Origin of the sequence: Brucella pseudogrignonensis (genome assembly GCF_032190615.1) — a bacterium.
In the GTDB taxonomy this organism is placed as follows: domain Bacteria; phylum Pseudomonadota; class Alphaproteobacteria; order Rhizobiales; family Rhizobiaceae; genus Brucella; species Brucella pseudogrignonensis_B.
The window spans coordinates 115,189-166,388 of record NZ_JAVLAT010000004.1 but is presented as its reverse complement, the minus strand read 5'-3'; the positions used below and the strand labels follow the sequence as shown (position 1 = coordinate 166,388).

Here is a 51,200-nt window from a genome sequence, read left to right as displayed (position 1 = left end):
CTTGCTTCATGGGACGCTCATGTCCAGGAAACACGGGTGGGACCACTTGGCAAACAAAACGAAGGCTTCAGCTTGGGCGGCGTCGTCACCGATTTTGCCTTTTCCAGTGCAGAAAAATGCATATATGCCGCAATCCCAGAGAGACAAAGTATAATGCGCCTTGGCCTCTCAGATGGGCGCAAACAGGTCTTTTGCCGCGTACCCGAAGGGGCAGGTCGTCCAACGGCATTGGCAATAGGCGAGCAGGGTCTGTTATGGGTTGCACTTCAGGAGGGTTGGAGCGTTGTTAAACTGGATGCTGAGGGTGAGTTTGATAAGATATTGCCCTTGCCAGTACCCGCACCAACATCAGTCGCATTTGGTGGGCTCTCTGTTTCCCGAATATTCATTACATCCGATAGAACCGGTCTCTCAAGCGATGCCCTGAGTAACGCTCCCTTGAGCGGCATGCTGATCTCGATCAACAACGACGAAGAAGGAACGAGAGAAAAAATAGCTAATATATAATTAAGATTATTACCTACTTTTCAGAAATTAGTACTGCAGCTCCGAAAATTCAGCGCAGTTTCCGGAGCTACTTTTTCAATAGAACGAGCACAGCATCTGCTAGCTCAATCTCTGTAAAAAAACGTCTGTTAGTGTGAAACGACTTTTTCTGGCAAATCGAGTCCATGATACTTCTTGAAGATTGCAGGAAGCTTGCCGTTCTTCATATCCCCTGCAATCCAGTTGTTGATCTCATTGACCAGGGCTTCTTCGCCTTTGCGTACGCCCACCGCCACGTCATATGTGCGGACCACAATTTTAGGCTCAAATCCCATAACTGGATTTTTCTTCGCAATCTGTGCAACGATGACGTTGCCTGTCGATACGAGTCCAGCCTGTCCACTGACTGCTGCCGTAATCAGGGTGGCATCATCATCATATCGCGCAACTTTGAAACCGTGATTTTTCGCAAGGCTCGTCAATTCACTATCCTGAACAGTGCTCCGTGTGACGTAAATTGTTTTACCATCAGTATCTTTCCATTCAGTAACCGACACATCTTTCGGGCCCGCTACGACAGAGAAGACAGCTGCATATGGCTTACTGAAATCAACCACCTCAGCACGCTGCGGTGTGACCGATAGAGAGGAGACTATAATATCTGCTTTGCCTGTTTGAAGGTTAGGTATTCGTGTTGGCCCGGTTGTTGGAATGAACTCCAGCTTAACACCGAGATGATCGGCCAGAAGCTTGGCGGCTTCTACATCGGAACCAATTGGTTGCAGGGCCTCATCCAGAAAACCAAATGGCGGGATACTCATATCGGTGGCAACCCTGATTTTGCCTACTGCTTTTATATCCTCCAATGCATCAGCATTGGCTACTAAAGGAAAAGAAGCAGTTACGAGACAAGACGCTACAATTAGGCTATTAAGTTTCATTTCAATCCTCCCAAGCTAGATAAAATCAGAGATCCGTTGCTATAAATGTGCGAAGTTCTTTCGTAGCTGGTGACGTCAGGATTTCTGGCCCACCCTCTTCATGTACCTTGCCTTCATGCATGAATATTATTCTGTCTGCGACGCGCCGCGCAAAGGCCATTTCGTGTGTCACCATAACGAGCGTCATACCGCCATGTGAAAGATTTTCAATCACCTTCAGAACTTCGCCGGTAAGTTGCGGGTCGAGCGCCGAAGTCACTTCGTCGAAAAGCATAACCTTGGGTTCCATGGCAAGACTTCTTGCAATAGCAACTCTTTGCTGCTGCCCGCCCGACAATTCTTCCGGAAAAGATTCTGCCTTGTTTTCGAGACCAACCTGAGCAAGTGCTCGCTTTGCAATAGCCGATGCCTCTGCCTTGGAAAGACGCTTCACAATGCGAGGAGCCAGTGTAATATTTTGGTCAATCGTCAGATGAGGGAACAGGTTATAGCTTTGAAAGACGATACCAACGTCAAGCCGAAGTTTCTTTCGATCAAGGGCAGGGCTGGCAACGTCGTGTCCGGCTACGGTAATGCTACCTTCATTAATCTTCTCAAGACAATTGATGCAGCGCAATGCGGTGCTTTTACCGGAACCACTTTTACCAATGATCGCGACAACCTCACCCGGATTAACATCGAAACTCACTCCTTTGAGCACTTCGACATTTCCATAAGATTTTTTTACGTTTTTGAGGGTTACAATTCCCATAATTTTCTCCGGCCTTGTTTATTGCCTTGAATTAAGAAGCCTTATGCGTCTGCACCTCTAGCCGCCGGCTCAGAAGTGAGACCGGGAAACACATGAGGAAATACAGTGCGGCGATAAGCGAATAGACAAGGAATGGTTCGAATAGGGAGTTGTTAATTAACTGCCCGGCGCGTGTTAGTTCTACAAACCCCACGATTGAAGTTAGTGATGTGTTTTTGATAATCTGGACGAGAAAGCCAACTGTCGGTGGTATAGCCATTCGGAACGCCTGCGGCAGAATGATATATACCATTCGTTGCAGCCTTGACATTGCGAGGCATTCAGCCGCTTCCCATTGCGACTTCGAAACTGCCTCCAGACAACCGCGCCATATTTCTCCTAGGTAAGCGCTTACATAAATTATAAGCGCTATCGATGCAGCTGTCAGAGGGGTCGTTGTGATGCCTATTCCTGGTAACCCAAAGAAAACGAGGAATAGTATAACAAGCAGAGGTGTGCCTTGAATCGTCTGGATGTAAAGGCGGGAAATTATTCTTAACGAAGTAGATGGCGATATGCGAAGAAGTGCAAGTACGATGCCTCCAACGGCTCCGCCGCTGAATGCAATAGTCGACAGCACGATTGTCCAGAGAGCGCCATTGAGAAGATACTGGAAGTGGATCAGGCCCAGAGAATTAAACATGGGCACCACCGAGTGGTGTTTTAAGCTTGCGATAGCGAGGAAAGGCAATCAGCGCAAAAACCTCAAATGCTAATCTCATAATAAGGGACAGCAAAAGATAAATGACTGCGACTACGATATAGGTTTCGAAGGGGCGATAGGTCTCTGACTGAATAAAGTTGGCCGCGGCCGTTAGTTCTTCTAGCGAAATCTGTGAAGTGATGGACGATGCCAGCATCAGTAAAATGAACTGACTGGTAAGGGACGGGTATACGCGCTCCATCGCGGGTCGCAACGCAACGTGCCAATATGCCTGCCAGCGGTTAAGACCGAGCGCCTCTGCTGTCTCCCACTGGCTTTTTGACACAGTGTTAAAGCCAGCTCGCATGATTTCTGCCGTATATGCGCCGACATTTAAAACGAGTGCGATCACCGCAACAGAGAAAGCACTCAGGGAGAAACCAGCACTAGACAAGCCGAAATAGATCAGAAAAACCTGAACAAGAAGGGGCGTATTTCTAACAACTTCAATATATGCAGCCGAAACTAGTTGCGATTTTTTGTTTTTTGACCGCCTTGCGACAGCCACACCCGTCCCAAGAGCAAAACCAAACACCGTTGAAAAAAAGGCAAGGGAGAGCGTCACTTCAGCGCCATCCCATAGCAATAGTGCCCGATCCAGGATCGGTGAAAAATCGATACTCATGTTTCCTCCCTCGACACAGTATACCCTTATGAACTGTATCGCGTTGGGAGAGGTAGTACCGGTGCAGTGTAAGTGTCAAATTGGCTCGAAGTCGAGAGTCTCATCATGTAAGATTGAATGGGCTTCGAATAATCCGACACACACGCTCTGGGCGGTCACTTCGGCAGGGCTTTTTCGAATATTTTTCCTCATGCTTTAGTTCTCCTAATTTCGACCGCCAACCTGCTGTGAGCTCAGCAAATAATCCCAAAGGGGAACGTTTTCCGAACGACCAGTCACTTGTCGTCTTCACGCGACGGCACGAGAAGCGGGCTAACGGCAAAAAAGCCGCCCACTTTCGTCGTCACCTCGGCAGGCAGTTCCGATAGCGATTGAAATTCTACGGCTCTGTGGTCACTGGCGAAATCCTGCGGCCGATAGCCGAGTTGCTCGGCGCGGCTGTTGTCGAACACGGCGTCCGGGCAGTTCGACACCGAATAGACGACTTCACAGTTGATCTCAGGATGCATCAATCCGATATCGATTAGTTGCACCATGTCCGTTGCACTGGTCCATATCCGTTCGCGCCGACCGTCTACCACTTTGGGATCAGCATTTCCTATACGCAAGAGCATGGTCTTAATGCCGTAGCGGTGGGCATACATTGCGCTGGCTGCTTCGCCGAAGGCCTTGCTCAAACCGTAATAGCCATCGGGCGCCGGCGTGACAGAATGGTCATACTGACGATTGGAAGGATACTGACCAACAATGTGATGACTACTGGCAAAAACGAACCGCCCGACTTCTGCTGCGCGGCACGCTTCAAGCAAATAAAGAACAGCGCGGTAGTTCGGATCAAGCGTATCCTCGAAGTCGAGATCGGGCCCCACCAATCCGGCGAGATGCAAAACGCCATCGACACCTTGTACCACCTCCCCGCAGAAAGCTGGGGATGATAGGTCGCCGATGACTTTTTCCTCTCCCTCCTCAGTTGCAAAGTCAGTTCGCCCCGTAACCCTGAGCCTATAATTATCCTTCATCAGGGGACGGATCAGTCGGCCGACATTTCCAGCGGCTCCGGTAATCAGAATCTTTTTCATTGTATTAGCCTAATGCAAGAGCTGTTGGAGAAAGGCCCGTGTCCGCGTCTCTTTGGGATTGTCGAAGAACTCGGCGGGCGGCGCCGTTTCCACAATCTTCCCCTCTGCCATGAAAATCACTCGATCGGCGACCTGTCGCGCAAATCCCATCTCATGGGTCACGCAGATCATCGTCATTCCACTTTCCGCAAGATTCACCATTACGTCGAGCACTTCGCGGATCATTTCCGGGTCTAGTGCGGACGTCGGCTCATCGAAGAGCATGATCCTCGGCTTCATCGCGAGAGAACGGGCAATTGCAACGCGCTGCTGCTGGCCGCCTGAAAGTTGGCCTGGATATTTGTCGGCCTGCTCAGGAATTCTCACCTTTTCAAGGAAGCTCATTGCCACATCGTTCGCCTCAGCACGCGACATGCCTCGCACTGACCGGAGCGCCAGAGTGCAGTTCTCGAGGATCGTCTTGTGTGGGAACAGATTGAAGTGCTGAAAGACCATTCCAACCTCACGGCGAACGGCTTCAATCTGCTTCCGTTCGTTGGTTAGTTGGACACCCTCGACCAGAATCCGTCCCTTCTGATGTCGTTCGAGATGATTGATACACCGGATCATGGTTGATTTGCCGGATCCGGAAGGTCCCGCGACAACGATCCGCTCCCCTTCCTTAACCTGAAGGCTAATATCCGTCAGGACCTGATGGTTTCCATACCATTTGGAGACATTGTCAAACTCCACGGCGCAATTGGCAGACTTTTCGGCCATTGAAAGCTCCATATTGGTCACGCCTGCACGACGACCGGCGGCTTGCTAGCCGGCGCGACACGATGGCGGAGATGGCGAGTAAGATACCATTCGAGAACACCCCACAGCCGACGGATCGTTTCCACCATGATCAGGTAGAGAACCGCAGCCCAGATATAGACCTGGAAATCAAACGATCGCGAGAAGGCAAGCTTCGTGGCCTGCATCAGCTCGGGTACTGTGATAACGCTCGCGAGGGCCGAAGCCTTCAGCGATAGGATCAACTCGTTTCCAAGCGGGCGCAAAGCGATGATCATCGCCTGAGGGAGAAGGATCTGGAAGAACGTCGTAATTCGGCTGAGGCCAAGTGAGTTTGCGGCTTCAAGCTGACCACGAGGCAGGGAGCTCAGCGCACCCCGCAGGATTTCAGCCTGATAGGCTATTGTGTTCAAGGTGAAGGCAAACAGTGCGCAGAAATACGCGTCCCGGAAAAACCACCAGACTCCAAGAGTTGTCAGTTCAGAACGGATCTGACCAGCACCATAGTAGATCAGAAAGATCTGTCCGAGCAGAGGGGTTCCGCGAAAAAAGACAATATACGCCTTGGCCAAGTAGCGGGGGATCGCATAGCTGCTGTTGCGCACAATGGCTAGCGGGAGAGCAAGCACCGCACCGATTAGTGCGGAGATCCCGACGAGCTGCAGCGTCACAACGAGGCCCCATAGGATCTTCGGACCGTAATTCGACATTAGCTCGAAATTCATCATCGGCCTCCGACTATTCCGCGATTGGATCGCGCTTCAAGCAGGCCGACGGCGCCCGACGAAATCATCGAGACGACGAGATAGATCAGACAGGCGACGGCATAGAAGAACAGCGGTTCTTTGGTATTGGCAACAGCAAGATTGGTCTGACGCATCAGATCAGACAGCGAGATAATAGAAACCAATGACGTATCTTTAAGAAGCACAAACCAAAGGTTGCCTAAGCCGGGGAGGGCAAGCCTCCAGAGCTGTGGGCCGATGACGCTCGCAAAAGTCCGCCACCGCGACAGACCAAGAGCTGCAGCTGCCTCGTGCTGACCACGCGGAATCGAGCGCAACGCAGCCACAAATGTCTCGGAGGCGAAGGAGGCGAAAACGATGCCGAGAGCAATCATGCCAGCGATAAATCCGCTGAACTCCCCAAAAGGTACACCGAACAGCAGCTGCGACACGCTCTGCAAGATCATCCCGCCGCCGTAGTAGATGATGAACAGCGTCAGCAACTCCGGCAGCGCACGGAAAATCGTCGCGAAGAAAGTTGCCGCGCCGGCAAGCCATTGCCGCTTGCCGTTGATCAACAATGCGAGACCTAGGCCCAGCAGCAGTCCGAATGGAAGTGTGGCAAGCGCCAACCTGATCGTCAGCGAAAGCCCTTCAAGCAGCGGTCCACCCCAACCATCGGGGCCAAATGAAAGTAAATGAAGAAGATCCACCGTCGTCTCCCGAAAAGATCAATGCCCGGCCATAGCTGTCCGGGCGCCAGTTTGATCGGTTTCAGTAAATCGAGAAGGGGAAATACTTCGCATTGATGGTCTTGTAGGTGCCATCGGCGAGGATTTCCGTCAGCGCAGCATCAAGTTTTTCACGCAGTGCTGTATCTTCTTTGCGCATGCCGATGCCTTTGCCCGCACCGAACAACGGATCACGCAGATCGTCGCCGACCAGTTCGCAGCAAGAGCCGTCCGACGACTTATTCAGCCACTCATCGAGAAGGATCTTGTCGGAAAGGACCGCATCGAGGCGACCGGCAGCGAGGTCAGCACTCGCATCGTCGACGGTCGTGTATGTTTTGATAGTGGAATCCTTATATTTCGCTTCCAAGTAGTTCTGCTGTGTCGTCGACCCCTGGACGCCGATCATCTTACCGGCAAGAGCGGCGGGCGAGAGATCGGTGACCTTGGCATCCTTGGCGGTCATGAATTTCGCAGGCGTGTCGTAGTATTTCGCAGTGAAGTCGATCTTTTTCTTGCGCTCTTCGGTGATGTTCATCGAAGCGACGATGGCGTCGAACTTGTGCGCCACAAGAGCAGGGATCATGCCATCCCATTCCTGAGTGACAATCTCGCACTTGAGCTTCGCCTTTTCGCAGAGTGCGTTGGCGATGTCGACATCGAAGCCGGTTAGCTTGCCGCCTTCGACATAATTGAAGGGAGGGTAGACGCCCTCGGTGGCAATTTTGGTCGTTTCTTCCGCGTGTGCGGCAGATAACAGCGCGAGTGCCAGCACGCTGGCGGTGGCGATATGCGAAAGTTTCATGTCGTTCCCCTTTAGGAATGTTAAGGTTAGCGCGGATTTTCCCGTCTTATTTTTTTGCGTAGGCCTGAAGGCCTACGAAAGTTCAGCGAGTACCTCGTCCAAAGTGGACAGAAAGAGGTCGGCGTTGTCGGTTGTGAACGGCAACGGAGGACGTATCTTGAGGACATGGCCGGATGAACTGGACGCACTGATCAGCATGCGCTTTTCACGAAGTCCATTCACAACGCCAAGCGAGAGTTTCCCATTCGGTGTCTTCGACTGACGGTCTGTTACGAATTCCATGCCCATAAACAGGCCGGCACCGCGGACTGCGCCGATCGACCGGTATTTCTGTTGGAGTTTCCGCATTCCGGCGACCATGTAGTCACCGATCCTGACGGAATTCTCCATCAGCTTCTCGTCCTTGATAACATCCAGAACCGCCTGCGCGGCTGCGATAGAAACCGTATTCGCGCCGAAAGTATTGAAGTAGCGGATATCATTGCCGAAGCGCTCCAAAACTTCTGGCCTGGCTGCGACGCCGGCGATCGGCATGCCGTTACCCATCGGCTTGCCCATTACAACTAGATCGGGAACTATGCCATGCCGTTGGAAGCCCCACCAATGCGTACCAGTGCGGCCGAAACCGGGCTGAACTTCATCCGCAATATAGAGGCCGCCAGCGGCGTGAACGACTTCGACCGTCTTCTTCAAGAAACCTGCCGGCTCGGTCAGGATGCCATCAGTTGAGAAGATGCCGTCCGCGATGAAGGCTGCGAGCTTGATACCATGACGCTGCATCGCCTTGATGGCATCGTCGACACGCTGGGCGAACACTTCACCAACGTCCTCACCCTCGGTGCGATACTCGTCGGGAGCATCGACCACATAGACATGCTGGCCGATTGGAACATTCGGACCCATTGAAGGCGAAATCTCGGCGACGGCGGTGGTTAGTCCGTGATAAGCATTGGCGGTGACGATGATGCCTGTACCGCCGGTATAGTAGCGAGAAATCCGCAGTGCCAGATCGACCGCTTCGCTACCAGTGCATGTATACATGACGTTGGCGATTTCGTCAGGATAGGTTGCAAGCAGGTCTTCGGAATATTTGAGAATAGAGTCGTGCAGGTAGCGGGTGTGAGTGTTTAGAACAGAGGACTGCCTGGTAATCGCTTCGACCACGCGAGGGTGGCAGTGGCCGACGGAAGGGACGTTATTGTAGACGTCGAGGTAAGCATTGCCGTCGGGATCATAAAGCCATACACCTTCGCCCCTTACGACATGCACTGGATGCTCGTAGAAGAGCTTGTAGGAGGGCCCGAGAAGCGTTTTCCTTCGCGCAATCAGCGCCTGTTCATTGGTAGATAGTTTATCAACTGTGCTTGGATCGAAACCGTTGATCATATAGGCGGAAGCGGATGATGACATCAGGGTACTCCTAGAAAGAGAGTGCGCGAGCAAACATGTCTGCTGCCCGGGAATGGGGGATTTCGACGAGACGATGGAACTGAAGCCAAGCCTGCGGTGTGTTGCGAAGGATGTAGCTGCGGTTTTCGGGGAAACGAACGGCCCGCCACTCGGTGATTGCGATGCGCATGACGGTGCGCGCGACAATAGTGGTAAACAGCACATCGACCTCTTCCGCCAACAATGCGCGCTTGCTATGAAAACCTGCCAGAAAATCACAGGCAGCAGCCATAGGATCATCGGCCTCGGTCAATTGGTAGGCTGCAGCAACTGCAGCGTCGAAGATCACCGGTGTCCGCACCATGTCACCAAAATCAATGATCCCAACGACGCGGTCCGTTTCATGAGGATCGACGACAACGTTGTCGCTGTTGAGATCGTTATGGACCACTTGGGAGCGGAAAGAGGAGATTTTCGGCACGACTTCTACCCTGAAGCGATCGACCCAAGAAAGGAGTTCCAGTGCTTTGGAAGCTTCTTTGATCTCATCGATCATCGGCTTCAACGACAACGTGTTCTTGAGGTCCCAGGTTGAGAAGTGATTTTCTGCCGGGTGACGGAAATCTTCTAGTGCTTCCTGAAGGCGCGCGAGGCTTGCCCCTATATTCCGGCGCTGTCGGCCGGTTTGCGGAGTTTTACGCTGCAGTTCTCCCTTGGTGAATGTAACAAGTCGCACAGTGCGACGGTCATTAGGACCATAATCGATCTCGAAATCGAAACGGCCGTCATGACAAGGGACCACCCGTTGGACTGGCATCCCCGGATCCCGTTCCTCTACATGTCGTAGCGCCATCGTGTGCATGTTCGTGACGGCCGGATCTTCCCCCGGATTAACGACTTTCAGCAGATACTCGTCTCCATTGTCCGTGGAGATACGAAAGTTGCTGTCTTTCTCTCCAGAGAGACGGTGAGCTCTAACTTTGAGGCCGTAATGCTGAAGCGCTAAGTCCGCGGCCTCTTCAGAAGTCAGCAGAGATGATTTCGCGGTGAGGGCCGGCGTGACTGGATTTGTCTTTGATTGCAACATTCATGCGTTCCCTTGCCCTATGTTAGCGATATATTGGTATATAAATATGCTGTTGGCAAGCGAGAATTTGTGGGCGCTCTCCAACAAAAGTTTTGGAGTGTTCCAATGTATTGGTATATTATTGGGAAAAACGTCGCCGTAATGCGGCTTTCTCAGAATATCCCAGAGGTGACCGTGGATCAAATCGTGCAGTTATTTTCCCCGACCAACTGGATAGCCGGACATCAAAATCGGTGCAGGTGTACGAACTCCTGCGCATTGCGATGATCTCGCTTGAGATGCCTCCAGACAGTGCAGTGGTTGAAAAGGATATTTGCGCCCAGTTAGGCATCTCGCGAACACCATTGCGCGAAGCAATCTTGCAACTGGCGAAAGAAAGTCTGATTAAAATCGCTCCGAGCGACGGCACGTTCGTGAACAAGATCATCATCCGCGAAGTGTTGCAGGGCCAGTTGGTTCGCGACACGATCGAAATGCGATTGACGAAACTGGCAGCTCGGAATTTCAAACGGGAGTATGAAAAGACTTTGAATTAGCGTTGTTCAAGCAAGAGGCAGCGGCAAAACGCAAAGACAAGGACGAATTCTTTGCGCTCGATAACGAGTTCCACAAACTGATCTGTGAAACTGCTGGCTTTCCAGATTCGTGGATGACCATCCACAACGCAACAGGGCAGCTGGATCGCGTACACAGGCAGGCTTACCCTCTAGAGGGCCATTATTCGGAAGTGTTCAATGAGCACCGTGAAATCTACGAGCGGATAAGGAAGCGCGATGAAGCAGGTGCTGCATCTGTTTACAAGTGCAACTGGACAGCACATTCCCGCCCATCAATATCCTGCGAGAAAAAAGGCCGGAGCTGATCGATGCCGATATATCGATTAACGACATTCGATAGCGTTTCGTCGCGCGTGTTTGATGTATTTCAACCGTTCTTACGAGTGTTGTTATTGAAAACACTGATTTTCGTCTCTTTGTCCGAAGTCCAAAAGTTCAAAAAATAATGATCGCAAAATTGTAAGGAGTGCTCAAAGTTCCATAATACTAATTATGTGATTTCATTATGTAGCCGGGTGGGTTCTAGTTTGAAGTGCGACTTGCAAATGATAACAATGAGTTATCCAATGCAAGGAACCTGTCATGGACCGCACCTATTCGCATATTGATCTGGATGAACGCCGCAGAATAGCGCGCTGGCGCACTGCAAAGCTTTCCGTTGACGTTATTGCTGAGAGGCTTGGAAGGCATCGCTCGACCATTTTTCGTGAACTTAAACGCAACCGGTTTACCGATGATGAGATCAAGGATTTAAACGGCTATTACTGCACGATTGCTGACCAGAAATGCCGTGAGCGTCGCTCGAAGCAACGCAAGTTGATCCGGTATGATCAGCTCCGGCAGTCCGTAATCGATCACATCAACGATGGATGGTCGCCGCAACAGATTGCCGGGAGAATGCGGCTGGAGCGGCATCCCATCTCTGTCAGTCATGAAACAATCTATCAGTTTGTGTATTCCACCGACGGTCGAAAAGAAGAGCTTTGGAAATGTCTGCCGGAACGTCGTGCCAAACGACGCCCACGTCATGCCCGGCGTCATCATGGACGCCGCTTTCCACCAGAACTGAGCATCCTTTATCGTCCAGACATGGTTGCTAGGCGCAAGCAGTTCGGCCATTGGGAGGGCGATCTTATTCAGTTTCGTAAGAAGTTCGGTAAAGCCAATGTGACGTCTCTGGTCGAGCGGGTGAGCCGCTTTACGGTTTTGTTGCGCAACAATGATCGTCAGTCCCGACCGGTGATGGAAGGTGTGATTAGGGTACTCCAACCCCTGCCCCAAATGGCCCGCCGATCGATTACGTTTGATCGTGGTACTGAGTTTACAGAGTGGTCCTATCTACAGAATGGGATAGGGACGCAAATATGGTTCTGTGATCCGCAGTCCCCCTGGCAGAAAGGCACTGTTGAGAATACCAACAGACGCACACGACGCTGGCTTCCCCGAGACCTTGATCCGCTCACCCTCAGTGATCAAGACCTCGCATTCATCTGTCATCGCCTCAACAATATGCCACGCAAATGTCTGGGGTACAAAACACCCGCAGAAGTCTTCCGACAAAAACTCATCGCAAACAGACATCGTTATGCGTAAACTAAAACCGAAAAAGTCGCGCTTCAGCCTGACCTCACACCGGGGTACACTCGAAACGCCGCGCGGTTCTTCGGTAAGCGTTAGGATCGGCCTTCCGGGCTCAGGAAGCGATGGGCGCTGGAGAGAGATATGTTGCGCCGAAGCCATCGAGAATTCGACGAGCTTCCCCTTCAGGCTGTCCGTAAACAGTGAAACTTCCGGCAGTCGTCAACTCACCGAATTTCTCGGAAAACTTGGAGAACGTATGGTTGACGTGAGTGACTACGGCCTCCGAATTTCGGTAGGCTTCGATGATATGAAGTTCCGTCTTGTTTCCGTTGAAGAAGTATTGGTAGTCAGCGCAGCCAGGCTCCTCAAGCGAAGCGGACGTTAGCGCATCGAGTGTATCGTTCACCTCTCCGAATCTTTTAGGATCAATTCCGAACGTGCATACCCACATGATTTGTGAAGACATACCATAAGTCCTTTCGAGAATATTTCTTGCGCGTAGTCACACAAGCAGAGAGTTATACATTGCCGTTCGCTTGTGCATGCAAACACATTCGCAACGCGAACAACGAACGACTCGGCGCGTATTTGATCGGACAGCTTCCTTTGACCTGATGTCCGACAATTGTTCTGATACCATATTGCCTAATCCGAATTTATCGACATTATGACAGATTATGTTGATATCGTGCCAAACCTCATCGGATCCAGATACCGCTTCCGTCGCGGTCGTGGGACGTGTTGAAAACTGGGAAGCGGGAGCACTCGCCGAGCACCGACACGATCGGCATCAATTGATCTATGCTTCTAAGGGCATCATCTACCTGACCGCCCTGAATCGGGTCTGGCTGATCCCGCCTGGCCGCGCCTTATGGATTCAGGGCGGTACGCATCATGCTTTCAACGTTCGCCGGTCTGCTGAAGTCATCGTGCTGTACATCGACCCACTCATTGATCCGCTTGGGGGCGGATCGAAGTGTTTTGTGGCTGAGGTGGGCGGGCTCATGAAGGAGTTGATGCGCAGCTGTGCCGGCTTGGCATGGGACTACCAATCCGGCTCGGAAGCAGACCGCCTCACTGCGGTCTTGATAGATCAGGTGAAGTATCTCAAGTTGCAGCCGCTCGATCTTCCTATGCCATCCGATCCCCGTGCCATAAAACTCGCTCGAATACTCAAGAAAGAGGCAGCTAATCGTGAATCCATTGCCGTGCTAGCCACGCGGATTGGTGCAAGCAAACGGACTCTGGAGCGTTTGTTCGAAAAGGAGACAGGCGTTTCGTTGGGACTTTGGCGCTTCCGGCAGAAGATGATCTATTCTCTTGAGCTGCTTGCGCGCGGCGAAAGTGTATCGAACACATCGATAGACGTCGGATACGATTCACCGTCTGCCTTCGTGGTCGCATTCAAATCGTTTTTTGGACAGACACCATCTCGGTACATCGGAAAGAACCAGTAACTCTTCGCTGCGGGACTGAATGCGATCGGACAAAGACACAGCTGCGCCGGTAGAAATCACAATGCCGGCGAATTACGCACTTATGGCTGAACTTCTTGGCAGCCCTTCGTGTCACATTCCCTGCAATGCTGAGAACGATTGCCAATTTGGCTCGTCGTTGTCACCGGACCAACGACAGTAAGAAGGACTCGTTACGGGGATGTTACGCGGGTCCCGCTAACGACAACGAAGGATTCATGTGGAGAGATGGACGGATTTCGCCACCAGTTCGTTCAGCCATCGATTCAATGGGGTTGCGTGTACGCGTCGATGCCACGCCACCACAACATCGAAAGGGATAGACTCTCTGTACGCGTCCAAGAGCTTTAACCCACCAGCTGCTGCGACGGCGGAAGGGACGAGGGCTATCGCATCGTTGACAACCAGGAACGCTTTCAATGATGTGTAACATGAGAGGGTCGCAACGACATTTCTTTTTCCCTCAGCTTGAGAAAGCCTTCCATCAATTTCAGATAGGGAATGCGAAGAGCCATCATTGACCGCAACGTGATTGTATTGACAAAGCGCCGCGGGATCTCGCTCAGGGTATGTTTGCGAATTTGGTCCAGAAACATAGACGAATTTTTCTTGCCTTATCGTCTTCTTGTATAAGGTATCGCTTATGCTGCGACTAAATCCGATAACCATATCGGCTGCGCCAGAAGTCAATGCTTCCTCGTGTGTTCTTTCGCCGAAATCTATTACCTCGAGCTTCAGCTTTGAGGATGTCGAACTCATTTCTTTGAATAGTCGAGGTATTATGGTCATCTGGCTGTATTCATTGGCGATGACCCTCACCGTCCTATTGAGCTGTGATGGATCGAAAGGCGCGTCTTCGCCGAGGCGGTCAAACTCAAGAAGAAGAGCTTCGACGCGTTCCGCCATTTTGTAGGCAAATTCAGTAGGTTCGAAACCGTTGCTGTGACGAAGGAATAGCTCATGCTTCAGGGCTGTGCGTATCTTCTTGAGATAAATACTCACAGCTTGCTGCGACAACCCAAGATCAGCCCCAACTTTGGTGGCACTTTTTTCCCTCACCAAATGAAGGAAGACCCTGAGGTGCTTGATCTCTAACCCTGATACCATCATATCTTGTATCTCATAAAAACCCTTTGAATATTTACGTTGTGTCTTTGCGTCGCTAGTTTGTCAACAAGTCAAACGAAAGGACTAAGTATGAAAACGGTTATTTTGATCGGCGCCTCGGGAAAAATGGGCAAGGCTGCGCGCAGCGGTCTGGAGCATCACAAGGTCGTCACGGCAAGCCAAACCGGAGAAGGGTGCGATTACGCGGTCGACATTACCAGCCGCGCCTCCCTGTCAGAACTGTACGCCAAGGTTGGCACATTTGACGCGGTTGTCAGTGCGGTTGGGCATTGTGAATACGGACCGTTCGAAGACCTGACTGAGGATCAGTGGCTTACCAGCGCGAATAGTAAGCTCCTCGGGCAAGTCAATGTCGTCAATGCCGGGTTGAAGTTCATCAGCGACGGAGGCTCGTTCACGTTGATCTCGGGTATTCACAATATCAAACCTGTGCCAACCTCGATCACTGACTCAACGCTAAGCGGCGCCATCGATACGTTCGTGCGATGTGTGGCTTACGAGTTGCCAAGAGGTATCCGCATCAACTCTGTCAATCCGACCGTACTCGAAGAGTCCTGGAGTGTTTATGGTGAGATGCTGCCAGGATTTGAACCGGTTCCTGGAAAGCGCGTCGGCAAAGCATTCCAAAGGTCGGTGGACGGCTTTATCACCGGAGAGGTTCTTTTCGTCGATGTTTGATTGGTGCCATCACAGCGCTAACTAAATAAGCGAATGTAAAATGACAGCGCCGTCTTCTTTCTCAATATTTGGGAAGGAGGGCGGCGCCTCCATGAGCGTTAAGGCTACGATTCAACCGTGTCGTTATGAATAGCCGGGCGGAAACAAGCCGGTTTGACGAATTCTGATAAGAAATCGATGAAGGCACGGATGCGTGCGGACAGGTGGTCGTGTCCTACATAAACTGCATGGAGAGGCTCTGTGTCGCCGGGATTGAATTCTTCGAGTACGGGAACCAGCCTGCCTTCAGAAATGTCACGCGCGACATGATAATCGACAAGCCGCGCCAGCCCCACGCCTGCTAGGGCGAGCTTGCGCAATGTGACACCACTGCTCGCTTCGACCTTTCCAGAAACGGGCACCATGTAAGATTTTGACATTTTACTTCGAAGAAACGGCCATTCGGGTGACTTGCGTTGGTAGCTCAGGCGTAAGCACTGATGATCTCGCAAATCGTCGGGGCATCAGGGGTGCCACTCTTACTCAAGTAGCTAGGGGATGCGACGATCAATTGGCGGCTGTCCAACAGTTTTCTCGCCATTAAACGGGAGTCTCTAAGCGGACCTGATCTGAGCGCAATATCAGTTCGATCATCGAATATATCGACCACCTCATCTGTAAAGGACAAGTCTAGCTGGATCTCGGGATACCGCTGAAGGAAAGTTGATACCAGCGGAAGAACGCAACTTTCGCCGAATGCAGCCGAGGTGCTGATCCGCAGTTTTCCCGTGGGGCTAAATGATGTGCTTTTCGACACAAGTCTCTCTGCATGATCGATGTCTCCGAGTATCCGGCGAGCGTGTTCTAGATACACAGAGCCTTCGGCTGTGAGCTGAAATTTTCTCGTTGATCTAGCGAACAACGGCGTTCCGAGGCGCTCCTCCAGGCGAGCGATCAGTTTACTAACTGCCGAGGGAGAGAGGTTTAGCCTCCTACCTGCCGCGGAGAAGCCAGCAGTTTCGGCGACTGCTACGAACACTCCCATCTCACCTGCACGATTGTCCATCATTCACCTATGAATTTAATTCAAAACAGTTTTTAGGACGGCTGCCGTTTATTCTCAAGTCCTGACCATTCATATACGGGAATAAAAACAATGATCGTTTGGAGACTTCATGACTATACTTCGCTCAGCTGGTAACCAAAGGTCTGGGATGCCGCTTGCAGTCTATGCTCTCATGATCGCCGCGTATGCGATCGGCACTACGGAGTTTGTGGCGGTAGGTATTTTGCCGACTGTTGCAGCGGACCTCGATACCACTCTTCCGCTCGCTGGATTAATTGTTTCTGTTTATGCCTTAGGGGTAACCCTCGGCGCGCCGATCCTCACGGCCTTGACCGGTCACGTGGGGCGCAAGCCCCTTGTCCTTGGACTTCTTGTGCTTTTCGTTATCGGCAATTCTATTGCCGCGCTTAGCCCTACGCTGCCTGTTTTGTTAGTCGCTCGGGTCATTACTGCGTTTGCGCAGGGCGTTTTTTACTCCATCGGAGCGACTATTGCTGCAGATCTTGTTCCTGAGAACCGACGAGCATCTGCGATCGCAATGATGTTCACAGGAATGACGGTCGCCATCGTCTCGAGCGTTCCGCTTGGGTCTGTGATCGCACAAAATTTTGGCTGGCGCGCCACATTCTGGGCTGTAACCGTGCTAGGTTTGATTTCTCTCGTCGTCATAGCAGCTTTATTGCCCTCAAATCTGAAGACTCCGGCTCCGGTTCGTCCGCGCGAACAGTTTGGAGTACTGGGATCTGGACGATTGCTTCTAGCCTACGCAATGACGATTTTAGGGTACGGGGGCACATTCGTCGCATTCACATATCTTGCGAGCATTCTCACAGATATCACGGGATTTTCATCCGGCGAAGTCAGCATAATTCTGGTGATGTACGGGCTCGCGGTGGCGGCGGGCAACCATGTTGGCGGAAAATTATCAAACAAACATCCGGCCAAGGCACTGGCTTTGCTGTTCATGTTGCAAGCCGCAGTCCTGGTGGTTTTCACATTCACGGCGTCATATCCTGTTCCGGCACTGGTGACGCTGGTAGCTTTGGGTTTCCTCTCCTTCGCAAACATCCCCGCCCTGCAATTTTATGTGGTGCAATTGGCTCAGCGGTATCGCCCTGGTGCTGTCGATATTGCCTCAGCATTAAATATTTCCGCTTTTAACTTGGGCATCGCACTGGGAGCTTGGGCTGGCGGTATAGTAGTTGGATCTCAATGGGGGTTAGGCGCAACCCCGTGGGTAGCCGGCGTCATGGTGTTTGGTGCTGTAGCCCTGACTTCGTTAAGCGCCAAGCTAGACTGGCAGAAATCGACCGAAAGCTAGGCGAACAATAGGCTCTAACCCATTCACATGCTCTGTGATCGCTGTATCGGATCACGCATTCGTACCGCGCGTCTTTGAAAAGTCTTTGGAGATAATAGGATGAAGAAAGTACTTATCGTATGGGCGCATCCGCGTGAAGAGTCGCTCACTTCGCAAGTCGTCGGTTAGCGTACGCTGATCGCTATCTTCCACTTGGAGTGTTAATTACCGCTGAGAACTGCCCCTATGGGGGCGGACGAACTTGGACTATCATGGAGGTAGTTTATATCCCTACGAAGATCGGATGCGAGCCATTGCGCTTTACATCAATTTGGGCGAACGCCCGAAAGCGACTATTCGCCAGCTCGGCTACCCAGGCAAGAATGCTTTGAAGGCTGGTATCTGGTATATCAGCACCTTCTTGAACTGAGTTTAAGATTTGCACCCCGCCCGGCACCGTTACGTTAACCTGAGGGTCAACGTAACTCATTCTTTGACGCGGTTTCTAAGCAGATTTGAGGCACGTGATTTCACGCCACATGTTGGTGGCAGTTTGTCGCAACACACGATGATCAGTTGCGTTGAATTGGTTGCGAGGAAAGTATTGCAGGTTATAGATCGGATCGTGTATCGACGTGAACTTCTGCACATGTCGCGCTGATTTAAAGCGCTTCATAATCCGCTCTCGTCGTCGTATTGGCTGATGCGAATTCTCTGCTCGATTGTTCAAACCCTTATGCTGGCGATGATCGCAAAGAGTTAGACCTGCGTCTCGTTTGGCAGCGCCGTAAGAACGTAGTTTGTCGGTGACCATAACCCGCGGTGCGCAGCCTTGAGCAGAAAGAAGCTTGCGCATGAAACGTTTGGCCGCCTTGGTATTGCGGCGTTTCTGGACCAGAACCTCCAGCACGAAGCCATCCTGATCAACCGCTCGCCAAAGAATGTGATGCTCACCTTTGATCGTAATAACAACCTCATCCAGATGCCACTTGTCACCAAGGCGTGGTGTCTGGCGACGGATATTACTGGCATAGGCCCGTCCGAATTTCTCGGCCCATTCATACACTGTCTTATATGTGACGAATATCCCGCGATAGGCCAGCATATCTTCGACCATGCGAAAGCTCAGTGGAAAGCGAAAATACAACCATACGGCTTCCGCGATAATCTCAGCGGGATAACGATGGCGATGATAAAGCGAAGGACGTGGTTCGGTCATAACCCATTATCGACGCTGATATTTACGTCAGGTTAACGTAACGGTGCCATTTTTCTTCCTCCCTGCAGCCCAGACTTCAACCCCATCGGAAAGGCCTTCTCCAAGCTGGAGGCGCTTTTACGAAATGCTGCCGAGAGACCAGTCACTGGGCTTTGGGATCGCATCGGCAAGCTGGTTGATCTCATCAAACGGCAAGAGGCGGTGAACCAATTCAACTCGTGCGGATACGATCCAACTCGAAAGTGAAACGCTCTATTTGAGCGTTTCGAAGTTGGGTAACCGAAAACATCAGTATATAGCATAAAACTTGCGGACAGTTTCTTTTACATCCCACCTGCCACTCCAGCCAGGCGGCAAGATCAGCATGTCACCTCCAGATATGGTTCTCACTATCCCGTCTGAATCTGTGATGTCTGCGACTCCAGAAAGGATGTATGCAATTTCAGTATCTGGACGGTCAACGACTGGCCACCCCCCAGGCTGACATTCCCATATACCAACACGCCCACCAGCATTGAAGGCAACCTTCATCACATGTAGCTGTGGGTCGCCGCTGTCTGCGCCTACCCGAATTCCTGCAGGTTCAAGAGGCGATGAGTTGAGTTGAGCAGGAGTGAGAACAGTCATTCGGTTCATCTGATTAGACCCTTATTTACAAAAAATTATCAGGCAGCGCCTTAGAAGAGCTTGCGTCAAAAACGAGATTTCTTCAAAAAATCTCGTGCTCCATGATGCAAATTATATTCAAGCAAGAGTGATGCCAGTTTAGGGGAGTCACGAATAACTATGGCCTCCCCAAATAAATCTATTTAGAATTGAATGAACCGTTATGCCGTTTTGATGTGCCCCAAGAAATCTTTTAGTCGTGGACTTTTGGGTGAGCCAAATATCTCATTTGGATGTCCAACCTCCACTATCTCGCCGTGGTCCATGAATACTACTCTGTCAGCAACATTCTTGGCAAAGCCCATTTCATGCGTCACACAAATCATCGTCATACCACTAGCGGCCAGTGTTACCATAGTATCTAGAACCTCCTGAATCATCTCTGGATCTAGGGCTGATGTTGGTTCGTCAAACAGCATGATGTCAGGCTCCATGCACAACGCACGCGCAATGGCTACACGCTGTTGCTGCCCTCCCGAGAGTTGGGATGGATACTTTTTTGCATGTACTTCAACACGGACGCGAGACAAATACTTGTTTGCTAAGGCCCGAGCTTGTTCTCTACTCATTTTCTTGGTGCTCATTGGAGCGACCATACAGTTCTCTTCAATCGTTAAATGAGGAAATAAATTGAACGATTGAAACACCATTCCGATGTGATGGCGCACTTTTCTTACTGTTCGAGCACCTAATGGTATTCCCGACACGGAAATGTTGCCGGATTGGTGTACCTCCAATCGATTGATGCATCGGATAAGCGTCGACTTTCCCGATCCGGACGGACCGCAGACAACGACTTTCTCACCCTTTTTCACGTCGAAGGTTATAGACTTCAGAACCTTATGGTCGCCGTAGAACTTGTCGACGTTTTTGAACGAAATTGCACTCGTATTCATCAAGCTTCACTTTCATGAACCAGCTGGGTGGAGGGTGACTTGCTCCACCCGTATTCATTTAACCGAACAGCGTCTTACGACCCTGGTTCAAGCGTCTTTCAACCATTCCCTGAAGGAAGGTATACGTACTCGCGATCACGATGTACCAGATAGCGATCACGCAAAGTACTTCAAAGTATTTGAAGTTTTGACTATAAATATTAACAGCCGCGCCGAACATCTCAGGAACTGCAATCATGTATAACAAAGTGGTATTTTTGATCACATTAATTACTTCGTTGCCTGTTGGCGGTATGGCAATGCGGAAAGCTTGAGGAAGAATTATTTTTCGCATCATTGATGTATAGCTGAGATTTAAAGCTTGTGATGCCTCTCTCTGCCCTCGATCAACAGACTGAATACCAGACCGAATAATCTCGGTCATATAGGCTCCTTCGTTGACGCCCAGTGCTAGAATACCTGCCACGACGGCTGGTAAACTAATGGCTCCTCCTGTGACTGCTGACAAGCCATTGTACCAAAATACAATTTGGACAAGAACTGGAACGCCGCGATAAAATGCGACATAACCTTTGATTGGTGGGTGTAGCCACTTGACGGGGCTGGTGAGGACCAACCCACACAGAACGCCAATCGCAATGCCAACCGCCATAGCGCAGGCGGTGATCCAAATCACCGCCCAGATGGCATCGAAAAAACGCGTTGAGAAAAGAAGATCTAGGAAGTATTGAGTATCAAACTGCATGATTTATCTTCAATTCGCTGCGCGGATATCGCCTTCACCAAGCCCATACTTTTTGAGCAGAGCATCATACTGACCATCGGCGACTATCGCGTCGAATGCAGCTTTCACAGCGGCTGCATCTTCAGTATTGCCTTTGCGAAAAACAATACCTATGCGGTTGCGCTCGGTGTTTGGACCTTTTCCACTCAATATTGGGCTCGCGACCACGTACTGATCTGGTCGTTGTTTCGCAGCATACGTTGCTACAGACCAGTCAACGAAAGCGGCCTGTGCAGTTCCACGTCCAACTTCGTTCAAAGCTTCTGCTTGGCCACCAAATGGTTTTAAGACCATTTGCTTATCTGCTGGACAAGTTGTTTGAACTCGTTCGAGTGCCGCCATTTGAGTAGAACCACCCATAATGGCCATCGTTGAACCACATGTGTCCTGCTCAGATGTGAATTGGAGGCCGGAATCTTTACTGGCTACGATGCGCACGCCACCGACAAAGACCGGAACAAAATCAAACGTTTCTTTGCGAACGTCTGTGATCCCCACCTGTGAATGGATAACGTCTAGTCTCTTTGCGATTAGAGCCGGAAACAAGCCCGAGAATGCCATATTGACGAACTTAGGTTCGATACACATTTTCGCAGTCAACGCTCTGATGAGGTCTGGGTCTAGTCCAGATGCCTGATCATTCTCCAAATAGGCAGTTGGAGGCGATGCAAGGGAAATTCCAACGGTCAACTTCCCTTCCTCAATAAGATTTGGTGGAGCAGGAAGGCAGTTTTCTTTGGTTTGTGCTTGCGCATGCTGTGTGCTGAATATGGCTGCAAGGATTAATGATGCAGAAAGTAGTATTTTTTTCATTTAAGTTCCCCATTGTTTACTGTTTACAAGTCTTTGAGCTCAGCCCCCTCACAAGAAGGCAGAGCAGATAATTAGACGAAGAATTGATCCTAAGCGTTTTGAGCGATGTAGTCGAAGCAGCAATAGTTAGCGAGACGCTCACTATCAACTTCCGCACCAAGCCCTACGTCCTTTGAAACTTCCAGATAACCGTCCTTGATGCGATCTTCTGGTGAGTTCTTCAATACTTGAACATATCCGTTCGACTCCGGCAGATACGGATAGATTTCCAATGGCATAGCGTTAGCACAGGCAGCCCATACCTGAAGCGAGGCTGCGGTGCAGAGCGTCGACGCGCAATTGTGTGGGGACATGCGGGCATTATAGGCTTCCGCCATAGCCGCAATTTGAACAAGTTCAAAAATACCGCCGCAATTGCCGACATCAGGCATTACAACGTCAATCGCTCCGGTATCCAAAAGATTTTTAAATCCATTGCGTGTATAAACTCGTTCTCCGGCCGCGATCGGGAACTTATAGCGGCCCGCGAGATTCTTTAAACCTGCAAGATTATAAGCATCCAATGGCTCTTCAATCCACATCACGCCAAGATCTTCGCATAGGTCCAATAGACGGTATAGTTGATCGTTGTTCAGTCCGCCCGACAAATCGATCATAAGTTCAGCTTGATCGCCCACGACGTCTTTGAGCAACTTCACTCGCTCCATCGCACGTTTGAAATCTTCTGGAGACAATGCTCTTCGCTGCACATGGGTCAGTGTGCGACCGGGTTGCTGCGTAGCCAAGGGATAGCTTTTGAGAATTTGATAACCGTCCTTTAAAGGACGCTCAGCTGCTTTTGCCCATTCGACAGCATCGTTGCAATGATAATTCCAACCGTTTGCATAGACCTGCGCACGATCTGCAAATACACCCCCAAAGAATTCATATACAGGCACGCCCATGGCTTTGCCTTTGATGTCCCACAGCGCCTGATCGATAGCACTTATTGCCGCGAACGTAATTGCACCGCCGCCCTTCGTCCAAAACGAGTTGTCGTAAAGATCATGATAGACATTACGGGGCAACAAAGGGTTGGCACCGATTACTCGTGGCGCATAATCAGCCACCATTCCTGCAGCGGCTTGTGCGCCAAGACCATAGGCTACTGCCGCCTCACCCCACCCTGTTATCCCTTCGTCGGTTGATACTTCTACGATAACCGGACGAACGCCGCCGGTAGGGATTCTATACGCACGAATATTTGTAACCCGCATTGTCGCACTCCTTTGTGCTCGGTACGTACCGCATCTAGGCTGACGCTTATGATGCGGAAGTCTTGCTCAATGGAGATTGGTATGCAAAATCGAAGTTCTTATACATTCATAAGAAATTCTTATACCAATTGACAGCGGAGATTGCCGATTAACGGTCGAATTATTGTTGTTTGTTCTGATAATTTAGCAAAGCATTTCGCAATGTTTCATAGCATCTGTCGGCAGTTTTCGAGCGTGGCCGATATCTGCTTCGAATAAGGTAATAGCGAGCCGGATCAATATCTTTTAGCAATAGACTGTCGCCTCGAAGGGCATCGCCTGTTAACGCGGCCATGGCACCCCTCGTAATGTTGTCGACTATTGCAACGCTCTCATTTTGTACGGCAAAACAGGCCATCGCAAAAAACGTTGAGAATTCTATTTTAGGCGTGCCCAGCTTGGTGCGTACTTGTCTTGTCGCACGATTTTCTTCGTACAACATGCAGATATCCTGCCCCGCTAAATCCTTTGTTACAATTTCTGATTTTTGCGTTGAGATTAAACCGCGCTTGAAGAACGCATAAACCGGAATTTCAAAAGCCTGCACCTCATAAAGTGGCGAATTCATTGAAATTTCGGCAGTCCCTTCATCAGATATGGCAATATCATGCCGCTGATTCTCCATTTCAGAAACAATCGCGGCCGAGTTACCGGTCATCAATCGCATCTGTTGCCCTTTACGTGCGAATGATGCGATTGCTGTTGGAACAAGATGGTTACCGACATTGCTTGATGAAATTATCGAGATACGCGGCACTTCTATCTGTGCCAAACGGCCAAACCTATGGCGAATATCATTCAGCTGATCCATAACGGGACTGATCTGTTGAAAAAGGACAGCAGCTTCGGCGCGTGGCGTAATTCTTCCAGCATGCCGATCAAAAAGAGCAGTTGCCAAAAACTCTTCAAGAGTTGCAATGGTCATACTAACGGCAGGCTGTGTTCTACCGAGGTTTTTAGCAGCTTTGGAGATACTTCCAGTTAACATGACCTGGTAAAAGGCTTCGATCTGATGATATTTCATTTCGCGTTTCCCTGCCGTACTTCCAAAACATAGAATGCCAGCATTATCGGATGCTGGCATTCTACTGCTTAATCAATCCACTGCATCAGCCCCTAAAGCCGCAAGAGCAGCTCGCGCGACATCGATATCTTGTTCCCCAGTACCCGAGCCAATGCCGATTGCACCTGCAAGCTTACCGTCAAACTTGATCGGCAATCCGCCCGGCAGGTTAATTATACCACCATTTGTGGCAATACCTGCTGAAACGGCAAAATCTGCAGGCATACCACCTGTCCTATTTCGTATTGAAGCAGCAGTGCGTGCCTTGGACCGTGCCGTTTGCATACTTAGATATTTTGCCCCATCCATTCGGAATGAGACTATTGTTTCACCGCTTGGATCAACAATGCATATGCACTGTGGAACATTGATCTCTTCAGCCTTAGCAACCGCTGCTGACAGCGCCTTAAATGCACCGGAATGAGATAGTACTACGATATTGATATAGGGATCTGACACAGTTTACTCCTCGTTGTATTAGTAACCTAAAGACGCATCCACACGATTATGGAGTGATAAACCCAGCTGATCGCGTAAAATGTTAGCTGCGAATAAATCAAGACAGCGATCAACATATCCCTCGACCTCATCGCATGAAATATGTGGGAATATTAAAAGATTAGGAACATCCCAAAGTCCACTGTCCGCCGAAAGTGGTTCATTTTCAAACACGTCCAACGCCGCACCGGATAGATGGCCGTTTTCGAGCGCGCGAGATAAAGCCATTTCATCCAAAACGGCCCCGCGTCCAATGTTAAATAAAGTTGCCCCCCTTTTAAGAAGTTGAATTTCATTTCTGCCGATCAGCCCCTTCGTTTCAGGAGTCAATGGACAGCTAATGACGAGGCAATCTGCTAATGGTAAGACTTCAGCAAGTCTCGAGACAGGGAAAGTCTTATCAGAAATGTCATCGGAGCGCCCACTTCGGGTGACAGATACAATCGTCGTTCGAAGCGCTTTAAGCCTTGCGCCAATTGCTCGTCCTAATGCACCAAAACCAACAAACACGACTGTCTGCTTTGACACTCCTTTTGAAAGCTGATTATCCCAGAAATGGTTCCTTTGATTTCGAATATGTCGTGGAATTCCTTCCAACAACATCAGGACCGTCATCAATCCAAATGCACCACCTTTTTCTGCATGAACACCACTGCTGTTAGTCAATACTGCTCCCTTTGGAAGCCAATCCATGGGCATGTATTTTTCAACACCTGCGCTCGTGCAATGCACAATCCTAACTGACGTAGCAACACGGCCAATACGTTGCGTATCAAAACCTGAGCCTACAAAGTAATGGGCTGTTGAGAGAGCCTCAATGTCTGGGTTGGATTTGGAGCAGCAGTGTATTCTGGCGTTTGTCGCATTATCGCCCAACGCATTGCGAACCGCTTCTTCCGATATGAAATAGGGAGAAGTCTCTTCTAACGAATTTTCGATATAGACAATAAAATCATGCATCTTCAATCCTTTAGCAATTTTCTAACTTACAAAGCAAAACACGTGCCAACGGGAAAAATCTTTTTTCAAAAAGGGGATTGTCGAATATAGCTATATGTGTCTAACCTAATAGCGTTCAAAAGCTGTTCAGGAGAGATGGCATCACGCCACGCCGAAGGAGCAACCCCCCAGGAAACTCTCAGGCAAAAAAGACTGCGCAGTTGAACAATCTGGAGAGAGGCACGGAAGTGCCCACCGAAGGGGACCCATATTGGGGAAAGCTCTCAGGTAAGAAAGACAGATTGGGGGCTACGGGACTGGCAAACGTCCCAGACCAACTGTCGGAGAGAATCTTGCACCACATTGCAGTTTTAGGCGCTGGGATTACTGGCGTCACCACGGCTTATGCATTGTCGAAACGGGGATACGATGTCACTGTGTTTGACAGGCACCGTTATCCAGCGATGGAAACTTCCTTTGCAAACGGTGGCCAGCTTTCTGCGAGCAATGCCGAAGTTTGGAATCACTGGTCGACGGTGTTCAAAGGCATCAAATGGATGCTCAAGAAAGACGCGCCTCTACTAATGAACCCATCGCCTAATTGGCATAAATACTCATGGATGGGTGAGTTTATGAAGTTTATTGGCGGCTATCAATCTAATACCGTTGAAACGACGCGTCTAGCTATTGCAGCACGTAAATACATGTTCGAAATTGCGGATAAAGAAAACATCAATTTTGACTTAGAAAAGCGTGGCATTCTACATGTTTATTACGATAAGCAAAGTTTTGAGCATGCCAAGAAGGTTAACAGTCTTCTGATTCAAGGTGGGTTAGACCGCCACTCCGTTAATGAATCTGAAATTAAGCAAATAGAACCATCATTGGTTGGAGATTTTTATGGTGGCTTTTTTACGCCTTCTGATTCAACTGGAGATATTCATAAATTTACACGAGGGCTCGCAGAAGCTTGTATTCGTAGAGGTGTGAAATTTATCTTTGACGCGGACGTAGAGCGAATTGATGCCAGAGATAGCATTGAGCTTCTCTGGAAAGAGAGCGGGAAGATTGGAACTGCAAATAACTCAATTAAAGCAGATGGACTTGTGGTTTGCGCTGGCGTGGCGAGTAGAACCTTCGCATCCATGCTGGGTGATCGCGTAAACATCTATCCTGTCAAAGGTTATTCGATAACAGTTCACCTCGACGACGAGACTAGTCAGCATGGTGCACCGTGGGTAAGTCTGCTGGATGATCGCGCAAAGATTGTTACCAGTAGGCTCGGCCATGATCGTTTCCGCGTTGCTGGGACAGCGGAATTCAATGGGGAAAACAAAGACATTCGGCATGATCGAATTAAGCCTCTTGTTGATTGGGTGCGTTTGTTGTTCCCAGACATCTCAACTTCGAGAGTAACCCCCTGGGCGGGCTTACGTCCGATGATGCCCAACATGCTACCACGCATAAAAGCTGGATCTAGACCCGGCATTTTTTACAACACGGGCCACGGGCATCTCGGCTGGACATTATCGGCAGCGACGGCAGAACTTGTTTCGGAGCTGATAGCGCAATCTCCGAAACTTCAGCGGCGGGATGCCGCTTAATCCACCCTCTACGGAAGCCGGATTTATCCGGCTTCTTTTTTGTCTCAAAGCCACCCAAATCTCAATCGTTTGTCTCAAGCATGAGACTCGCAAAGCTTATTGAGACAGTGCACTTCGACCTATAACATATTGGTTTTTCTATCAATTTTCAACTGGCACGGACCTTGCTTCGATATTAATGAGGATCGGAAAAGGCCGATCTGGTAAAAAGAGGAGACTCCAAATGGACCTCGGTCTATTTATGATGCCGCTTCACGATCAGCGGCGCAATTTCACGGAATTGCTTAAACAGGACCGCGAAGCGGTTATCCTCGCAGATCGCTTGAATTTTGCTGAGGTTTGGGTTGGTGAACACATCAGTTGTTCGTGTGAACCAATCTCGGATCCATTGCAGTTTTTTGCATCACTCATTCATGCGACTAAACAGATCAAGTTCGCAACGGGTGTGCTTAACCTGCCACAACACCATCCTGCTCGCCTAGCTGGTGAGATCGCACAGTTCGATCATCTTTCAGAGGGCCGATTTATCATGGGTGTAGGTCCAGGCGGCCTCGTCACTGATATGGAATTATTTGGAACCAGTGAAAAAAATCGAGCTGAGATGACGACGGAGTCTATCCGTATCATGCACGAGATTTGGTCACAGGACCCTCCCTATAATATTAAAGGCAAATACTGGGACGTAGTGATCGAGAAAAACCTGATCCCAAGCCTTGGCTTTGGTCCGATGCTCAAGCCATACCAGAAGCCATTCCCAGAATTGGCAATCTCAGTGATGAGCCCGAACTCAAGTTCTGCGCGCCAAGCAGGCGAGAATGGGTGGAGTATCGTTTCAGCAAACTTCACACCAGTCGCAAATGTGAAGACACATTGGGAACAGTATCTAATCGGTTGCGAAAAGGCAGGCCGTCGACCAGATCGCAATAAGTGGCGAATTGCACGTTCCTTACTCGTTACTGACAGTGACGATCAAGCAGCGGATTACTTAGCAGAGGAAAATTCTTCATATCGATGGTACTATGAATACATCGTTGAAGATATGGCTGCCTTCAAGATGCTCGGGGTTCTGAAGCCATCAATGAATACTTTGGATAGTGATATCACGGTTCAGAATTGCCTCGATTGGATGGTACTCTCAGGATCCCCAAAAACTGTTCTCGATAAGCTTATTGCTTTCGTCGATGAAGTTGGCGGACCTTTTGGTTCACTTATGATGACCCAAAAAGATTGGGATCGCCCTGCAGTACATAAACGTTCGATGGAACTGCTTTCGACCGATGTAATGCCCAAACTTCGTCAGCATGTAAGCACGCTCGCTGCAGCGGAGTAGATAAATACTATGTCATGCGGGGAAACCCGCGTGACCAAACACAATAAAATACTCGAGGGAAAAGCACACATTACATTCCAAATTGGGAGCCTTTCGATGAAAAATGAGCCGACGAGTAACAATAACAATGAATCAGCACGTACTACCGATCTCCTTGATCAAATTGTACTTGGGCGCAGAAGTTTTCTGTTAGGGACAGCTGCTATTACGGCAGGAGCAACGTTGGGAGCATGGGTTCCAAACGCACGGGCTGCCATTGGCGGTAATCTTGAAGTGATGGCTTGGGAAGGCTATACGCTGGAGCCAGAAACCGCAGACTGGCGTAAAGCTAATAACGTCACTATGCGTGCGGCCATTATGAGTAATCAGGACGACGTCACCGCCAAAATAGTGGGTAATAACGCGGTAAGACTAGATTTGGCGGAGTACTCTAATGGATACAACGCTATTTATGATGAACTCGGCGTTCTCACAGAAATAGACACTTCAAAACTACCGAATTACAATAAAGATGACATTTATCCGCCCTTCTACGAAGGTGACATGTGGTTTTGGGATGGTAAGAACTACGCAATTCCCTGGGTTTGGGGATTAGACACGATTGTTGTTAATCCTGAACTGACGGGCTTTGAAGTCAAAAGCTACAAAGATTTACTGCGTCCAGAATTAACTGGAAAACTCGCGTTTCTCGACAATCCACTCACCGTGTGGCCACAGATTGCAAAAGTTACAGGTTACGGCGAGAAGTTCCCTAATCTTACCAAGGATGAACTGAAAGATTGTTTCGAAAAACTGAAGCCTTATCGTGACCAAACGAAAGTCTTTGCGTCATCAAACGGTGATGTAATTTCACTGTTTGCTTCTGGAGAAATTGCAGCGTGTTTCTGCGTCTGGAGTGCTGTTCCACTAGAAACTTCTAAACAAAATGTGAAAACTGTCGCAGTTTATCCAAAAGAAGGTGGAGCTGTTTGGGCAGATGCTTGGTTCATTCCCAAAACGGCTGTTAACATTGACACAGCCACTGCCTTTATTAATGAAGCTCTTGATCCGGAAATCCAAGCGTCTGTTTGTAAAACCGCTGTTGCATCGACGGTTTCCAAAAAGGCTCCGGCCTTAATGGATTCCGAAACCAAAGCGCTTTTTGATTATGAGCATTTTGATGAGCAGTTCAAAACGCTAAAGATTTACGGTCAACCGCCACGTACGTCAGATGAATTTGCAACATACGATGATTGGCTGCAGGTTTGGGCCGATTTCCGTGCCGGTTTCTAATGGTAACGGCCAGCGAGCTAAAAGGCTCGCTGGCCGCTTTTGTTTCGCACTTATTGAAATAATCTAAGTATCACGGGATGTACGCTCATGGCGACTGCCGCCGAATACGTTGACAAGAATAACACACAAGCTTCGGGAAGAACTTCTTTCAAGCTGCCGAACGGGTTTGGACTAGCTAGTCTTCCTTTTGCATTTCTAGTTATCTTCTTCATCATACCTGTCATTCTCTTGTTCGTGACAAGCTTTTTTACGGCTCGATCGTTTGTAATTCAGCCCATCTGGAATGTGGAGAACTATGTACGAATCCTGTCAGCCCCAGGTTTCTGGCAAGCGACTTGGGTTGGGATGAAGAATGGCTTCTATACGGCATCACTCTCTTTAGCCCTGAGCTTCCCAGTCGCTTACTATTTAGTCTACAGGACCCGTAGCAACCTTATAATGTATTTGGTATTACTCTCGTGGTTCTCTAGCTACTTAGTACGTGTATACGCTTGGCGGACAATACTTGGTACAAACGGTGTGATCAACTCAATGCTCATGAGCACGGGCATAATTAATCAACCCCTTGAAGTAATACTTTTTAGTCCGTTCGCAACGGTGCTTACACTGATCCACATCATGTTACCTTTTTCTCTGTTGATCCTCGTCGCATCGCTTCGTGACGTAAAGCAGGATTATTTAGATGCCGCCCGAGACTTGGGTGCGTCAAAAACAGGTGTGTTTACAAAGGTCATTTTGCCGATGTGCTATAAGGGCATCGTCGGCTCTTTCATGTTCACATTCATCCTTGCTGCAGGGGATTATATTACGCCTCAGCTGCTTGGTGGGCGCGACGGGGTGACGAGTGGTCTCCTAATAGCTAACCAGTTTCGCAGTGCGGGTAACTGGCCATTAGGTTCAGCGATGGCATTCGTTTTGATGGGCGCGTTCATCATTGTGTACATTCTGTTCACATTTACACTTCGCATTCTCAAGCTTGCGCCAGGTCGGCGCTACCATCGGTGATCGCCATGTTAAGAGCTTATCTGACAGCATATTTATTTTTCTTGTTCACGCCAATTCTGATCATCATTCTGTTCAGCTTTCATAGCAGTCCGGCTTTGACTTTCCCAATCGAGGGGCTGAGCCTAAGATGGTATGAAGCGCTTTTATCGCGCCCTGATTTTGTTGCTTCTCTTTGGAACAGCCTTAAGGTTGGCTTCTTCACCGCGATAACAACAACTATTTTAGGCACATTGGCAGCGTTGGCGCTGATACGTCTGAAAGATAGATACAAAAAGACATTCGAGTGGATGAATTTCGCGCCAATTGGCTTGCCTGGCTTGTTTATTGGCATCGCTCTCGTGACGCTTTTCGCTCAAGTGGGTCTTCCTCGGACACTACTCACAGTGACAATAGCTCATGTATTGTGCACTTTGCCGTTTTTCGTTGAAACTATGCGGTCTCGCATCAACTACTTTGATCACTCTTTAGAGGAGGCCGCGCGCGATCTCGGTGCAACGCAGCTTCAAACTTTTCGCTTTGTGACAATACCAATTCTCGCACCAACAATAGCAGGTGCAGCGATACTGGCATTTGCGCTTTCGTTCGACGAATTCATCGTCACCGTCTTTGTCAGCGGAAACGATACAACTCTTCCGCTCTACATCTGGTCAATGATGCGAAGAACCGTAGATCCGTCCATCAACGCGGCCAGCGTCATAGCATTGGCGCTATCAATAGCTGTTCTTGCCGCAGGTGGATTAATTCTTTGGCTGCAAAGAAAACGAGCGATGGCATCGCGAGATTCAGAAGCATAAGGAGATCAAAAATGTCACAGAATATAGTAGGACTTAGCAACATCACTAAATCCTTTGGCGCATTTGTTGCACTCGATAACATAAATCTGCACGTAAAGCAGGGCGAAATCCTCACACTACTTGGCCCCAGTGGTTGCGGCAAATCCACTTTAATGCGCATTATCGCGGGCTTCGAAATGCCGACCCGGGGTGAAGTGTTAATTTCGGGTCAGACAGTTACTAAAACTCCTCCAGAGAAACGACCAGTTAATATGGTCTTCCAGCGTTATGCGCTGTTTCCTCATTTGGATGTTTTTGACAATGTTGCATTTGGTCTTCGCCTTAAAGGCTTACCAAAGGCGGAGGTTAACGATCAAGTTTCTGCCATGCTGAATTTGGTACAACTACAGGAATTCTCCAACCGCTGGATTGGTGAGATCAGCGGTGGGCAAGCTCAGCGCGTTGCACTTGCTCGAGCCTTGGTTAACAAACCTTCGGTTCTTCTACTCGATGAACCCCTTGCAGCTTTAGATCTGAAAATTCGCCACCTTATGCTGGAAGAACTTAAGCGTATTCATACCGAAACAGGCACGACCTTTGTTTACGTGACCCACGATCAAGATGAAGCGATGATACTCTCTGATCGCGTCGTGCTTATGAACAAGGGCACTATCGAGCAAATTGGTACACCCGATGAAATGTATGGATCACCCAAAACGCTTTTCTGCGCAAAGTTCTTTGGCGAAACCAACCTGCTGGATGGCAAAGTGAGAGCTTCCGACAGCAATGGTGCGTTGCTCGACCTATCGGTGGGAGCAGCCAGCGTTGGGACTCCAGACCTACCATCTGGTGCACCAGTGCACGTTTCAATTCGTCCCGAAGCAATCACTATCGCTAAAGCTGATGACAATAACGAGGCCGTAAATCGTCTTTCAGGTGAAGTGGAAGATGTCGTCTTTGTCGGAAGTCGGGTCGTTTACAAAGTTCGTCATCAGAGTGGCACAACTCTGAAATGTCAGGAAGCCCGCGCCGCAGCAGGGATACGCTTCGGTGTCGGCAGCCCCGTTTCGTTAAGTTGGGATCCTGCTTCTGTAGTCGTCTTGGCAAGCTAACATTTTTTGGGGAATATTGCATGTACGATTACATTATCGTAGGCGGCGGGTCCGCTGGATGCACCATCGCATCGAGGTTGAGTGAAGATGGATCGAGTAAGGTTTTATTGCTGGAACAGGGCAGCCGGGATTGGAGCCCATATATCCATTTGCCCGTAACTTATTACAAAACGTCGAAAAGCGACATGTTAACCCGCTATCGGCTTGAACCTCAGGCACATCAAGGCGGGATAACACCTGAATTTGTTCAGGGTCGCGTGTTAGGTGGTGGTAGCTCTGTGAATGCAATGGTCTACATGCGCGGCATCCCTCAAGACTACGATCAGTGGGAGGCTGATGGGTGCCACGGATGGGCCTACAAGGACGTTCTTCCCTATTTCAAGAAAGCGGAAAGTAACGAACGCTTTGCTGGTGAAACACATGGAACAGAAGGACCTCTCAGTGTTTCTGATCAGCGACATACTCATTATCTTACAAAAGCCTGGGTTAGAGCAGCACAAGAGATGGGGATAAACTTCAATCCTGACTTCAATTCAGGCCAGCAGGCAGGTGTGGGATTTTATCAGGTAACGATGAAGGATGGTCTACGTTGTAGTGCTTCGGCTGCTTATTTGCGCCCAGCCAAGAAGCGCAAGAACCTTTCCATTCAGACAAAAACAAAAGCACTGCGAATACTTATCGAAAATAATCGAGCGGTGGGGGTGGAATACGAGCACAATGGACAGATTTTGAAAGTCTCGGCGGCTCAGGAAGTTATTATCTGTTCTGGAGCAATTGGATCACCCCACCTGCTCATGCTATCAGGAATTGGCCCCGCCGATCATCTTCGTGAAATTGGCGTAGATGTGAAGCACGATCTTCCAGGTGTTGGTCAAAATCTCCAGGATCACTTCGATATGTTCCTGATCTATGAGTTAACCGGACCCCACAGCTATGACAAATATAAGAAGCTACGCTGGCAGGCTTGGGCAGGTTTGCAATACGCATTGTTCCGAAATGGACCCGTGACTTCGAACGTCTGCGAGGGCGGTCTTTGTTGGTATGGCGCTGAGGACGATAAGCTACCAACGTTGCAGTATCACTTCCTCCCTGGCGCAGGTGTAGAAGAAGGGTCGGACTCAACACCGAGCGGCAATGGTTGCACCACGAACGTTTATCAATCACGACCCAAATCAAGGGGGTACGTCAAACTAAAGAGTAGCGATCCGAACGTATTTCCGATTGTTGATCCTCGATATTGCGCTGAAGAGTACGATGTTGAGTGTTTGGCGGAAGGTGTCCGTATTGGTCAGGAAATACTTCGTCAACGCAGTCTTTCAAAGTATGTCGGTGCTCCCTACCGTCCGGGTGAAATACTCAAAACTAAAGCTGAACGCATGAACTTCGTACGCGCGACAGGACAAGGTGCACTGCACCCGTCAGGCGCATGCAAAATGGGCACCGACGAGATGGCAGTCGTCGACCCACTGCTCCGAGTTAGAGGTATTGATGGTCTGCGCGTTGCGGATACATCGACCTTCCCTCGTGTTCCCTCTGGTAACCTGAACGCTCCAGCTATCATGTTGGGCGAACGTGCTGCCGAATTCATCCTTGGAATTAAGATATAGGCGGCCTAACGGTCGGAGTACCCTAATGAAATTGCTTTCCGCCGTTCCTTCCAATATTGCCTCCGAGTTCTCATGGTGGCAACAGGACATTCGCTCAAGCTCTGAAGTCTCTAATTATCGCACTCTTCACGGATCAGTGAGCGTCGATGTTGCAATCATCGGCGGAGGCTTCACAGGCATGTGGACTGCTCTCATACTAAAAGAACGTCAACCTCATCTCCGCGTCGCAGTTTTAGACGCATTTAGATGCGGCGACGGAGCAAGCTCCAGAAATGGCGGCAATGTACATGGATACTGGGGGGCCTTACCCACGCTATTGCCAATGTTTGGTGCGAACAAGGCCCTTGAAGCCGCGCATCTTGGGACGCTAGCGCAACGCCGCTTAAGTCAATTTGCTTCAAATAAAGATCGAGATGTTTGGTGGGAAGAAAAAGGCTATATCCGCGTCTCGACCTCAGCGGCTCAAAGTAAAAAGATTGATGAGTTAATTGCTGTTGCAAATAGTTTGGGCGTATCAACAACACTTACACGCCTTTCGCAAGCCGAAACGAACGCACTCTGCCAATCGGAAATGTTCCAGGAGAGTCTCCTATTCGAAGAAGGAGCTACAGTTCATCCAGCGCGTCTCGCAAATCATTTAAGAGCTGCAATTGCCGATGCAGGTGTGTTAGTTTTCGAGGATACGCCTGTCATTGCGATTAACAAGGGACAGACCTGCCGTGTTCAGACAGGATCAGGTGAGGTAATTGCTCGAGATGTAGTCTTGGCGACGTATACCGGGACGATGGACATTAATGCTGTGTCTCGTTCGACGTCACTATTTTCAAGCTTTCCTGTGATGTCAGCTGCAAATCCTGAAGAACTTGAAAAGAGAAATTACACCATCGCGCGAGGACTAGCGGACCTCCGAATGTTCACCCATTACTTCCGAAGAACACGCGACGGACGTATTCTGATGGGTTCAGGCTCGGGACCATTGGAAAAAGGAAATGCACACCTCTCACCTAAGCTCAGAAATGACCCTTCGAGTGTTCAGAGGGCTGAAGTAGGTCTCAAAAGGTTCTTCCCTAACATGAGCGGAGGCATTGCCGCCCGTTGGGGCTTCCCCATCGAAGTAACGGCTGATCGGTTACCGTTCTTTGGTACTTTACCGGGAACTAGAATTCATTATGGGTCTGGCTATTCGGGTCATGGCGTCAACGCGACAGTGCTTGCTGGCGAATGCATCTCATCGCTAATACTCAATGAAAACGACAAATGGTCTAATTCAGTATTTTGCCATCGGCAACGTCTTACTTTCCCACCTGAACCCTTTAGGTACATCGGCGGGCTTATGGTCCGAGATTCAATTGTACGCTGCGAAGATGCAGAGGATGCGGGACTACCTCAACCAGCTTTAGCGCGAGCCATAGCTAACCTACCTCGTATCATTGGTATGCGCGTAGGCACCCGTTAGCGGGTGCCTAAACTTATTCCATATTGTTTAAGTTTGCGATAAAAAGTCGCTCGGCTAATGCCAAGTGCGTCTATGCAAGCAATTGCATCTCCGTTGTGTGTCTCAATTGCGGAAAGAATAGCTTCACGCTCTGCCAAATTGATAGCTGCTTTTTTTGACGACGAAGCAATAGCAACAACATTCCTTCTTGCGGCTATTCGCTCGGAAACCTTCAACTCTTCGAGAGGAGGACTAGCTATTTTTACCGATGGCGAGAGCATCAGATCATCTGGCTTTATAATTTTACCTTCAGCCAACTTGACAGCTCGTGTAAGTACATTTCTTAGCTCTCTGATATTTCCTGTCCATTCATGCTGCGTCAATAACCGCATTGCCTCGGCAGAGATGCTGAGATCCTCACCATCTGCAATGTGCAACATTACATTGGCAATTATCGTTTCAAGGTCTTCTCTTTCTCTCAGAGAGGGCAATACGACGACGGCCCCTGCTAATCGATAATATAAATCTTGTCTAAATGTACCTGCATTAACCTTGGCCTGTAAATCTTGGTGGGTCGCAGCAACAATCTGTACATCGACCGTACGCATTTTTCCCGAACCAAGAGGGGTAACCTCCTGCGTTTCAAGAAAACGAAGAAGCCGTGTTTGGAGCTGCAAAGGCATGTCACCAATTTCATCAAGAAACAAAGTCCCCTTGTCAGCCTCAACGATACGGCCAGAGTTGCCATCCTTGCTAGCGCCAGTAAATGCGCCGCTACTATAACCAAACAATTCACTGTCGATTAATGTTTCGGGCACTGCAGAGCAATTAAAGGCAACGAACGGTCCGACAGCTCTTTCACTTTCATAGTGAAGAGCCCGTGTTAGCGTATCTTTCCCGACACCAGTCTCACCGAGCAATAGAATATGCAGACCACTGCCAAACACCTTTTTCAAAACAGCGACGTTACGTTTCATCTGACTATCGTCGCCGCAGCACTCTGATAAAGTCGTTATACGCTTCCCAATGTTAGCAGTTGAACTCCGAACTGCGGATGGCTTTATGCTTCCAACTGGAGTAATGGACAGAGGGCGCTTCAATACGACCTCTACAACATTTGAAATTCCCAGTTGCCTTAATTCTTTCAGGCTATCACAAAGAGTATCCACTGGTGGGTTTCCACGAATTTTCTCGAAAATTGCCCATATTGTTCGACTACCAATTGTGGAATCTTGAAGCTTAAAAAGGCTTCGGGCTGTTCTCGTAGCTCCGACGATGCGGAAATCACTATCGATAGCAAAAATTGCAGGTGTACGTTCTTCTGTACGTACCATCAGTGTATAGTTCCTCTTAAAACATGTTCGGAAATAAGCTGTTTCCAACCGGTCAGCGGTTGCCTGAGCTACACCGAAAACTACCCGATGTGCTAATTGCGGCAGTCCGGGGTTACAGGTGGACAAGTTAACAACTCCGAGAACATCACCATTGGGCCCAAAGAAAGGTGCCGAAGCGCAAGCTTGCCCTGTAAGCTCTGCGTAAAAATGGTCAGAGAGGTAAACTGCTGTAGATGATAAGCGGGACAAAGCCATTCCGATGCCATTTGTACCGCCGACTTCCTCGGTCCACACCGCGCCAACCCTGTCCGTGCTGCAATAGAAGGCAGAATCTTTGCTACGCCGTTCAGAAATAATAACGCCGTTGCGATTGGCCAAATGTGCACTATACCCACCACCTTCAATCATCGATAATGTGGCTTCGAGTTCTTTTGTCGCTAAGGCAACGTCCTCGTCGAATGATTCAAATTCTACCCTAAGTTCGCGGGAAGTCAGATCTACCAATTGAGGTCGCGATGGATCAAGTTTGAAGTCGTTTAAACATCGCGCCCAAGATTCCGTCCTCCACGAGGAGGCAGACTTATCTGCTCCCTCTAAAACAGCTCTTTCTATAAGACGGTAGTGATCGTCTACATCAAGCATTACCGTGTTCCCTTATATTTTTTAGACATTAACGGATCAAAACTGAGACAAGTCAAGACAATCGCTCAGACGAATGAAGTCTCATTTTTGAGACAAAATTGAGAATTTTGGCGTTTAATGAGATTGCATAGCTAAAAGGTTTTTCAGATCAGTATTTTAGCGAATTGGCACGATGATTGCTTTTCCTAAGTCGTGCATAGAATGCTTCGATAAAGGAGATTTCCATGAGCTATCCGAATACCCGGCTTTACATCGGCGGCCAGTGGCATGATGCCGAAAAGGGGTTGTCGATTGACGTTATTAATCCTGTCAACGGAGAGGTGATCGGAAAGGTTGCTCATGCCTCTAGATCAGATCTCGAATATGCTGTCGAGTCAGCAGTTTCAGGCTTCGAAACATGGAGCCGTACCTCGGCATTTGATAGATATAAAATCATTCGCAAAGCGGCTTCTTTGTTGCGAGAGCGCATTGAAGATGCTGCACGCCTCCTGACAACTGATGAGGGTAAGCCGCTTGCTGAATCGAGATTGGAGGTTAATTCTTGTGCAGACTTGCTAGACTGGTTCGCAGAAGAAGGCCGTCGTACCTATGGCAGGGTCATCCCCTCTCGCTCGACAAATGTTCAGCAGTTCTCAATAAAAGATCCGGTGGGTCCGGCCGTCGGTTTCACTCCTTGGAATTTTCCGATGAGCCAGATAGTGCGAAAGCTCGGTCCAGCAATCGCTGCGGGTTGTTCGATTATTATCAAGGGTCCGGAGGAAGCCCCCGCCTCTCCTGCTCTATTATTCCAGTGTTTGCATGACGCAGGCATTCCAAATGGCGTCGTCAATCTGGTGTTCGGCACACCTTCCGAAGTAAGCGAATTCCTGATTCCACATCCCGCTATACGCAAAGTTTCGTTCACAGGTTCGATTGGAGTTGGCAAGCAACTCGCCTCTCTTGCCGGTCTTCATATGAAGCGTGTGACGATGGAGTTAGGAGGCCATGCACCCGTTATTGTTGCAGAAGATGCCAACATCAATGCTGCTACAACCGCACTGGTGGCTTCTAAGTTCAGAAATGCTGGACAGGTCTGTATCTCTCCGACGCGTTTTCTGATTCATTCGAAAATTCATGATCAATTTGTCGAGAGTTTCGTAGCAAAAACGAAGTCCCTTAAAGTGGGAGACGGGCTCGCTGATGGCACACAGATGGGGCCGCTGATTAACGAGAGACGTCGTGCAGCAGTAGAGGCCCTAATGGAAGATGCCACCGCAAATGGCGCAGAGATTGCCACAGGTGGCCATCGCATCGGCAACAACGGATACTTCTTTGAACCGACTGTTCTAATGGGTGTAACTTCCGAAATGCGGGCAATGAATGAAGAACCGTTCGGTCCTGTAGCGCTCGTAAAAGCCTACGACGATCTGGATGAAGCGATTGAGGAAGCTGGACGATTACCGTTTGGCCTTGGTTCGTACGCATGGACAACAAGTAGCTCTACTGCACGACGCCTTGCCCAAGGTGTGCAGGCAGGCATGTTGACGATTAACCATATAGGCTTGGGTTTGCCGGAAACTCCATATGGCGGCGTTAGAGATTCTGGATATGGCTATGAAGGCGGCAGTGAAGCACTCGAAGCCTATGTGAACACGCGTTTCATTACTCACGATAGCATGTGAGAGAAGGAGGATATAGATGATCCGACCGGAAGACTTTAGAGAAGCAATGCAGCGTTTTGCTGGACCCGTGACGACGATCACAACCATTGAAAACGGCATCCCTACTGGCCTAATGGCGACGGCTGTTTGCAGCTTATCAGCATCGCCGCCCTCGCTAATAGTATGCATAAACAAGACTGCTTCCGCTCATGACACAATTTTGCGTCAGGGATTTCTTGGTGTTTCCGTTCTACCTGACACAATGTTGCCCTACGCGGATCATTTTGCGCGCGCTAAAGGTGTAGATCGATTTGAGGGAGCGCTTTGGAGCTTTCAGGAAACTGGAGCCCCTCTCTTAGCAGGGTCAACCGTAGCATTTGATTGCCGCATTGTTACAACCCATGACGGATTCAGCCACACCATCGTTGTGGCAATAATTCATGATATTTTGCTGCCGAACGTCGACGCAGATCGATGCCTTTTATGGCATCGGCAAGGATTTGTGAGTCTGGCAGGAAAACAAGCCGCTGAAAAAGCATAGGAGATACCAATGTCATTTTCTTCAATTGAAGTTGCCATCAAGGCAATAGCGAATGGTGAAATGGTTATCGTGGTAGACGATGAGAACCGCGAAAATGAAGGGGATATCGTCATTGCTGGTGATGCTGTGACGGCTCAGAGCGTCGCCTTTATGATGAAATATGCACGAGGGCTCATATGCGTATCACTTCAAGGTGAGCGTCTTGATGAACTCGCTATTCCGCTAATGGTAAGCAGAAACTCAGAATCCATGCAAACCGCTTTCACTGTTTCGGTGGACTTAATGAAGGGAATATCGACCGGTATTTCAGCATCAGATCGTGCTAAAACCATCCGTGCTCTGGTCGATCCATTGTCTAAGCCAAGCGACTTTGCCCGACCAGGGCACATTTTTCCTCTTCGAGCAAATCCACTGGGCGTTTTAGGTCGCCCCGGGCATACGGAAGCGGCCGTTGACTTGGCACGATTGGCTGGACATTCTGCATGCGGAGTAATTTGTGAAATCGCAAACGATGACGGAACTATGTCCAGACTTCCCCAATTGATCGAATTTGCATCACATCATAAATTGCATTTAATTACGATTGAAGCACTGATTGAATATCGTTTAAGATTGGATTTGAGAGACAAGATCTCTGCGCAGAATGTTAAATGTGCAGAGCGAATATTTGAAACTCAATAATTGGTTGTGTAAGTATATACACTGCTCAATGCGTGGCTGCAGATGCGCAGTCGGCCGCGACGCCACGGACATCCCTTCCGCATCGACGGTCACCGCGGGCGGGATGACGCCAGCCGCATCTCTGCTGACAGCTTCGGCCAACGTTTGTCGCAAGGATCGGATGCCCTCTGCCGACAAGGCCCAGTCTGGTGTCTGGCCAGCAATTCGCCGGCGAGTACGAAGGGCGTCGCGGGCGACTGTTAATTCATGGGTTGGTGCGCGAATATCTCTGACATCGTTGTATAGGACGAGGTCCTCGAAATGAACGAGTTCGCTGTCGATCCACAGCGAAGGGCAGGCATCGGCGAATTGGGGCGCTTGATGAAGCCGGGTCCGACCAACGAACGGGCAGCACGCTCGTCGAGACGCGTCAGCCCGAAGCCGGCGCGAAACGCAGACTCCAAAAGAGTAATAGGAGCAAGTTGAGTGGCGAATTTGTGTTTTTGATTCAAAATCAAGAACATCCGCATTGCATCAACAGAAGGAAAATTGCGCATTAAGATGCATTTTAATGCACCTTTGATCAAAATTATTTCGATCGATAAAGCTGACGCATATCGCGCAGCTGTTATGCTCGATCACGAGTTCAACGGTTTCATCCTTCGAAATCTGTAATATGGTTCTTGTCATCCCGTAATTCACTCTTGATCCAATCCTTAAAAGCCGTCAACGGCCAGTACTCTGCGCGCTCACTAAGCCAAGCCAAGTAATAAATTCCCTTCTCCTGTAACTTCATATCCAAAGGAGCGATCAACTCACCGGATGCTAATTCTTCACGGATCATGAACTCCGGTACCAGTGCAACGCCTAATCCAGCAACAGTCGATCGGATGATTGTTTCGAATTGATCAAAGAGCATTCCATGTAATGAAATGAACGGAACATCATTGGAAAGCATCCAAAGCTCCCAAGCGTTCGGACGTGAGATCAAGTGAATTAGAGGTGCGAACTTAATGTCCTCGGCACAAGAAATCGGATATTTTGATAAACATTCAGGACTACAAACCGGAATGACAGTTTCACGCTTTAAAAAAGCGAATTCCATAGCTTCCACGTCTGGCTTTCCAAAGTCAATTATCCCATCGACTTGATATGTAGAAAGATCGACTTCATTGCATTTAGTGATGATACTGATGCTTATGCTTGGGTGGCTTTCATTAAAAGAAAGCAGTCTTGGCGCAAGCCATCGACAGCTGAATGTCGGCAAAACAGCCAGACGCAAGCTACCTCCGGCAGGATTAGCTCGAAGGTTTAAAGAAGCATTGCTAATACGACGTAGAGCTTCACGCACATCACGTGCATACCCTTCTCCGCCAACTGTTAACTTAATTGTTTGGCGTTCGCGATGAAATAACTCGACGCCAATTTGCTCTTCGAGGGCTTTGATCTGGCGACTTACTGCACTTTGGGTTAAATCAAGTTCTCTTGCTGCAGCAGTGATACTGCCTGTGCGCGCAGCAGCTTCAAACGCGTTCAGTAACGGAAGCGATGGTAGGAAACGCCGCGGCACCTGCATCTTCAAACCGTCCTAGCGCTAAAGCCATTTTGGAAAAATATCGATTTACGTTCCGGCTAGCTTTGGGTCCATTTTGTTTAGGAGGTCAAAGATCCCTGCTTCGTCGCAAACACCGTTCGTCCACCCTTGAGAGCGCTAATGAAAAGCGGCTCCCACGATCTTATGTGTTTTGATAAGAGCTTGCCAACCTCAGAGGCTTTACCCGCACAAGCCAATTCCGCAATTTTATAATGCTCCGGAACCGAGGCCTTCTGACGTTTATAACCCTCATCTGAAACATCGCCATAAAAGCGCATGCGATCTCTCAAAGAAAAAATAGTTTCCGTAAGGATATCGTTGCCTGCGGCCTTGGTAAGCTCGAGGTGAAATTCACGATCCGATATCAAATAAGCTCTAAAATTCTCCCGTTCAACTGCTGTTGCGATATCATCTGCAATCTTTTTCAGATGCGATATATCGCAATCTTGTCGGGATGCGACAATTTTTGCAGCGTGCACTTCCAATACTTCACGCATTTCAAAGATATTTTTAGTCTCGCTTAGTGAGGGCGCTGTTACTCTAAAACCACGATTTCGATGCGGTTCCAAAAGGCCCAGCCGAACCAGTTCTAACAGGGCTTCACGCACAGGCGTCGTTGAAGTGCCGAGAGTCTCTGCAATGCTCGGGACCGAGTACATGCTTCCCGGTAACGCGTGACCTGCAATGATCTCACTGCGTATCTGCTGAAAGACATGTTCGCGTAGATTAATCTCTTGATCTGCCATCCAGGCCTTTTCCCCACCCAAATCCAACACGCCAGCAAATCAACGTAGAAAGCATTATTTGCTAGACCGCTGTTTGATACAAGTAACAACAATTTGCCGCAACGGTTTATCAGGGGGAGCGGTGAAAGCCCCTCCCCCGAACAGTTAGTTTGTTACGAGCGGGCACTTGCTTTCGGAAATGGGTAAGAAAATATCATCGCCTTTAATAGTCGCAATGATCTCCTCGTAATCCCATGGTTTTTTGGATTCGGCAGGCGATTTCACTTTGACCAAATACATATCGTGCACCATGCGACCATCTTCGCGAACTATGCCGTTCTCTGCGAAGAAATCCTGTACCGGGAGCTCCCGCATTTTCGCTGAAACTGCCTTCGCCTCATCCGAACCCGCCGCTTTCACAGCCTTTAGGTAATGCATTACGCTGGAATAAACGCCAGCTTGGATGCTGGTAGGCATTTTTCCACCGTTGCGCTCACCAAACCGCTTAGCAAAGGCTCGGGTATCATCGGTGCGATCCCAGTAAAACCCATCAATAAAGGATATGCCTTGTGCCTGATCCAGCCCCATGGCATGGATGTCGGTCAGGAACATTACAGGAGCAGTGATCGTCTGCCCTCCAGCTACCACACCGAACTCGTTGGCTTGCTTCACAAGTGTCGACAAGTCGCGTCCCGATCCTGCAACCAAGATAGCATCAGCCCCCGATGCCTGGGCGGGAAGCAAGAAGGCGCTAAAGTCGGGCGCATTAAGTGGGTGACGCACTGAACCGACCACGGTACCCCCGCCTTCTTCCACGGCTTTCTTAGCAATGGCCTCCAGAGAGTGCCCGAAGGCAAAATCGGACACAATGAAGTACCAGCTCTTTTTGCCCTGTTCCAAGAGGGCCTTCACCGGCCCGACACCGTTGGAGTAGTTATCATAAACCCAATGAAAACCTGTGGGCGAGCACTTAGCTCCAGTAAGCTCTGTCGTTCCTGGAGATGTGAAAATCGCCACTCTATTGGCTTCTTTGGCAATGTCTTGGACGGCAAGCGCAATTGCGCTGTTGGTCAGATCGACGAACACATCGACTTTCTCGTTATCGATCCATCGATGAGCAATCCCCGTCCCAACGTCTGCCTTCATCTGATGATCAGCACTTATAAGTTCGATAGGTCTATCTAATACTGACTTACCAAAATCCTCAATTGCCATTTGTGCAGCAATCACCGAGCCGTTTCCGTTCATATCAGAATAAACCCCTGACATATCGGTTAGAACCCCAACCTTAACGACATCGTCGCTTATGCCCGCAGCCTGTGCCGGAAAACTGCCTAAGCCAATACCTGCAACAGCTGCTAGTGCGAGGCGCGTCCGAGAGTATCTTTTTTCATTGCCCATTTTTAGCTACCTTTTGGTTAGCATTGAGGTTTGTATCATACGTACTAAACGTCTTGCGCCGCCTCTCCCCGAACTGGCAGATCCCTTTTGTTTGGGTTCTTCACCTTACGGGCAGAAACCCATGAGATTAGTTCTCCAACGATCCCTCGGCGGAAAAGAAGAATGCAGCAAACAAATACAGCGCCGTGAATGACGGTGACCCAAGCTCCTAGCGAGGCGAGATAATTTTGCATGGCCACCACAATAAAAGAGCCTACGACCGGCCCGTAGAGCGTACCAACGCCTCCGAGAAACGTCATGAGGATTACTTCACCCGACATTGTCCAATGTACGTCGGTGAGGCTCGCGATTTGTGTAACGATGACTTTTGTCGACCCAGCTAATCCTGACAAAGCTGCGGAAATCACAAATGCCGCCAATTTGTATCGTTCGGTCGCAAATCCTAACGACTGGGCTCTTGGCTCATGTTCACGAATAGCTTTGAGAACCTGGCCGAAAGGTGAGCGAACGAGCCCGGAAAGGAACAGGAAGCCGCTTAAAAATATCACGAGTACGAAGGTATAGAGCACTGTTGGATCGCTCAGGTCGAAAAGTCCAAAAAGCAATCCACGCGGAACGCTTTGAATCCCATCTTCTCCTCCAGTCTGAGGTAATTGCAGCGCCAGAAAGTAAATCATCTGCGCAAGAGCGAGTGAAATCATCGCGAAGTAAACGCCACTTGACCGAGTGCAGAGCCAACCCGCCGCGAGCCCTAGTATTGCTGCTGTGAAAGTTCCGGCAAGGATTGCCAATTCCGGCGAGAACCCCCACGTTTTCGCAGCATAAGCGGTCACGTATCCAGCAGTACCTAAGAACATCGCATGTCCAAAAGATACCAGTTTTCCGTAGCCCGCCATAAGATTAAAAGCACAAGCGAATAAACCATATGTCATGGCTTTCATTAGGAATGCCGGATAAACAAATAATGGAGCAATTGCCAAGCATACCGCCATTGTTCCAAACATTGCCCACCTCAAAAGGGGCGTTTCCTTAGCAAAGGTTGGAAGCGCCATGACAGTACCGCTGGTATATGTTTTTGCGCCGAACAGACCTGTGGGCTTCACCAGAAGAACGAGTGCCATCAAAAGGAACACAACTGTTGTCGATGCTTCCGGGTAAAATGCTTTTGTTAAGCCCTCAAGAATCCCTGCTGCAAACCCAGCAACGATGGCTCCCTTAATCGAGCCCAATCCGCCGATAACAACCACAGCGAAAATGACGATTAAGATGTCAGCTCCCATAGTTGGATTTACTTGGAGAATGGGAGCAGCTAGAACTCCTGCAAATGCTGCCAATGCCGCGCCAGCACCATACACGAGCATTATCATCAATGGCACTTTAATACCGAAAGCCTGCACAAGTTCTGGATTCTCAGTCGCTGCACGCAGATACGAACCCAACTTTGTTTTCTCGATCGTGAACCAAGTCACTAAGCAGATTCCAAGTGACGCAACGATAACCCATGCTCGGTAATAGGGTAGGAACATAAAACCAAGATTTACTCCGCCCGACAAAGAACTCGGGATCGCGTATGGAAGACCAGATGACCCGAACCAAAAGCGAAACACACCCTGAATTACAAGCGCCATTCCAAATGTGAGAAGCATACCGTAGAGATGATCGATATGACTTACGCGCCTTAGTATGAAGCGCTCCATCAACATACCAAATGCACCCACTATCAAAGGACAGAGTAGGAGTGCCGGCCAATATCCGATCCCCATTGAGTTCAACAAAAGCCAGGCTAATACCGCACCCATCATATACAAAGCGCCATGAGCGAAATTGGCGATGTTCATCATCCCAAAGATAACAGCCAGGCCGAGGCTCAATGTAGCGTAAAAAGCCCCGTTGATAATCCCCAGTAACAACTGACCAAAGAGCAGAGCAGTTGGGATACCGAATATAGTGACCATGCTTAGTTCCTATACATACTGGAGATCAAAGGCCCAGATAACTTTGGATGGAAGGAAGGCGACGCTCGAAGTCCGCCGCAGCGACTTCGTCCACGATTGTACCGGTTTCTACGATATAGTTTCGGTCTGCGAGGGCGTGTGCAAAGCCTACATTTTGCTCGACAAGAAGTATCGTAAATCCCAGTGCCTTAAGTTTTATAATAGTGTTTTCAATCTGCTTGATAATGATCGGTGCCAGACCTTCGGTAGGCTCATCAAGCAGAAGAATCCTTGCACCGGTTCTAAGAATTCTCGCCAAGGCTAACATTTGCTGTTCACCACCGGAGAGTTTTGTACCCGGGCTATCAATCCGTTCGCGTAAATTTGGAAACAGCTGGAGGATATCTTCAACTTCCATTCCGTTTGGCGCTATCTTAGGTGGAAGCATCAAATTTTCGCGCACGCTAAGACTTGAAAAAATTCCTCTATCTTCCGGGCAGAACGCAATACCTTTTCGCGCAATATCATAGGCTTGGGAGGAAATGATTTGCTCATTATTGTATAGTATCGAGCCTTTACGCAACTTCATCAGGCCCATCAAAGATTTCAGCGTCGTGGACTTTCCTGCACCATTGCGTCCTAGCAACGTAACGACCTCTCCTTGCGTAAGCCTAAAATTCATGCCGTGGAGAACCTTGGATTCACCGTACCAAGCTTCAAGCTTGCTCACCGTCAGAACTTCGGCCATCAGTGAGCCCCTCCCGTGTAAGCTGCTATAACATCAGGCCGATTTGAAACTTCCGTATAAGTACCCTCAGCAAGAACCTGACCACGAACCATAACTGTAATTTGGTCAGCGAGGCGGGACACAACCTGCATATTATGTTCAACGAGCAGCACAGTTCTACCTTGTCCAGCCTTACGAATAAGATCAGCGACCCGATCAATGTCTTCTCGCCCTAGCCCGGCCATAGGCTCATCTAGTAATAGAACGTTCGGATCCGCAGCGACCGTGGTCGCAAGTTCAAGAACTCGTTTGCGTCCGTATGAAAGCTGGCCTACATGAACCGCCGCTTCAGCGGAGAAGCCAAATTCTTCGAGAATTTCATCAGATCTTTGAACCAATTGGCGATTGTTTCTAGCTTGCCCTAGCAATCGCCACTCCAAACGATTGCGTCGGAGGAGTGCGAGTTCAATATTTTCACGCACTGTCAGCGCCTGAAAGACAGCAGAAATCTGAAATGAACGAAGCACCCCGCGCCGTGCAATCGCAGACGGCTTAAGCACAGTAACGTCCGTGCCATCGTGCAGTATCCGTCCTTCAGTAGGTTGCAGGAACTTGGTCAAAAGATTGAAAAGCGTAGTCTTTCCTGCTCCGTTCGGACCGATGACAGCTTGAATAGTACCCTTTTTCAGCGTGAAATTTACGTTCTTTACGGCGTAAAATCCGTTGAATGAAATGCTGATATTTTGTGCCTCAAGCACCGCCATGTCGAATCCTCGCTCTGTCCAACCACAGTCAGAAAGTCGATAGTTACGCTTGGCACAGAAACAGTACGTTGGGTAAAAGCGAGCCTTTTCCTAATCGTAGGTTCCTACGAAAAAGACTTCTGCGTCATCTAAACGTTCCCCACGATCGATCTATGCCGAACTTTGTGATGCACCACAGTGACGCACTACTTGCGCGTCTGTCAAGCGCCTATTTTTAATTAATTCATTCACCCAACGGCTTGACAGCGTAACAAAACTGAAGCCATGTAGTGCGCTACAATAATGCGCTACCAAAAAGAGGTATGCCTTGGGAACAGAAATTTCTGGCTATTGCACACTGTGTCGCTCAAGATGCGGCACGATCAATACTGTTGAAAATGGCCAGCTTGTTTCGGTTCGGCCAGACACGTCCCATCCAACAGGCAGTGCAATGTGCATGAAAGGACGCGCAGCACCAGAACTCGTTCATAGTCCCCACCGGCAGTTATATCCTATGCGCCGGACTTCTCCCAAGGGGTCACCGGACCCTTGCTGGGAGCGCATAAGCTGGGAAGAGGCGCTATCTGAAACAGCGACTCGTCTTTCTTCGATTAAACAAGAAAGTGGTGCAGAGGCAGTTGCGTTTTCTGTGACAACGCCCAGTGGCACTCCCCTCTCCGACAGCATCGATTGGATTGAGAGATTTATCCGGAGTTTTGGCAGTCCAAACACATGCTATGGCACCGAAATCTGCAATTGGCATAAGGATTTCGCTCATGCATTTACGTTTGGATGCGGAATACCCCCCGCCGATTATTCCAATTCCGATACAATCGTTTTGTGGGGCCATAATCCAACAAACACCTGGCTTGCACAAGCCAGCGCAATTTCTATAGGCCGTGCAAAAGGGGCTAAGTTGATCGTGGTTGATCCTCGCCCAACAGCTCTCGCGAAACAGGCGGATGTATGGCTTCCGGTAAGGCCCGGAACAGATGGTGCGCTGGCGCTTGGATTGCTGAGAATAATGATTCAAGAGCAGCTTTATAATGAGCGCTTTCTGCGTGACTGGACAAATGCACCATTGCTCGTGCGCGACGACAATGGGTTGTTCTTGAGGGAACAAACGCTCTGGCCGGATGCTACAGAAAACCGGTATGTTGCCTGGGATGCCATGTCAGGCGTACCGACCCCGGTAGACGCTATAAAATCTCCATCTTCTGTGCTGACAAACCGCTTTGCACTAAAGGGCAAGGTGGACGTGAAGCTGGCTGTTGGTGCCAAAAAAGTGCTGTCCTGTCGACCGGTATTCGAATTGTTGTCATGCGCTACGGCCAGTTATGATGCTGAAACGGTCGAGCGCCTTACAGGGGTACCTCCGGTAGCACTGAAAGCAGCCGCGGCATTAATCCGAAGTGGTAATCGTATTTCTTACCATGCTTGGACAGGTATCGGGCAGCACAGCAACGCAACGCAGACAGAACGAGCCGTTGCAACACTCTATGCGCTTACAGGAAGTTTTGATCTTATCGGCGGCAACCGCGTACGCCGCGGCCCGTACTATCGGCCAGTCAATGCACTGGAAAAACTGACTGAAAAGCAATTTTCCAAAACATTAGGCGCGGAAATGAGGCCTATTGGTCCAGCCTCTATGGGCTGGGTAACAGCCCGTGATATGTACAAAGCCATAATCCATGGTGAGCCTTACAGCATACGAGCAATGATGGCTTTTGGTACAAATTTGCCTATTTCTCAAGCTGACAGTTCGCTCGCAGAAGAAGCACTTAATAAGCTTGAGTTTCATGTCCACTGCGATTTATTTGAAACACCCGCGGCTAAGTATGCCGACATATTTCTTCCAGTGAATACGCCTTGGGAGCATGAAGGCATTCGCTTCGGCTTTGAGATCAGCGATGATGCAGCGTCTCTGGTTCAGTTGCGTCAACGAATGGTCGAACCTCGCGGAGAATCTCGTTCGGACAACGATATCATTTTTGATCTCGCGGCTAGAATGGGAATGGCAAAAGAGTTCTTCGACGGCAGTCTGGAGAATGGGTGGAACTATATGCTTGAGCCCCTCGGACACACTGTTGAAACGCTCCGCATTGCTCCAAAAGGCGTAAAAACACAGATAGATTCTAGAGAGCGTAAATATAGTCTACCTCATCACGATGATCAGAACAGAGTTCGAGCCTTTGACACTGAAACAGGACGTATTGAACTGTATTCGGAATTGTTGCAGCGCAACGGGCAGCCTGGGATACCGACTTTCATCCCCCCCGCTGAAGATGAAATCTTAGAGCGCAAAGGTCTGCGCAGAAAATTTCCTCTGGTCTTAAGTTCAGCAAAGAATGGATACTACTGCCATAGTCAACACCGTAGTCTCGCCTCATTGAGAAAGCGAGCGCCCGATCCCGTTGCAGAAATCGGTGAAGGTCTGGCGAAAGAGCGCGGCATTCAAAGCGGTGACTGGATCCGCATTTCTACGAGAAATGGCGCAGCCCGCTTTGTGGCCAAACCCACGCCGGGTCTTGCAGACGACGTTGTCGTGGCTGAATTCGGCTGGTGGCAGTCGTGCCCTGAAATGGATCGCGCCGAACTTTCTGCTCAGGGTCCTTACAACAGTAACGCCAATAGCTTGATATCCGCCGACGCAGTCGATCCGATAAGCGGATCAATTCCCCACAGATCATTCAGATGCAATATAGAATTGGACCCGCTCACTGAACTGCGTCAGAGGTCTTGGAAAGGATGGAAAGAATTTAGTGTAAGGCAGTCAACGATCGAAGCAGATGGCGTGCGGAGCCTGATATTCGAAACCATTGATGGTGAAGAACTTCCGGATTTTCGTCCCGGACAGCATATTCAAATCCAGATAGGTGATGATAACGGACTGAGCAGAGCATACTCGTTGACAGGAGCCGCCACGGTCAGTGCAAGGACAACCTACAGCATTTCTGTCAGACACCAAAAAGGGGTGACTAAAGACGGAAAATACTTCGAAGGAAAGATGTCCAGCCAAATTCATCACGCCTTGAAAGACGGCGAC

Annotated in this window: 51 protein-coding genes, 3 pseudogenes and 1 riboswitch (1 of these 55 running past the window's edge); of the genes and pseudogenes, 21 read left to right on the top strand and 33 right to left on the bottom strand. The window is 49.4% G+C overall.

The features are described 5' to 3' along the window. Positions 1 to 507: SMP-30/gluconolactonase/LRE family protein (locus tag RI570_RS21215; RefSeq protein WP_313830824.1), on the top strand; the 507-nt coding region annotated here is incomplete at its 5' end. Positions 508 to 635: 128 nt separating this feature from the next. On the opposite strand, the gene RI570_RS21210 is transcribed toward RI570_RS21215, so the two are convergent. The 11 genes from RI570_RS21210 to RI570_RS21160 form a co-directional block, all read right to left on the bottom strand. Further along, positions 636 to 1,427, bottom strand: a complete 792-nt coding sequence (locus RI570_RS21210) for a transporter substrate-binding domain-containing protein (RefSeq protein ID WP_313830823.1) — start codon at positions 1,425 to 1,427, stop codon at positions 636 to 638. 25 nt (positions 1,428 to 1,452) lie between these two features. After that, a complete protein-coding gene (locus RI570_RS21205; protein WP_313830822.1) occupies positions 1,453 to 2,178 on the bottom strand; it encodes an amino acid ABC transporter ATP-binding protein in 726 nt (241 codons plus the stop codon). Between the two features lie 31 nt (positions 2,179 to 2,209). Beyond that, complete coding sequence (locus tag RI570_RS21200; RefSeq protein ID WP_313830821.1) at positions 2,210 to 2,860, bottom strand: amino acid ABC transporter permease; 651 nt, start codon at positions 2,858 to 2,860, stop codon at positions 2,210 to 2,212. Then, positions 2,853 to 3,545 (bottom strand): amino acid ABC transporter permease, encoded by a 693-nt coding sequence (locus RI570_RS21195; RefSeq protein ID WP_313830820.1) that lies wholly within the window; start codon positions 3,543 to 3,545, stop codon positions 2,853 to 2,855. Before RI570_RS21195 ends, RI570_RS21200 begins: the two co-directional genes overlap by 8 nt. Before the next feature lie 275 nt (positions 3,546 to 3,820). After that, entirely contained in the window at positions 3,821 to 4,624 is an 804-nt protein-coding gene (locus RI570_RS21190; protein ID WP_313830819.1) for an NAD(P)-dependent oxidoreductase, read from the bottom strand. A 9-nt stretch (positions 4,625 to 4,633) separates the two neighbouring features. Beyond that, positions 4,634 to 5,383, bottom strand: a complete 750-nt coding sequence (locus RI570_RS21185) for an amino acid ABC transporter ATP-binding protein (protein ID WP_313830818.1) — start codon at positions 5,381 to 5,383, stop codon at positions 4,634 to 4,636. Between the two features lie 17 nt (positions 5,384 to 5,400). Beyond that, positions 5,401 to 6,126, bottom strand: coding sequence for an ABC transporter permease (locus RI570_RS21180; protein ID WP_313830833.1), 726 nt, complete (start codon positions 6,124 to 6,126; stop codon positions 5,401 to 5,403). Continuing rightward, complete coding sequence (locus tag RI570_RS21175) at positions 6,126 to 6,839, bottom strand: ABC transporter permease subunit (RefSeq protein ID WP_313830817.1); 714 nt, start codon at positions 6,837 to 6,839, stop codon at positions 6,126 to 6,128. Before RI570_RS21175 ends, RI570_RS21180 begins: the two co-directional genes overlap by 1 nt. 61 nt (positions 6,840 to 6,900) lie before the next feature. Next, complete coding sequence (locus RI570_RS21170) at positions 6,901 to 7,662, bottom strand: transporter substrate-binding domain-containing protein (RefSeq protein WP_313830816.1); 762 nt, start codon at positions 7,660 to 7,662, stop codon at positions 6,901 to 6,903. 72 nt (positions 7,663 to 7,734) lie between these two features. After that, a complete protein-coding gene (locus RI570_RS21165; RefSeq protein WP_313830815.1) occupies positions 7,735 to 9,072 on the bottom strand; it encodes an aminotransferase class III-fold pyridoxal phosphate-dependent enzyme in 1,338 nt (445 codons plus the stop codon). Between the two features lie 10 nt (positions 9,073 to 9,082). Continuing rightward, the gene (locus RI570_RS21160) at positions 9,083 to 10,138 is read right to left on the bottom strand and encodes a phosphotransferase (RefSeq protein WP_313830814.1); all 1,056 of its coding nucleotides are present in this window, start codon (positions 10,136 to 10,138) and stop codon (positions 9,083 to 9,085) included. 92 nt (positions 10,139 to 10,230) lie between these two features. Here RI570_RS21160 and RI570_RS21155 point away from each other — a divergent pair, with 92 nt between their 5' ends. The 3 genes from RI570_RS21155 to RI570_RS21145 all read left to right on the top strand — a co-directional run bounded on the left by RI570_RS21155 (position 10,231) and on the right by RI570_RS21145 (position 12,288). Further along, positions 10,231 to 10,674, top strand: a complete 444-nt coding sequence (locus RI570_RS21155) for a GntR family transcriptional regulator (protein WP_313830813.1) — start codon at positions 10,231 to 10,233, stop codon at positions 10,672 to 10,674. 2 nt (positions 10,675 to 10,676) lie between these two features. Further along, positions 10,677 to 11,000: an FCD domain-containing protein gene (locus RI570_RS21150; protein WP_313830812.1), complete on the top strand. Its 324-nt coding sequence runs from the start codon at positions 10,677 to 10,679 to the stop codon at positions 10,998 to 11,000. Between the two features lie 277 nt (positions 11,001 to 11,277). Next, entirely contained in the window at positions 11,278 to 12,288 is a 1,011-nt protein-coding gene (locus tag RI570_RS21145; RefSeq protein WP_313830811.1) for an IS30 family transposase, read from the top strand. Positions 12,289 to 12,388: 100 nt separating this feature from the next. Here RI570_RS21145 and RI570_RS21140 read toward each other — a convergent pair whose 3' ends face one another. Next, the gene (locus tag RI570_RS21140; protein ID WP_313830810.1) at positions 12,389 to 12,742 is read right to left on the bottom strand and encodes an antibiotic biosynthesis monooxygenase; all 354 of its coding nucleotides are present in this window, start codon (positions 12,740 to 12,742) and stop codon (positions 12,389 to 12,391) included. A gap of 265 nt (positions 12,743 to 13,007) precedes the next feature. On the opposite strand from RI570_RS21140, the gene RI570_RS21135 reads away from it, so the two are divergent. After that, the gene (locus RI570_RS21135) at positions 13,008 to 13,733 is read left to right on the top strand and encodes a helix-turn-helix transcriptional regulator (RefSeq protein WP_313830809.1); all 726 of its coding nucleotides are present in this window, start codon (positions 13,008 to 13,010) and stop codon (positions 13,731 to 13,733) included. Positions 13,734 to 13,967: 234 nt separating this feature from the next. On the opposite strand, the gene RI570_RS21130 is transcribed toward RI570_RS21135, so the two are convergent. Next, on the bottom strand, positions 13,968 to 14,861 hold the full coding sequence (locus tag RI570_RS21130; protein WP_313830808.1) for a LysR family transcriptional regulator: 894 nt from the start codon (positions 14,859 to 14,861) through the stop codon (positions 13,968 to 13,970). A gap of 87 nt (positions 14,862 to 14,948) precedes the next feature. Between RI570_RS21130 and RI570_RS21125 the strand changes: the two genes are divergently transcribed. Beyond that, the gene (locus RI570_RS21125; RefSeq protein WP_313830807.1) at positions 14,949 to 15,557 is read left to right on the top strand and encodes a short chain dehydrogenase; all 609 of its coding nucleotides are present in this window, start codon (positions 14,949 to 14,951) and stop codon (positions 15,555 to 15,557) included. 104 nt (positions 15,558 to 15,661) lie between these two features. Here RI570_RS21125 and RI570_RS21120 read toward each other — a convergent pair whose 3' ends face one another. Together RI570_RS21120 and RI570_RS21115 are read right to left on the bottom strand one after the other, a co-directional pair. Beyond that, positions 15,662 to 16,048, bottom strand: coding sequence for a LysR substrate-binding domain-containing protein (locus RI570_RS21120; protein ID WP_313830806.1), 387 nt, complete (start codon positions 16,046 to 16,048; stop codon positions 15,662 to 15,664). Then, on the bottom strand, positions 16,021 to 16,605 hold the full coding sequence (locus RI570_RS21115; protein WP_313830805.1) for a LysR family transcriptional regulator: 585 nt from the start codon (positions 16,603 to 16,605) through the stop codon (positions 16,021 to 16,023). Before RI570_RS21115 ends, RI570_RS21120 begins: the two co-directional genes overlap by 28 nt. 145 nt (positions 16,606 to 16,750) lie before the next feature. Here RI570_RS21115 and RI570_RS21110 point away from each other — a divergent pair, with 145 nt between their 5' ends. After that, a complete protein-coding gene (locus RI570_RS21110) occupies positions 16,751 to 17,923 on the top strand; it encodes an MFS transporter (protein ID WP_313830832.1) in 1,173 nt (390 codons plus the stop codon). A 283-nt stretch (positions 17,924 to 18,206) separates the two neighbouring features. After that, complete coding sequence (locus RI570_RS21105) at positions 18,207 to 18,332, top strand: hypothetical protein (protein WP_313830834.1); 126 nt, start codon at positions 18,207 to 18,209, stop codon at positions 18,330 to 18,332. Positions 18,333 to 18,407: 75 nt separating this feature from the next. Here RI570_RS21105 and RI570_RS21100 read toward each other — a convergent pair whose 3' ends face one another. Next, entirely contained in the window at positions 18,408 to 19,121 is a 714-nt protein-coding gene (locus RI570_RS21100) for an IS6 family transposase (RefSeq protein WP_313830804.1), read from the bottom strand. Positions 19,122 to 19,169: 48 nt separating this feature from the next. Between RI570_RS21100 and RI570_RS21095 the strand changes: the two are divergent. Beyond that, positions 19,170 to 19,367 (top strand): annotated as a pseudogene (locus RI570_RS21095) (IS630 family transposase); the annotation flags it as partial. A gap of 42 nt (positions 19,368 to 19,409) precedes the next feature. Here RI570_RS21095 and RI570_RS21090 read toward each other — a convergent pair. The 8 genes from RI570_RS21090 to RI570_RS21055 form a co-directional block, all read right to left on the bottom strand. Next, positions 19,410 to 19,652, bottom strand: a complete 243-nt coding sequence (locus RI570_RS21090) for a cupin domain-containing protein (RefSeq protein WP_313830831.1) — start codon at positions 19,650 to 19,652, stop codon at positions 19,410 to 19,412. A 296-nt stretch (positions 19,653 to 19,948) separates the two neighbouring features. Next, complete coding sequence (locus tag RI570_RS21085; RefSeq protein WP_313830803.1) at positions 19,949 to 20,683, bottom strand: amino acid ABC transporter ATP-binding protein; 735 nt, start codon at positions 20,681 to 20,683, stop codon at positions 19,949 to 19,951. Positions 20,684 to 20,741: 58 nt separating this feature from the next. After that, positions 20,742 to 21,428: an amino acid ABC transporter permease gene (locus RI570_RS21080; RefSeq protein ID WP_313830802.1), complete on the bottom strand. Its 687-nt coding sequence runs from the start codon at positions 21,426 to 21,428 to the stop codon at positions 20,742 to 20,744. A gap of 9 nt (positions 21,429 to 21,437) precedes the next feature. Next, complete coding sequence (locus tag RI570_RS21075) at positions 21,438 to 22,280, bottom strand: transporter substrate-binding domain-containing protein (protein ID WP_313830801.1); 843 nt, start codon at positions 22,278 to 22,280, stop codon at positions 21,438 to 21,440. Positions 22,281 to 22,369: 89 nt separating this feature from the next. After that, on the bottom strand, positions 22,370 to 23,536 hold the full coding sequence (locus RI570_RS21070; protein WP_313830800.1) for a mandelate racemase/muconate lactonizing enzyme family protein: 1,167 nt from the start codon (positions 23,534 to 23,536) through the stop codon (positions 22,370 to 22,372). A 160-nt stretch (positions 23,537 to 23,696) separates the two neighbouring features. Continuing rightward, positions 23,697 to 24,599 carry a LysR family transcriptional regulator gene (locus tag RI570_RS21065; protein WP_313830799.1) on the bottom strand — a complete coding sequence of 301 codons (903 nt, stop codon included), beginning with the start codon at positions 24,597 to 24,599 and terminating at the stop codon, positions 23,697 to 23,699. Between the two features lie 72 nt (positions 24,600 to 24,671). Next, positions 24,672 to 25,097 carry a heme-binding protein gene (locus RI570_RS21060; protein WP_313830798.1) on the bottom strand — a complete coding sequence of 142 codons (426 nt, stop codon included), beginning with the start codon at positions 25,095 to 25,097 and terminating at the stop codon, positions 24,672 to 24,674. Positions 25,098 to 25,115: 18 nt separating this feature from the next. Then, positions 25,116 to 26,096 (bottom strand): D-2-hydroxyacid dehydrogenase, encoded by a 981-nt coding sequence (locus RI570_RS21055; protein WP_313830797.1) that lies wholly within the window; start codon positions 26,094 to 26,096, stop codon positions 25,116 to 25,118. Between the two features lie 117 nt (positions 26,097 to 26,213). Continuing rightward, a riboswitch (glycine riboswitch) is annotated at positions 26,214 to 26,301 on the top strand. Between the two features lie 127 nt (positions 26,302 to 26,428). Here RI570_RS21055 and RI570_RS21050 point away from each other — a divergent pair. The 8 genes from RI570_RS21050 to RI570_RS21015 all read left to right on the top strand — a co-directional run bounded on the left by RI570_RS21050 (position 26,429) and on the right by RI570_RS21015 (position 36,234). Next, positions 26,429 to 27,679, top strand: a complete 1,251-nt coding sequence (locus RI570_RS21050) for a D-amino acid dehydrogenase (protein ID WP_313830796.1) — start codon at positions 26,429 to 26,431, stop codon at positions 27,677 to 27,679. 223 nt (positions 27,680 to 27,902) lie between these two features. After that, positions 27,903 to 29,009: an LLM class flavin-dependent oxidoreductase gene (locus RI570_RS21045; protein ID WP_313830795.1), complete on the top strand. Its 1,107-nt coding sequence runs from the start codon at positions 27,903 to 27,905 to the stop codon at positions 29,007 to 29,009. A gap of 30 nt (positions 29,010 to 29,039) precedes the next feature. Continuing rightward, positions 29,040 to 30,281, top strand: a complete 1,242-nt coding sequence (locus RI570_RS21040) for a PotD/PotF family extracellular solute-binding protein (protein ID WP_313830794.1) — start codon at positions 29,040 to 29,042, stop codon at positions 30,279 to 30,281. An 87-nt stretch (positions 30,282 to 30,368) separates the two neighbouring features. After that, positions 30,369 to 31,286: an ABC transporter permease gene (locus RI570_RS21035; RefSeq protein WP_313830793.1), complete on the top strand. Its 918-nt coding sequence runs from the start codon at positions 30,369 to 30,371 to the stop codon at positions 31,284 to 31,286. Between the two features lie 5 nt (positions 31,287 to 31,291). Then, complete coding sequence (locus tag RI570_RS21030) at positions 31,292 to 32,080, top strand: ABC transporter permease (RefSeq protein WP_313830830.1); 789 nt, start codon at positions 31,292 to 31,294, stop codon at positions 32,078 to 32,080. Positions 32,081 to 32,091: 11 nt separating this feature from the next. After that, complete coding sequence (locus RI570_RS21025; RefSeq protein ID WP_313830792.1) at positions 32,092 to 33,171, top strand: ABC transporter ATP-binding protein; 1,080 nt, start codon at positions 32,092 to 32,094, stop codon at positions 33,169 to 33,171. 20 nt (positions 33,172 to 33,191) lie between these two features. Next, the gene (locus RI570_RS21020; RefSeq protein ID WP_313830791.1) at positions 33,192 to 34,778 is read left to right on the top strand and encodes a GMC family oxidoreductase N-terminal domain-containing protein; all 1,587 of its coding nucleotides are present in this window, start codon (positions 33,192 to 33,194) and stop codon (positions 34,776 to 34,778) included. Between the two features lie 25 nt (positions 34,779 to 34,803). Beyond that, entirely contained in the window at positions 34,804 to 36,234 is a 1,431-nt protein-coding gene (locus RI570_RS21015; protein ID WP_313830790.1) for an FAD-dependent oxidoreductase, read from the top strand. Here the strand turns inward: RI570_RS21015 and RI570_RS21010 are convergent. Beyond that, a complete protein-coding gene (locus RI570_RS21010; RefSeq protein ID WP_313830789.1) occupies positions 36,231 to 38,189 on the bottom strand; it encodes a sigma-54-dependent Fis family transcriptional regulator in 1,959 nt (652 codons plus the stop codon). The two genes, RI570_RS21015 and RI570_RS21010, sit on opposite strands and share 4 nt — an antisense overlap. A gap of 224 nt (positions 38,190 to 38,413) precedes the next feature. On the opposite strand from RI570_RS21010, the gene RI570_RS21005 reads away from it, so the two are divergent. Genes RI570_RS21005 through ribB form a run of 3 tightly spaced genes read left to right on the top strand, consistent with a single transcriptional unit; the run spans position 38,414 to position 41,051 of the window. Next, positions 38,414 to 39,850: an NAD-dependent succinate-semialdehyde dehydrogenase gene (locus RI570_RS21005; protein WP_313830788.1), complete on the top strand. Its 1,437-nt coding sequence runs from the start codon at positions 38,414 to 38,416 to the stop codon at positions 39,848 to 39,850. A gap of 16 nt (positions 39,851 to 39,866) precedes the next feature. After that, positions 39,867 to 40,370: a flavin reductase family protein gene (locus RI570_RS21000; RefSeq protein WP_313830787.1), complete on the top strand. Its 504-nt coding sequence runs from the start codon at positions 39,867 to 39,869 to the stop codon at positions 40,368 to 40,370. Positions 40,371 to 40,379: 9 nt separating this feature from the next. After that, the gene (gene ribB / locus RI570_RS20995) at positions 40,380 to 41,051 is read left to right on the top strand and encodes a 3,4-dihydroxy-2-butanone-4-phosphate synthase (protein WP_313830786.1); all 672 of its coding nucleotides are present in this window, start codon (positions 40,380 to 40,382) and stop codon (positions 41,049 to 41,051) included. Positions 41,052 to 41,123: 72 nt separating this feature from the next. Here ribB and RI570_RS20990 read toward each other — a convergent pair. The 8 genes and pseudogenes from RI570_RS20990 to RI570_RS20955 all read right to left on the bottom strand — a co-directional run. Beyond that, positions 41,124 to 41,554 (bottom strand): annotated as a pseudogene (locus RI570_RS20990) (hypothetical protein); the annotation flags it as partial. A gap of 131 nt (positions 41,555 to 41,685) precedes the next feature. Next, complete coding sequence (locus RI570_RS20985) at positions 41,686 to 42,606, bottom strand: LysR substrate-binding domain-containing protein (protein ID WP_313830785.1); 921 nt, start codon at positions 42,604 to 42,606, stop codon at positions 41,686 to 41,688. Between the two features lie 77 nt (positions 42,607 to 42,683). Next, on the bottom strand, positions 42,684 to 43,370 hold the full coding sequence (locus RI570_RS20980) for a GntR family transcriptional regulator (protein WP_313830784.1): 687 nt from the start codon (positions 43,368 to 43,370) through the stop codon (positions 42,684 to 42,686). Positions 43,371 to 43,514: 144 nt separating this feature from the next. Further along, positions 43,515 to 44,750, bottom strand: coding sequence for an ABC transporter substrate-binding protein (locus tag RI570_RS20975; protein WP_313830783.1), 1,236 nt, complete (start codon positions 44,748 to 44,750; stop codon positions 43,515 to 43,517). Positions 44,751 to 44,794: 44 nt separating this feature from the next. After that, entirely contained in the window at positions 44,795 to 45,691 is an 897-nt protein-coding gene (locus RI570_RS20970) for a branched-chain amino acid ABC transporter permease (RefSeq protein WP_313830829.1), read from the bottom strand. A gap of 138 nt (positions 45,692 to 45,829) precedes the next feature. Next, positions 45,830 to 46,705 (bottom strand): annotated as a pseudogene (locus RI570_RS20965) (branched-chain amino acid ABC transporter permease); the annotation flags it as partial. Positions 46,706 to 46,730: 25 nt separating this feature from the next. Further along, positions 46,731 to 47,432 carry an ABC transporter ATP-binding protein gene (locus RI570_RS20960; RefSeq protein ID WP_313830782.1) on the bottom strand — a complete coding sequence of 234 codons (702 nt, stop codon included), beginning with the start codon at positions 47,430 to 47,432 and terminating at the stop codon, positions 46,731 to 46,733. After that, positions 47,432 to 48,175: an ABC transporter ATP-binding protein gene (locus tag RI570_RS20955; RefSeq protein WP_313830781.1), complete on the bottom strand. Its 744-nt coding sequence runs from the start codon at positions 48,173 to 48,175 to the stop codon at positions 47,432 to 47,434. The genes RI570_RS20960 and RI570_RS20955 overlap by 1 nt, the downstream gene beginning before the upstream one ends. Positions 48,176 to 48,482: 307 nt before the next feature. Here RI570_RS20955 and RI570_RS20950 point away from each other — a divergent pair, with 307 nt between their 5' ends. Beyond that, a protein-coding gene (locus RI570_RS20950) for a molybdopterin-dependent oxidoreductase (RefSeq protein WP_313830780.1) crosses the window boundary here: on the top strand, positions 48,483 to 51,200 show its 5' portion. The gene runs 729 nt beyond the window's last position; the window shows 2,718 of its 3,447 coding nt (coding positions 1–2,718); it begins with the start codon at positions 48,483 to 48,485; its stop codon lies beyond the right edge, outside the window.

Coding starts and splice junctions, on each gene's coding strand:
- RI570_RS21045 (WP_313830795.1), top strand. CDS start 27,903: ATGGACCTCGGTCTATTTATGATGCCGCTTCACGATCAGCGGCGCAAT.
- RI570_RS21090 (WP_313830831.1), bottom strand. CDS start 19,652: ATGAAGGTTGCCTTCAATGCTGGTGGGCGTGTTGGTATATGGGAATGT.
- RI570_RS21005 (WP_313830788.1), top strand. CDS start 38,414: ATGAGCTATCCGAATACCCGGCTTTACATCGGCGGCCAGTGGCATGAT.
- RI570_RS20955 (WP_313830781.1), bottom strand. CDS start 48,175: ATGGCGGTGCTTGAGGCACAAAATATCAGCATTTCATTCAACGGATTT.
- RI570_RS20970 (WP_313830829.1), bottom strand. CDS start 45,691: ATGAAAGCCATGACATATGGTTTATTCGCTTGTGCTTTTAATCTTATG.
- RI570_RS21125 (WP_313830807.1), top strand. CDS start 14,949: ATGAAAACGGTTATTTTGATCGGCGCCTCGGGAAAAATGGGCAAGGCT.
- ribB (WP_313830786.1), top strand. CDS start 40,380: ATGTCATTTTCTTCAATTGAAGTTGCCATCAAGGCAATAGCGAATGGT.
- RI570_RS21000 (WP_313830787.1), top strand. CDS start 39,867: ATGATCCGACCGGAAGACTTTAGAGAAGCAATGCAGCGTTTTGCTGGA.
- RI570_RS21200 (WP_313830821.1), bottom strand. CDS start 2,860: ATGTTTAATTCTCTGGGCCTGATCCACTTCCAGTATCTTCTCAATGGC.
- RI570_RS21205 (WP_313830822.1), bottom strand. CDS start 2,178: ATGGGAATTGTAACCCTCAAAAACGTAAAAAAATCTTATGGAAATGTC.
- RI570_RS21130 (WP_313830808.1), bottom strand. CDS start 14,861: ATGATGGTATCAGGGTTAGAGATCAAGCACCTCAGGGTCTTCCTTCAT.
- RI570_RS21080 (WP_313830802.1), bottom strand. CDS start 21,428: ATGCAGTTTGATACTCAATACTTCCTAGATCTTCTTTTCTCAACGCGT.
- RI570_RS21170 (WP_313830816.1), bottom strand. CDS start 7,662: ATGAAACTTTCGCATATCGCCACCGCCAGCGTGCTGGCACTCGCGCTG.
- RI570_RS21180 (WP_313830833.1), bottom strand. CDS start 6,126: ATGAATTTCGAGCTAATGTCGAATTACGGTCCGAAGATCCTATGGGGC.
- RI570_RS21055 (WP_313830797.1), bottom strand. CDS start 26,096: ATGCATGATTTTATTGTCTATATCGAAAATTCGTTAGAAGAGACTTCT.
- RI570_RS21105 (WP_313830834.1), top strand. CDS start 18,207: ATGCGAGCCATTGCGCTTTACATCAATTTGGGCGAACGCCCGAAAGCG.
- RI570_RS21070 (WP_313830800.1), bottom strand. CDS start 23,536: ATGCGGGTTACAAATATTCGTGCGTATAGAATCCCTACCGGCGGCGTT.
- RI570_RS21185 (WP_313830818.1), bottom strand. CDS start 5,383: ATGGCCGAAAAGTCTGCCAATTGCGCCGTGGAGTTTGACAATGTCTCC.
- RI570_RS21035 (WP_313830793.1), top strand. CDS start 30,369: ATGGCGACTGCCGCCGAATACGTTGACAAGAATAACACACAAGCTTCG.
- RI570_RS21075 (WP_313830801.1), bottom strand. CDS start 22,280: ATGAAAAAAATACTACTTTCTGCATCATTAATCCTTGCAGCCATATTC.
- RI570_RS21115 (WP_313830805.1), bottom strand. CDS start 16,605: ATGATGGACAATCGTGCAGGTGAGATGGGAGTGTTCGTAGCAGTCGCC.
- RI570_RS21160 (WP_313830814.1), bottom strand. CDS start 10,138: ATGTTGCAATCAAAGACAAATCCAGTCACGCCGGCCCTCACCGCGAAA.
- RI570_RS21210 (WP_313830823.1), bottom strand. CDS start 1,427: ATGAAACTTAATAGCCTAATTGTAGCGTCTTGTCTCGTAACTGCTTCT.
- RI570_RS21010 (WP_313830789.1), bottom strand. CDS start 38,189: ATGCTTGATGTAGACGATCACTACCGTCTTATAGAAAGAGCTGTTTTA.
- RI570_RS21195 (WP_313830820.1), bottom strand. CDS start 3,545: ATGAGTATCGATTTTTCACCGATCCTGGATCGGGCACTATTGCTATGG.
- RI570_RS21025 (WP_313830792.1), top strand. CDS start 32,092: ATGTCACAGAATATAGTAGGACTTAGCAACATCACTAAATCCTTTGGC.
- RI570_RS21030 (WP_313830830.1), top strand. CDS start 31,292: ATGTTAAGAGCTTATCTGACAGCATATTTATTTTTCTTGTTCACGCCA.
- RI570_RS21085 (WP_313830803.1), bottom strand. CDS start 20,683: ATGAATACGAGTGCAATTTCGTTCAAAAACGTCGACAAGTTCTACGGC.
- RI570_RS21140 (WP_313830810.1), bottom strand. CDS start 12,742: ATGTCTTCACAAATCATGTGGGTATGCACGTTCGGAATTGATCCTAAA.
- RI570_RS20985 (WP_313830785.1), bottom strand. CDS start 42,606: ATGCAGGTGCCGCGGCGTTTCCTACCATCGCTTCCGTTACTGAACGCG.
- RI570_RS21145 (WP_313830811.1), top strand. CDS start 11,278: ATGGACCGCACCTATTCGCATATTGATCTGGATGAACGCCGCAGAATA.
- RI570_RS21110 (WP_313830832.1), top strand. CDS start 16,751: ATGCCGCTTGCAGTCTATGCTCTCATGATCGCCGCGTATGCGATCGGC.
- RI570_RS20975 (WP_313830783.1), bottom strand. CDS start 44,750: ATGGGCAATGAAAAAAGATACTCTCGGACGCGCCTCGCACTAGCAGCT.
- RI570_RS21190 (WP_313830819.1), bottom strand. CDS start 4,624: ATGAAAAAGATTCTGATTACCGGAGCCGCTGGAAATGTCGGCCGACTG.
- RI570_RS21100 (WP_313830804.1), bottom strand. CDS start 19,121: ATGACCGAACCACGTCCTTCGCTTTATCATCGCCATCGTTATCCCGCT.
- RI570_RS20960 (WP_313830782.1), bottom strand. CDS start 47,432: ATGGCCGAAGTTCTGACGGTGAGCAAGCTTGAAGCTTGGTACGGTGAA.
- RI570_RS21020 (WP_313830791.1), top strand. CDS start 33,192: ATGTACGATTACATTATCGTAGGCGGCGGGTCCGCTGGATGCACCATC.
- RI570_RS21015 (WP_313830790.1), top strand. CDS start 34,804: ATGAAATTGCTTTCCGCCGTTCCTTCCAATATTGCCTCCGAGTTCTCA.
- RI570_RS21165 (WP_313830815.1), bottom strand. CDS start 9,072: ATGTCATCATCCGCTTCCGCCTATATGATCAACGGTTTCGATCCAAGC.
- RI570_RS20980 (WP_313830784.1), bottom strand. CDS start 43,370: ATGGCAGATCAAGAGATTAATCTACGCGAACATGTCTTTCAGCAGATA.
- RI570_RS21065 (WP_313830799.1), bottom strand. CDS start 24,599: ATGAAATATCATCAGATCGAAGCCTTTTACCAGGTCATGTTAACTGGA.